General features: G+C 35.3%; 47 protein-coding genes and 3 tRNA genes (2 of these 50 cut by a window edge). 15 read left to right on the top strand and 35 right to left on the bottom strand.

From position 1 onward, the window contains the following. Positions 1-836, top strand: partial view of a multidrug ABC transporter permease/ATP-binding protein gene (locus BN1226_RS09165; RefSeq protein WP_044470942.1) — the 3' portion only. It extends 826 nt beyond the left edge of the window; 836 of the gene's 1,662 nt are visible here — the last part of the coding sequence; its start codon lies off the left edge, out of view; the stop codon is at positions 834-836. Between the two features lie 15 nt (positions 837-851). Further along, positions 852-2,948, top strand: coding sequence for a TonB-dependent siderophore receptor (locus BN1226_RS09160; protein WP_044470941.1), 2,097 nt, complete (start codon positions 852-854; stop codon positions 2,946-2,948). Between the two features lie 181 nt (positions 2,949-3,129). Here the strand turns inward: BN1226_RS09160 and grxD are convergent, their stop codons facing one another. The 7 genes from grxD to ompA (BN1226_RS09125) all read right to left on the bottom strand — a co-directional run bounded on the left by grxD (position 3,130) and on the right by ompA (BN1226_RS09125) (position 9,701). After that, a complete protein-coding gene (grxD, locus tag BN1226_RS09155) occupies positions 3,130-3,462 on the bottom strand; it encodes a Grx4 family monothiol glutaredoxin (RefSeq protein ID WP_044470940.1) in 333 nt (110 codons plus the stop codon). Between the two features lie 96 nt (positions 3,463-3,558). Next, positions 3,559-4,380, bottom strand: coding sequence for a TPM domain-containing protein (locus BN1226_RS09150; RefSeq protein WP_082041932.1), 822 nt, complete (start codon positions 4,378-4,380; stop codon positions 3,559-3,561). A 4-nt stretch (positions 4,381-4,384) separates the two neighbouring features. Further along, on the bottom strand, positions 4,385-4,834 hold the full coding sequence (locus tag BN1226_RS09145; protein WP_044470938.1) for a TPM domain-containing protein: 450 nt from the start codon (positions 4,832-4,834) through the stop codon (positions 4,385-4,387). Between the two features lie 93 nt (positions 4,835-4,927). Further along, complete coding sequence (locus tag BN1226_RS09140) at positions 4,928-5,512, bottom strand: LemA family protein (RefSeq protein WP_044470937.1); 585 nt, start codon at positions 5,510-5,512, stop codon at positions 4,928-4,930. A 136-nt stretch (positions 5,513-5,648) separates the two neighbouring features. Beyond that, on the bottom strand, positions 5,649-6,683 hold the full coding sequence (gene ompA / locus BN1226_RS09135) for a porin OmpA (RefSeq protein ID WP_044470936.1): 1,035 nt from the start codon (positions 6,681-6,683) through the stop codon (positions 5,649-5,651). Between the two features lie 444 nt (positions 6,684-7,127). Then, positions 7,128-8,174: a porin OmpA gene (ompA, locus tag BN1226_RS09130; protein ID WP_044470935.1), complete on the bottom strand. Its 1,047-nt coding sequence runs from the start codon at positions 8,172-8,174 to the stop codon at positions 7,128-7,130. Between the two features lie 450 nt (positions 8,175-8,624). Then, positions 8,625-9,701, bottom strand: a complete 1,077-nt coding sequence (gene ompA / locus BN1226_RS09125) for a porin OmpA (protein ID WP_044470934.1) — start codon at positions 9,699-9,701, stop codon at positions 8,625-8,627. A 402-nt stretch (positions 9,702-10,103) separates the two neighbouring features. On the opposite strand from ompA (BN1226_RS09125), the gene ydiJ reads away from it, so the two are divergent. Next, the gene (gene ydiJ / locus BN1226_RS09120; RefSeq protein WP_044470933.1) at positions 10,104-13,196 is read left to right on the top strand and encodes a D-2-hydroxyglutarate dehydrogenase YdiJ; all 3,093 of its coding nucleotides are present in this window, start codon (positions 10,104-10,106) and stop codon (positions 13,194-13,196) included. A gap of 35 nt (positions 13,197-13,231) precedes the next feature. Here ydiJ and BN1226_RS09115 read toward each other — a convergent pair whose 3' ends face one another. The 7 genes from BN1226_RS09115 to pntA all read right to left on the bottom strand — a co-directional run bounded on the left by BN1226_RS09115 (position 13,232) and on the right by pntA (position 23,293). Next, positions 13,232-13,840, bottom strand: a complete 609-nt coding sequence (locus tag BN1226_RS09115; protein WP_044470932.1) for a DNA glycosylase — start codon at positions 13,838-13,840, stop codon at positions 13,232-13,234. A 75-nt stretch (positions 13,841-13,915) separates the two neighbouring features. After that, positions 13,916-14,416: a hypothetical protein gene (locus tag BN1226_RS09110; protein WP_044470931.1), complete on the bottom strand. Its 501-nt coding sequence runs from the start codon at positions 14,414-14,416 to the stop codon at positions 13,916-13,918. Between the two features lie 145 nt (positions 14,417-14,561). Next, the gene (locus BN1226_RS09105; protein WP_044470930.1) at positions 14,562-16,001 is read right to left on the bottom strand and encodes a surface lipoprotein assembly modifier; all 1,440 of its coding nucleotides are present in this window, start codon (positions 15,999-16,001) and stop codon (positions 14,562-14,564) included. Positions 16,002-16,064: 63 nt separating this feature from the next. Then, positions 16,065-16,874: a Slam-dependent surface lipoprotein gene (locus tag BN1226_RS09100; RefSeq protein WP_044470929.1), complete on the bottom strand. Its 810-nt coding sequence runs from the start codon at positions 16,872-16,874 to the stop codon at positions 16,065-16,067. A gap of 126 nt (positions 16,875-17,000) precedes the next feature. Beyond that, the gene (locus BN1226_RS09095) at positions 17,001-20,144 is read right to left on the bottom strand and encodes a TonB-dependent receptor domain-containing protein (protein ID WP_156149917.1); all 3,144 of its coding nucleotides are present in this window, start codon (positions 20,142-20,144) and stop codon (positions 17,001-17,003) included. Positions 20,145-20,321: 177 nt separating this feature from the next. Then, positions 20,322-21,749: a Re/Si-specific NAD(P)(+) transhydrogenase subunit beta gene (gene pntB, locus BN1226_RS09090; RefSeq protein ID WP_044470928.1), complete on the bottom strand. Its 1,428-nt coding sequence runs from the start codon at positions 21,747-21,749 to the stop codon at positions 20,322-20,324. Positions 21,750-21,760: 11 nt separating this feature from the next. Further along, positions 21,761-23,293 (bottom strand): Re/Si-specific NAD(P)(+) transhydrogenase subunit alpha, encoded by a 1,533-nt coding sequence (gene pntA, locus BN1226_RS09085; RefSeq protein ID WP_044470927.1) that lies wholly within the window; start codon positions 23,291-23,293, stop codon positions 21,761-21,763. A gap of 295 nt (positions 23,294-23,588) precedes the next feature. Between pntA and sfsA the strand changes: the two genes are divergently transcribed. After that, a complete protein-coding gene (gene sfsA, locus BN1226_RS09080) occupies positions 23,589-24,305 on the top strand; it encodes a DNA/RNA nuclease SfsA (RefSeq protein ID WP_044470926.1) in 717 nt (238 codons plus the stop codon). A gap of 442 nt (positions 24,306-24,747) precedes the next feature. Then, positions 24,748-25,935 (top strand): tyrosine--tRNA ligase, encoded by a 1,188-nt coding sequence (tyrS, locus tag BN1226_RS09075; RefSeq protein ID WP_044470925.1) that lies wholly within the window; start codon positions 24,748-24,750, stop codon positions 25,933-25,935. A 64-nt stretch (positions 25,936-25,999) separates the two neighbouring features. Here tyrS and truB read toward each other — a convergent pair whose 3' ends face one another. The 8 genes from truB to BN1226_RS09040 all read right to left on the bottom strand — a co-directional run bounded on the left by truB (position 26,000) and on the right by BN1226_RS09040 (position 33,152). Then, positions 26,000-26,917: a tRNA pseudouridine(55) synthase TruB gene (truB, locus tag BN1226_RS09070; RefSeq protein ID WP_044470924.1), complete on the bottom strand. Its 918-nt coding sequence runs from the start codon at positions 26,915-26,917 to the stop codon at positions 26,000-26,002. Next, positions 26,917-27,312, bottom strand: coding sequence for a 30S ribosome-binding factor RbfA (gene rbfA, locus BN1226_RS09065; protein ID WP_044470923.1), 396 nt, complete (start codon positions 27,310-27,312; stop codon positions 26,917-26,919). The genes truB and rbfA overlap by 1 nt, the downstream gene beginning before the upstream one ends. Before the next feature lie 136 nt (positions 27,313-27,448). Further along, a complete protein-coding gene (gene infB / locus BN1226_RS09060) occupies positions 27,449-29,923 on the bottom strand; it encodes a translation initiation factor IF-2 (protein ID WP_044470922.1) in 2,475 nt (824 codons plus the stop codon). A gap of 11 nt (positions 29,924-29,934) precedes the next feature. Next, on the bottom strand, positions 29,935-31,440 hold the full coding sequence (gene nusA / locus BN1226_RS09055) for a transcription termination factor NusA (protein WP_044470921.1): 1,506 nt from the start codon (positions 31,438-31,440) through the stop codon (positions 29,935-29,937). A 16-nt stretch (positions 31,441-31,456) separates the two neighbouring features. Then, positions 31,457-31,912 carry a ribosome maturation factor RimP gene (rimP, locus tag BN1226_RS09050; protein WP_044470920.1) on the bottom strand — a complete coding sequence of 152 codons (456 nt, stop codon included), beginning with the start codon at positions 31,910-31,912 and terminating at the stop codon, positions 31,457-31,459. A 194-nt stretch (positions 31,913-32,106) separates the two neighbouring features. Beyond that, a tRNA-Met gene (locus BN1226_RS09045) sits at positions 32,107-32,183 on the bottom strand. Between the two features lie 90 nt (positions 32,184-32,273). Continuing rightward, positions 32,274-32,396 (bottom strand): hypothetical protein, encoded by a 123-nt coding sequence (locus BN1226_RS10915; protein ID WP_005759744.1) that lies wholly within the window; start codon positions 32,394-32,396, stop codon positions 32,274-32,276. Between the two features lie 9 nt (positions 32,397-32,405). Continuing rightward, complete coding sequence (locus BN1226_RS09040) at positions 32,406-33,152, bottom strand: BUD32 family EKC/KEOPS complex subunit (RefSeq protein ID WP_044470919.1); 747 nt, start codon at positions 33,150-33,152, stop codon at positions 32,406-32,408. A 237-nt stretch (positions 33,153-33,389) separates the two neighbouring features. Between BN1226_RS09040 and BN1226_RS09035 the strand changes: the two genes are divergently transcribed. After that, a complete protein-coding gene (locus BN1226_RS09035; RefSeq protein WP_005759691.1) occupies positions 33,390-33,914 on the top strand; it encodes a YceB family lipoprotein in 525 nt (174 codons plus the stop codon). Between the two features lie 49 nt (positions 33,915-33,963). Here BN1226_RS09035 and BN1226_RS09030 read toward each other — a convergent pair whose 3' ends face one another. From BN1226_RS09030 to BN1226_RS09020, 3 genes are all read right to left on the bottom strand, one after another. Further along, positions 33,964-35,421: an alanine/glycine:cation symporter family protein gene (locus BN1226_RS09030; protein ID WP_044470918.1), complete on the bottom strand. Its 1,458-nt coding sequence runs from the start codon at positions 35,419-35,421 to the stop codon at positions 33,964-33,966. Positions 35,422-35,611: 190 nt separating this feature from the next. Then, positions 35,612-36,526: an N-acetylglucosamine kinase gene (nagK, locus tag BN1226_RS09025; RefSeq protein ID WP_044470917.1), complete on the bottom strand. Its 915-nt coding sequence runs from the start codon at positions 36,524-36,526 to the stop codon at positions 35,612-35,614. A 13-nt stretch (positions 36,527-36,539) separates the two neighbouring features. Continuing rightward, positions 36,540-37,289 carry a phosphatase PAP2 family protein gene (locus BN1226_RS09020; RefSeq protein ID WP_044470916.1) on the bottom strand — a complete coding sequence of 250 codons (750 nt, stop codon included), beginning with the start codon at positions 37,287-37,289 and terminating at the stop codon, positions 36,540-36,542. Between the two features lie 81 nt (positions 37,290-37,370). Here BN1226_RS09020 and ribA point away from each other — a divergent pair, with 81 nt between their 5' ends. Then, a complete protein-coding gene (gene ribA / locus BN1226_RS09015; protein WP_005759689.1) occupies positions 37,371-38,033 on the top strand; it encodes a GTP cyclohydrolase II in 663 nt (220 codons plus the stop codon). A 105-nt stretch (positions 38,034-38,138) separates the two neighbouring features. Here the strand turns inward: ribA and uvrB are convergent, their stop codons facing one another. After that, positions 38,139-40,175 carry an excinuclease ABC subunit UvrB gene (uvrB, locus tag BN1226_RS09010; RefSeq protein ID WP_044470915.1) on the bottom strand — a complete coding sequence of 679 codons (2,037 nt, stop codon included), beginning with the start codon at positions 40,173-40,175 and terminating at the stop codon, positions 38,139-38,141. A 513-nt stretch (positions 40,176-40,688) separates the two neighbouring features. On the opposite strand from uvrB, the gene BN1226_RS09005 reads away from it, so the two are divergent. Beyond that, positions 40,689-40,764, top strand: a tRNA-Asn gene (locus BN1226_RS09005). Positions 40,765-40,942: 178 nt separating this feature from the next. Then, positions 40,943-41,920 carry a calcium/sodium antiporter gene (locus BN1226_RS09000; RefSeq protein ID WP_044470914.1) on the top strand — a complete coding sequence of 326 codons (978 nt, stop codon included), beginning with the start codon at positions 40,943-40,945 and terminating at the stop codon, positions 41,918-41,920. A 127-nt stretch (positions 41,921-42,047) separates the two neighbouring features. Here the strand turns inward: BN1226_RS09000 and BN1226_RS08995 are convergent, their stop codons facing one another. Both BN1226_RS08995 and zevA read right to left on the bottom strand, forming a co-directional pair. Further along, a complete protein-coding gene (locus BN1226_RS08995) occupies positions 42,048-43,103 on the bottom strand; it encodes a nickel/cobalt transporter (RefSeq protein ID WP_044470913.1) in 1,056 nt (351 codons plus the stop codon). Next, positions 43,094-43,729 (bottom strand): zinc transporter binding subunit ZevA, encoded by a 636-nt coding sequence (gene zevA, locus BN1226_RS08990; protein WP_044470912.1) that lies wholly within the window; start codon positions 43,727-43,729, stop codon positions 43,094-43,096. Before zevA ends, BN1226_RS08995 begins: the two co-directional genes overlap by 10 nt. Positions 43,730-44,194: 465 nt before the next feature. On the opposite strand from zevA, the gene ettA reads away from it, so the two are divergent. Further along, the gene (gene ettA / locus BN1226_RS08985; RefSeq protein ID WP_044470911.1) at positions 44,195-45,865 is read left to right on the top strand and encodes an energy-dependent translational throttle protein EttA; all 1,671 of its coding nucleotides are present in this window, start codon (positions 44,195-44,197) and stop codon (positions 45,863-45,865) included. 28 nt (positions 45,866-45,893) lie between these two features. On the opposite strand, the gene BN1226_RS08980 is transcribed toward ettA, so the two are convergent. Together BN1226_RS08980 and hldE are read right to left on the bottom strand one after the other, a co-directional pair. Then, positions 45,894-46,208, bottom strand: a complete 315-nt coding sequence (locus tag BN1226_RS08980; protein WP_204204332.1) for a CBU_0592 family membrane protein — start codon at positions 46,206-46,208, stop codon at positions 45,894-45,896. A 309-nt stretch (positions 46,209-46,517) separates the two neighbouring features. Next, a complete protein-coding gene (gene hldE / locus BN1226_RS08975; protein WP_044470910.1) occupies positions 46,518-47,963 on the bottom strand; it encodes a bifunctional D-glycero-beta-D-manno-heptose-7-phosphate kinase/D-glycero-beta-D-manno-heptose 1-phosphate adenylyltransferase HldE in 1,446 nt (481 codons plus the stop codon). Positions 47,964-48,109: 146 nt separating this feature from the next. Between hldE and BN1226_RS08970 the strand changes: the two genes are divergently transcribed. Next, on the top strand, positions 48,110-49,048 hold the full coding sequence (locus BN1226_RS08970; RefSeq protein ID WP_044470909.1) for a Kdo(2)-lipid IV(A) acyltransferase: 939 nt from the start codon (positions 48,110-48,112) through the stop codon (positions 49,046-49,048). A 139-nt stretch (positions 49,049-49,187) separates the two neighbouring features. On the opposite strand, the gene BN1226_RS08965 is transcribed toward BN1226_RS08970, so the two are convergent. Then, positions 49,188-49,263, bottom strand: a tRNA-Thr gene (locus tag BN1226_RS08965). 90 nt (positions 49,264-49,353) lie between these two features. Between BN1226_RS08965 and pdxY the strand changes: the two genes are divergently transcribed. Together pdxY and tilS are read left to right on the top strand one after the other, a co-directional pair. After that, positions 49,354-50,214 carry a pyridoxal kinase PdxY gene (gene pdxY, locus BN1226_RS08960; protein ID WP_005759731.1) on the top strand — a complete coding sequence of 287 codons (861 nt, stop codon included), beginning with the start codon at positions 49,354-49,356 and terminating at the stop codon, positions 50,212-50,214. A gap of 98 nt (positions 50,215-50,312) precedes the next feature. Next, a complete protein-coding gene (gene tilS, locus BN1226_RS08955; protein WP_044470908.1) occupies positions 50,313-51,599 on the top strand; it encodes a tRNA lysidine(34) synthetase TilS in 1,287 nt (428 codons plus the stop codon). Between the two features lie 76 nt (positions 51,600-51,675). Here the strand turns inward: tilS and BN1226_RS08950 are convergent, their stop codons facing one another. The 3 genes from BN1226_RS08950 to BN1226_RS08940 all read right to left on the bottom strand — a co-directional run bounded on the left by BN1226_RS08950 (position 51,676) and on the right by BN1226_RS08940 (position 53,954). After that, positions 51,676-52,236, bottom strand: coding sequence for a hypothetical protein (locus tag BN1226_RS08950; protein ID WP_044470907.1), 561 nt, complete (start codon positions 52,234-52,236; stop codon positions 51,676-51,678). Between the two features lie 25 nt (positions 52,237-52,261). Then, the gene (locus BN1226_RS08945) at positions 52,262-53,575 is read right to left on the bottom strand and encodes an NCS2 family permease (RefSeq protein WP_044470906.1); all 1,314 of its coding nucleotides are present in this window, start codon (positions 53,573-53,575) and stop codon (positions 52,262-52,264) included. 181 nt (positions 53,576-53,756) lie between these two features. Continuing rightward, on the bottom strand, positions 53,757-53,954 hold the full coding sequence (locus tag BN1226_RS08940) for a glycine zipper 2TM domain-containing protein (RefSeq protein WP_005759678.1): 198 nt from the start codon (positions 53,952-53,954) through the stop codon (positions 53,757-53,759). A gap of 219 nt (positions 53,955-54,173) precedes the next feature. Between BN1226_RS08940 and galE the strand changes: the two genes are divergently transcribed. Both galE and BN1226_RS08930 read left to right on the top strand, forming a co-directional pair. Continuing rightward, positions 54,174-55,190 (top strand): UDP-glucose 4-epimerase GalE, encoded by a 1,017-nt coding sequence (gene galE / locus BN1226_RS08935; RefSeq protein WP_044470905.1) that lies wholly within the window; start codon positions 54,174-54,176, stop codon positions 55,188-55,190. A gap of 51 nt (positions 55,191-55,241) precedes the next feature. Next, entirely contained in the window at positions 55,242-56,522 is a 1,281-nt protein-coding gene (locus BN1226_RS08930; protein ID WP_044470904.1) for an AmpG family muropeptide MFS transporter, read from the top strand. A gap of 65 nt (positions 56,523-56,587) precedes the next feature. On the opposite strand, the gene BN1226_RS08925 is transcribed toward BN1226_RS08930, so the two are convergent. Continuing rightward, positions 56,588-57,671: the end of a TonB-dependent receptor gene (locus BN1226_RS08925; RefSeq protein WP_082041923.1), read on the bottom strand. 1,478 nt of this gene lie beyond the right edge of the window; only the last 1,084 of its 2,562 coding nucleotides appear in the window; its start codon lies beyond the right edge, outside the window; it ends in the stop codon at positions 56,588-56,590.

Here is a 57,671-nt window from a genome sequence, read left to right as displayed (position 1 = left end):
GTACTCCTCTCATTTCTGCGGTAGGTGCATTACCCACATTATTATCTGCAAAGGTTGCATTAAATAAGCTATCCAATCTTGAATTAGTGGAATATCAAGAGGGCTTTAAAATTAAAAATATGCTCCCTAACAATTGGAAAGAAATTCGTTTTGAAAACGTCACTTATACTTATCCTAATATGAAAAGTGCGGTAAGTTTTCAATTAAAACCGATAAATATCACGATTAAACGAGGTGAAATTATTTTCCTAATTGGCAAGAATGGCAGCGGTAAATCTACTCTTTCAATGCTACTTGCGGGTTTATATCAACCTTCTAGCGGTAAAATTTTTATAGATGATATAGAAATTACAACAGAAAACCAAAGAGCATTCCAATCACAAATTAGTGCTATTTTTAGTGACTTCCATTTATTTACTCAACTGTTAGGTAAATCAGGATTTGCTGATACAACAGAAGTGAGTAAATGGCTTGAAACCCTACAGTTAGATAATAAGCTAAGCGTTGAAAATCATCGCTTGTCGACCACCAACTTATCTCAAGGACAACGTAAACGTTTAGGTTTGTTAGTATCCTTGTTAGAAGAACGCCCTTTATTAATTCTTGATGAATGGGCTGCGGATCAAGATCCAACTTTCCGTAGAACATTCTATCAAGTATTGCTCCCATTACTGAGAGCAAAAGGGCACACAATTTTTGCTATTAGTCATGATGATAGTTATTTCAATTTAGCAGATCGTCTACTATTAATTAGTAATGGCGAACTCCGAGAATTAGTTGGAGAAGAACTTGAAATTGCTAGTCATGATGCAGTAGAAAAATTAAAAAATATATAACCTTAGAGGATTATTATGAAAACATCTTTTCTTTATACTAGCGTAGCAAGTGCCGTACTTTTAGCTTTAAGTTCTGCTTATGCTACAGAAAATCAACCTGAACAATTAGAAACTATTAATGTCGTTACTGAAGGCTCTATGTTCCGTATGGGAGAGGTTCCCTTCCATCAAGCAAAATCCGCAGTAGCAATTACTCGTGACCAACTTGATGCTCAAAATGTAGATAAACTTGATGAAATAGCTAAATATCAGGCAGGTTTTGCAAATCAAGTTTTCGGCAACGATACAAATACTAACTGGTTCCGTGTTCGTGGTGCAGAAGTTTCACAAGCCGTAAACGGCTTACCGACATTCAGTTATGGCTTCTTTACACCTTACGTAGACAGCTTTGGTCTAGAAGCAATTGAAGTAACTAAAGGTGCTGATGCAATGACATTCGGTGCAGCACAATCAGGCGGTTTAGTTAACTATGTAACTAAACGTGCACACAAAGATCAAATTGGTCATGGTGAATTTAAAACAACTTTTGGTAACCATAATCAATATGGTTTTGCAGCAGATTACACTGGGGCAATGACTAATGACGAAAGTATTCGCTACCGAGTTGTAGCAAGCTACCTAGGTCGTGATGGTGACTGGGAGGGTACAGATAATCAAACGCTTTATATCGCACCAACATTAACTTGGGATATTAGTGACAAAACTCATTTCACTTTATTAACCAGCTATCAACGTGATCACGGCATCCCAAGCTCCAATTTCTTACCTCAAGAAGGTACATTAGTCGCGTCTCCAAATGGCTATATTAATCGTAATGCTAACTTAGGTGATAAAGTTAATGATACTGAAACTAACCGCCAATATAGTATTGGCTATGAGTTCAATCATGATTTCGGAAATGGTTTAAGTTTCGATTCTAGCTACACATATCGTCATATTCAAAATTACCATCGTGGTTCTTATGCCTATCCATCAGCTTATGCACCCGTTACTTGGGCTCCATTACCACCTAGCACTGTTGGTTATTCATTATCCCGTGGCGTAGTATTCAATGACGGTAAAGCCTTCTCTCATGCGGCTAATAACTATCTTACATGGAACTACAATAATGATTGGTTAAAAAATACTTTAGTTGTAGGAACTGATTACCGTCATAACAAAGTAGATGCACTTTATACATTATTTGGAAGTACATCAAATACAAATATTATGAATCCTTCTTTAGGTTGGAATCAGGCTCAAAATGTAAGTGCAGCTCCTCATACACAAATAACATCTCGCCAATTAGGTTTTTATTTACAGAATAGTGCTCGAATTGCGGAACATTATATTTTAGGTTTAGGTATTCGCCATGATAAAGCTGAACAAACTGAATATACAAGTACTCAAACGGTAAAAGATAATCATACTTCATATAGTGCCTCATTTATGTATGAAGCACCATTTGGTTTAAATCCATATTTCAGTTATAGCGAATCATTCAATTTACCCACAGGCTTAAGTGGCAACCAAAGCCTTTATGATCCCAATATCACTCGTCAATATGAATTAGGTTTAAAATACTTACCGACTTGGTTAGATGGAACGATCTCTGTTGCAGGCTTCCGTGCAAAAGATACTGGTGCATTAGTTGGTAATGGCTTGGGAGCAACAGTAAGTAGTTCCAATCCTATTTATCGTAAAGGTTTAGAACTACAAGCTGATGTAAACTTTACTTCAAATTGGAATGGTATCTTAGCTTATACTTATACTAAAGCTGAGGAAAAAAATACTGCGGGTGAAAAGACTCGTCGCCCATTAATTCCAACAAATATTCTTGCGACTAAAACTACTTATAATTTCACTGAAGGATTTTTAAAAGATTTAACTCTAGGTGCAGGCTTACGTTATATTGGTCATAGTGTCACTTCTAAAGGTTCATTATATTCACATGCTCGAGTACCATCAGCAACAGTCGTCGATTTAATGGCTCGTTATGCAATTACACCAAACTGGATTGCTCAAGTGAATATAGATAATATAGGTAATCGTCGTTATATCGCAGGCTGTGACTATTACTGCTATTATGGAGCTGAACGTCATGCTACAGTAAACTTTAGCTATAAATTCTAAAAAAGCTCACCGCACTTTTATTTACAAAATAACTCAATGGGTAGATTTATCTGCCCATTTTTAGTGGGTGGTTAATTCTAAGGTACTTAAAAAGTGCGGTAAAAAAATTAAAAATTTTGATAACAAAAAAGCCGTCAAATAAAAAATGACGGCTTATGTTTTAGAATGTGTAAAAAAGAAATTAAGCTTCTTGTTTATGACGTTCTGCAACTTCTTTTAATAGAGTTTGTAACTCACCAGCTTGATACATTTCTAAAATAATATCACAACCACCAATTAACTCGCCTTCCACCCATATTTGAGGAAAAGTTGGCCAATTAGCAAATTTAGGTAATTCAGCTCGCACATCAGCATGTTGTAGAATATCTACATAGCCAAATGGCACTTGACAATTTATTAACGCCTCAACTGCACGAGCAGAAAAGCCACAGGCAGGTAATTTTGGTGAGCCTTTCATATAAATTAAAATTGGATTTTCAGCAATTTGCTTTTTGATTTTCTCTAAGGTTTCCATGATGTTCCTTTACAGTAATAGAGTTTTAAAAGTGTGGCTATTTTAGCATAAGCTTTATATTCCACCAATAGTCCGACTAAAATTATCAACTTTAGTTTACCAACTACCGCCAGCTCCACCACCGTCAAAACCGCCTCCACCAAAGCCGCCGCCTGATGAACCTCCACCACCAAAACCGCCTCGAAAGCCACCACCTAATCCACCATCAATAGTAGTACCAAAACCTGCGGCATTACCACGGCGACGTTGTCTTAGTGCTTCTTGTAAGATAGCTTGTTCAAGCTGATGATTATTAGTTGGACTCACATAAGGACGTCTCCATCTAAGTTCACCAAAGAATACCACTAAAATAAACACCAAAATCATGAGGAAAGGAATAAATTTCTCAAATTCACTCTCTTCAATTTTATGAGGATCAAACTCGCCCTTACTCGCAGCAATAATATAATCTAAAGCGCCGTTAATGCCCTGAGCATATTGTTCCTGTTTAAAATTAGGTGTCATAACTTGACGAATTACCTGAGATATAAATGCATCAGGTAACGCACCTTCTAATCCTTGTCCTGTTGCGATAAAAATTTTATGATCATTTTTGGCAATCAACATTAATACACCATTATTAAGATGTTTACGTCCAATTCCCCATTTATCACCTAGAGCAAATGCATAATCAGAAACCTCATATTCTCCAGTCGTGGGAACAATCACAACAGAAATTTGTGAACTGGTTTCCTTACTATATTGAATGAGTTTATTTTCTAAATAATTTTTATCATTTTCTGATAAAGTTTTAGTGTAATCATTCACATAATGAAAAGGTGTTGGAGAGGCAGGAAAATCAGCCGCCCATACACTTATGCTCACAAAAATCAAACTAAAAATGACCGCACTTTTTCGTAAAACTTTTAGCATATCCATTATCTTAATCATTAATAATCACCTCATTTGGTAATTCATTCTGATCATCTGGCTTGATTGGGAAATGCTTTGCCAGTTCACTACCAATTCTTTCGATGATTGAAACAACACCTAAGGTATACTCACGTTGCTTAAAATGATCAATCATCAATTGGCATTGTTGTTGCCAAAATTCATTTCCAACATATTGATGAATACCTTCATCTCCAATAACTGAACATTGATGATCTTTATGAGCAATATAAATTAAGACTGCATTTTTTGCTTCTGTTTTTTCCATATCAAGTTGACTAAAAATGGCTAATGCTCTTTCTACACTTGATAAAGGCGTATCAGATTTAGGCATTGTTCGCTCAATATAAACTCTCAACTCAGCGGAGGTTTGCTGCTCTAATTTAATGATCGAGGCTTCAATTTGCTTTTTATCAAAAGGCATTCTTGAAAATAATGACATAGTAATACCACTTAATAACATTGCTGACAGATTAATACCAGCAAATGAAACAAAGGCACGAACATCTGCCGTGCCTATTTATTCATGAATAAACTATTTACCAAAATTTACTACTGGTGCATTTTCAGAACCAGCTGCTGATTTAAAGTAAGGTTTCTCTTTAAAACCAAAAATCATTGCCGCAATTTTTGTTGGCAATTGACGAACTTTTTGATTATAGATACGTGCAGCTTCATTAAATTTATTACGCGCAATATTAATACGATTTTCCGTACCTTCAAGCTGGGCTTGTAAATTCATAAATCCTTCATGAGCTTTTAAATCTGGATATTTTTCAACAGAAACTAATAAACGAGATAATGCAGAACCTACTGAATCTTGATTTTGTTGGAATTGGGCTAATTGTTCTTCTGTCATATTCGCTGGATCAATCTTAGTTTGAGTTGCTTTTGCTCTAGCTTCAATTACATTAGTTAAGGTTTCTTTTTCAAAATTCGCTTGACCTTGAACTGTATTAACCAAGTTTGGAATTAAATCTGTACGGCGTTGGTACTGAGATTCAACGTTTGCCCATATGGAATCAATCTCCTCTTCAGCCTTAACTAAACCGTTATAGCTAGACATTAAAGTAAAACCAGCAATTACCGCAATGATAATAATAAGGAGCCACTTTTTCATTTTATTCCTTCCCCAAATTTTGGATTTAAAATAAAAGACCTAAACAGTTGTTTAGGTCTTCATCAATTTAACTGCCGAGTAACCTATCAACTTTCGTTGATTTATTACCAACTCACGTTGATGTTAAACTCAACGATTATTTATTACCTTGTACAGATACTTCTACACGACGGTCTGGTGCTAAGCAAGCGATTAAGGCTTTTTTACCTTTCACTGCATCACATGTGTTACCTGTCACTGGGTTTGCTTCACCGTAACCTGTTGCTGAAATTGCATTTTGTGCAACACCTTTTGAAACTAAGTAGTTCGCTACTGTTTCTGCACGACGTTGTGAAAGTTTTAAGTTCGCTGCATCTTTACCAATACGGTCTGCATAACCTGCTACTGCTACTGATGGATTATTTACTTTTGAAATTTCACCATAAACGTTATCTAATGAAGTTGAAGCTTCAGGTTTTAATGTTGCTTTACCAAATGCGAAAGTCACATCACTGTTTAAAGTAAATGTTTTGTTAACTACTTCTGGAGCAACTACTGGGGCTGCACCTTGACCAAAACGGTAAGATAAACCTGCTGTTACTGCACCAATTGATGGTTGATAATCAATACGATCACCTGCTGCATCTTCAAATTTACCTACACGGTTAACCCATTGGTACTCAATACGTGCTGCTAATTCTGGTAAAATTGCATATTCAAGACCTGCTGCAAATACTGGAGATACTTTTAAGTCATGTGCTCTTTCTGAATTAAGATTGTAAGTTTTTACATCTGTACGAACTAATGCTGCACCAACACGAGCATAAGCATCTAAACCTGGAAGAACTTCATAGCTACCTTTTAAGCTTAAGTGTGCACCGTGTGCTGTTTGTTTAGCAACTGTATTGCCTTCTTCTTTATATTTAACACGACCAAAATCATCGTAACCTAATTCAACCGCTAAACCTAAATTATCACGATTTAGAATTTGGTAACCACCAAATACACCATAAGTTACAGAGTTACGGTTAAAACCTAAACCCGCTTCATCTGCTGTATATTTGATACCGTCATGATATGATGCCCAACCTGCTTTAGCACCTGCATAGAATGTATTTTCTTGTGGTGCTGCTTGTGCAACTGTTGTTGCTGCTAAACTAGCGATAGCTAATGCGATTGCAGTTTTTTTCATTTTGATGATCCTCTTAAATATTTTAGTCATCTTATTTAAAATTATTTATCAGCTATAATGCTGAATAAACACACCTGTGTTCTTATTTCTTAAGAACTAAACTTTGAAATAGATTTTCAAATAACTTAGTTTTAAGTGCTATAGTTAGGTTTCGAATTTGCCCAACATATCCTTTTGACAAATTCACATCTTCAAGCATAAAAGTTCAAAGTGTCTTTCAAAAGTATGCGTATTATCTATCATAAAAGTACAAAATCAAATAATTTTTTTAATTTATATAAATTTTTTATCAAAAAAATCTTATATATTCTAAATATTAACGTGAATAATTAGCCTCTTCAAGACATTGATAGTCTTATTTTTCTTAAAAATATACCGCACTTAATAAAAAAGACCTAAATAATTATTTAGGCCTTTTTAAAATGGTTAAGCAAGCTTACTTAATTACATTGTAGCTTGTTTGTTACCTTGTACAGATACTTCTACACGACGGTCTGGTGCTAAGCAAGCGATTAAGGCTTTTTTACCTTTCACTGCATCACATGTGTTACCTGTCACTGGGTTTGCTTCACCGTAACCTGTTGCTGAAATTGCATTTTGTGCAACACCTTTTGAAACTAAGTAGTTCGCTACTGTTTCTGCACGACGTTGTGAAAGTTTTAAGTTCGCTGCATCTTTACCAATACGGTCTGCATAACCTGCTACTGCTACTGATGGATTATTTACTTTTGAAATTTCACCATAAACGTTATCTAATGAAGTTGAAGCTTCAGGTTTTAATGTTGCTTTACCAAATGCGAAAGTCACATCACTGTTTAAAGTAAATGTTTTGTTAACTACTTCTGGAGCAACTACTGGGGCTGCACCTTGACCAAAACGGTAAGATAAACCTAATGCAACAGAACCAATATCTGGGTGATAATCTAATTTTTCACCATTTTCATCTTTTAGACGACCAACTTTAGTGATCCATTGATATTCTAAACGTAATGCTAATTCAGGAAGAATTGCATACTCTAAACCGCCCGCGAATACAGGAGATGTTTTTAGACTATGAGAATGTTCAGTACCATCCGCTGACATATCTTTTTTATAATCAGAACGAATTAATGCTGCACCTACACGACCATAAATATCTAAGTTATCTAATACAGGATAGCTTGCTTTTAAGCTTAAATGTGCACCGTGAGTAGTATGTTTACCAGTAGTATTATCTAAAGAGCTTTTAGTTTTTAAACGACCAAAATCATCATAACCTAACTCAACAGCTAAGTTATCAGTTATTTGATAACCACCAAATACACCGTAAGTAACATGGTTACGATTGACTGTATCTCCATTCTCTTCATCTTTTAATTGATTTACACCGTGATGGAAAGACGCCCAACCAGCTTTAGCACCAGCATAGAAAGTATTTGCCTGTGGTGCTGCTTGTGCTATTGATGCTGCGGCTAAGCCCGCGATAGCTAATGCGATTGCAGTTTTTTTCATTTTGATGATCCTCTTAAATATTTTAGTCATCTTATTTTAGAAATTTATCAGCTAATAAAGCTGAATGAACACACCCGTGCTCATACCTTAATAACCAAATCTTGAACTACTTTCTCAAATTATTTAGTTTTAAGATTCACTTTTTAGGCTATTAAGTTTGTCGAAGATATACTTTTTAACAAACTCATTTCCTCAATAATCAAAGTCTAAAGAAGCTTTAAAGTTATTTGTATTATCGATCATAACAACATAAAATCAATCATTTTTTTAAATAATGCTATTTTTTAAGCAATAAAAATGAAATAAGCTCTCTTTTAATGCATTGTTATAATTAATTTTTATGAAAAGAAAGAATGAATGAAATTAGAGGCTTTATAGAAAATAATAAAAGATAGAAAAGGCCTAAATAAAATTTAGACCTTTTATAAAAAGTTAAGCAAGCTTACTCAATTACATTGTAGCTTGTTTGTTACCTTGTACAGATACTTCTACACGACGGTCTGGTGCTAAGCAAGCAATTAAGGCTTTTTTACCTTTCACTGCGTCACATGTGTTACCTGTCACTGGGTTGGCTTCACCGTAACCTGTTGCTGAGATTGCGTTTTGTGCAACACCTTTTGAAACTAAGTAGTTCGCTACTGTTTCTGCACGACGTTGTGAAAGTTTTAAGTTCGCTGCATCTTTACCAATACGGTCTGCATAACCTGCTACTGCTACTGATGCATTGTTTACTTGAGCAATTTCACCATAGATGCCATCTAAAGTTGATGCTGCCTCAGGTTTTAATGTTGATTTAGCAAATGCAAAAGTCACATCACTATTTAAAGTGAAAGTTTTATTTACTACTTCAGGTGCAACTGGTGCGGTACCTTGACCGAAACGGTAAGATAAACCTGCAGTTACAGAAGAAATACTTGGTGAATAGCTATAAGCTACGCCGTCATTATGGTTGTTAAAGCGACCTACTTTATTTAACCATTGATATTCAACACGTAATGCTAATTCAGGTAATGAAGGTAAGCTATATTCTAAACCAGCTGCATATAATGGAGATACATGTAAGCTGTGCTCACGAACGCCTGTATCATGGTAGCCTTTATAGTCTGAACGAACTAACGCTGCACCAACACGAGCATATGCGTCTAAACCATCTACATAGCCAAAACCAATTGGATAGCTTGCTTTTAAGCTTACGCTTGCACCATGTGCAGTATGTTTGAAGTTAGTTGTACCTGCATTGCGATATTTAGCACGACCAAAATCATCGTAACCTAATTCTGCTGCTAAGTAATCAGTAATTTGGTAACCACCATATACACCGTAAGTTACAAATTTACGTTTAAAAGCATCAGTACCAAAATCTTTTGAAGCTGGAGAGTTGGTATCAGCAAATTGTCTTACATCTTCGTGAAAAGATGCAGAACCTACACGTGCACCAGCATAGTATGTATTAGCTTGTGGTGCTGCTTGTGCTACTGAAGCAACTGCTAAACCAGCGATAGCTAAAGCGATTGCAGTTTTTTTCATTGCATTATCCTCTTAATTTGTCATTAAATTAATTATAATGAAGTTTTCAGTATCTACTATTATAAAATAGTGGAACTAACCACATTATGCACAATCTTAACTGAAAGGTTCAAGATAAAATTGTTAGGGTTGAATTTATCATTACACAAATTCAAATACTTTTAACCCATTGGGCTGATAAGTGTCTCAATTATCCTAGCTAAAAAGTATAAAATCAAACTTTTATACCCTAATTGACTAAAAAACAATCTATTTGATTAAATAATATACACTCATTAATATTTATTGTAAACGTTTCAGTAAAATCTGAATCATGTTTATCATTCCAATTATTAACTAATATGCTAGAATCTTACTATACTCTTTCAAGCTTTCTACCTGATTATAAAAACGGCTACTTTTATGCTACCTTGTTTAGAAAATGTCCCAGCAATTACCCCTTTGATCTCTGACTTTTTACAAGATTTAAAAAAGCAATATTTTGAAGGTGATATTTGTTCAAATTACGCTGACCGCTTAAGCCTTGCTACTGATAATAGTGTCTATCAACAACTTCCGCAGGCTATTCTTTTTCCTAAATCTATTTCAGATATAGTAAAACTCACAAAACTCGCTCAACAACATAAATATCTTTCCCTAACATTTACTCCTAGAGGCGGAGGTACGGGAACAAATGGCCAATCCATTAATAATAATATTATTGTTGATCTTTCTCGTCATATGACTGGAATTTTAGAACTCAATATTGAACAACGTTGGGTAAGAGTGCAAGCAGGTGTCATTAAAGATCAGTTAAATCAATTTTTGAAACCCTATGGATTATTTTTTGCTCCAGAACTTTCAACTAGTAATAGAGCAACCTTAGGTGGCATGATTAATACTGATGCCTCTGGTCAGGGTTCTCTCCAATATGGAAAAACTTCAGACCATGTTTTAGGATTACGAGCAGTGTTGATTAATGGTGAGATTCTTGACACAAGTGCGGTCAAAACTGAAAAATTTTTAAATAATTTAGCACAAAAGAAAGTTAGCTTAACCAATAAAATTCTTCATGAAGAGATATTTAATCGCTGTAAAGAAAAACGTGAAGTGATTATCCGCGATTTACCTCAATTAAACCGCTTCTTAACAGGTTATGATCTAAAAAATGTATTTAATCAAGATGAAAGTGAATTTAACTTAACTAGAATTCTTACTGGTTCAGAAGGAACATTAGCTTTTATTTGTGAAGCAACTTTAGATCTTACACCGATTCCTAAAATACGTACGCTTATCAATGTAAAATATAGTTCATTTGATGCAGCATTACGTAGTGCACCTTTTATGGTACAAGCAAACGCACTTTCAGTAGAAACCATTGACTCTAAAGTCTTGAATCTAGCTAAAGAAGATATTGTTTGGCATTCGGTAAAAGATTTATTAAAAGAAGATGAGTTTAGCCCAATTCTTGGTTTAAATATTGTTGAATTTGCAGGTAATAATAAAAGTCTAATTGAACGACAAGTTCATACACTTTGTGCTCAACTTGATAGCAAGATCGCCAATCTAGAAGATAATATTATTGGTTATCAAATATGTTCTGATTTGCCTTCTATTGAACGTATTTATGCCATGCGTAAAAAAGCCGTAGGCTTATTAGGTAACACTAAAGGAGCAGCAAAACCGATTCCTTTTGTTGAAGACACTTGTGTTCCTCCAGAAAATTTAGCAGATTATATTACAGAATTTCGTGCTTTATTAGATAGCTACAATCTACAATATGGCATGTTTGGTCACGTAGATGCTGGTGTATTACATGTTCGTCCTGCATTAGATCTATGTGATAAGCAACATGTATTATTATTCAAGCATATTTCTGATACCGTAGCAGAATTAACTCGCAAATATGGTGGGTTAATTTGGGGAGAGCATGGTAAAGGCATCCGCTCTTATTATGGTGAAAAATTTTTTACCCCTGAATTATGGCAAGAATTACGTTATATCAAATTTTTATTCGACCCGAATAATCGTTTAAATCCTGGGAAAATTTGTACACCTTTAAATAATAATCACCCCCTCTATTCGATTTTATCACCTATGCGTGCCGATAATGATCGTCAAATCCCAGTGAAAATGCGTGAAGAATTTTCAGGTGCAATGAATTGTAATGGTAACGGACTATGTTTTAATTTTGATGTTCATAGTGCGATGTGCCCCTCCATGAAAGTTAGCCATAATCGTGTTTTTTCACCGAAAGGTCGTGCAAGTATGATTCGTGAATGGCTACGCTTAATGGCAAATGAAAATATTTCTCCTGAACAATTAGATTTTAGACAAACACACATCAAACATTCAGAACTTATTGAAAAATTTAGAAATACTATCAATAAATGGCGTGGTAAATATGATTTTTCTAATGAAGTAAAAACCGCAATGGATACTTGCTTAGCTTGTAAAGCCTGTGCAAGCCAATGTCCAATCAAAATTGATGTACCTAGTTTCCGTGCAAAATTTTTCTATTTTTATCATCAACGTTATGTGCGTCCGCCAAAAGACTACATTGTGGCAAACTTAGAGCTTGTAGCACCTTATATGGCTAAACAAACAAAATTCTTTAACTTCTTTATGAATTCACGATTTGTGAAAGTAGTTACCGAAAAAACCATGGGAATGATCGACATCCCACTACTCTCTGAGCCAAATCTACAACAACAATTAGTTGAAATTGGTTATCAAGGTAAAACTTTAGAGCAATTAGAAAATTTATCTTCTACTGAAAAATCAAATATGTTGCTAATTGTTCAAGATCCTTATACTTCTTACTATGATGCAACTGTGGTCGCTGATTTTGTCGAACTCTGCCAACGGCTTGGTTTCAAACCTATACTTTTACCTTTTAAACCTAATGGTAAAGCTCAACATATTAAGGGATTTTTAGGGCAATTTGCTCGCACAGCCAAAAATCAAGCTGAATTCTTAAATCGTATGGCATTATTAGGCTTACCGTTAGTGGGAATTGACCCAGCTATTGTGCTTTCTTACCGAGATGAATATAAAGAAATACTACAAGCACAACGTGGTAATTTTCACGTACTCACCGCTCATGAATGGTTAACCAGTCAACTTGATTCAGTGTTAATCAAAACTGCGGTAGAAAATTTACAAAAATCCAACCGCACTTTGAATACGCATGAATGGCATTTCTTTCCACATTGTACAGAACAAACCTTTATGCCCAATAGCCCAAAAGAGTGGCAACAAATTTTCATTGCATTTGGTCAGCAGCTTAAACTAGAAAAAGTAGGCTGTTGTGGTATGGCGGGAGTATTTGGCCACGAAATCAAGAACCAAGAAATGTCTTGTGATATTTATAATAGCTCTTGGGGAGCAAAATTGACTGGTAAAAATACCGAGTACTGTTTAGCAACAGGATATTCCTGTCGTAGCCAAGTAGCCCGCTTAGAAGGTCAAGAATTAAAACACCCTGTTCAAGCTTTACTTACTCTTTTTCATTAAACATAAAAAAGGTGATTCAAATGAATCACCTTATTCTATTTTAAAATACCTGATAATTTAAAAAATCGTCGATAAGCCTCTGCTTTTTTATCTAAACTCAATGGATAAGCTCGTGATGTGGAAGGGACTCGATAAAGTTTTAAGTCTCTACCTTCAAATGGAAAATCAATATATTCATTGGTTTTCGGCTCTTTTAATTTAACATCAGGAAGCAACGAAAATAGTGCCTCCGTAGCTTTTCCTCCCGTGGTAAATAACCAACGCACATGAGGAACTTGCTTGAGTACTTCAGATAAATTTACTGATTCTACAATTTTTAGAAATTTATCTGATGCATTATTTTGTTCCCGAATTGCTTTTATTACGGTCGGGCAAGAAGCAATTCCCTGTGCATTTAGAAACGCCTTTATACGCTCGGCATCAAAACGTTTCTCTCCTTTAACTTGAAAATATTGCTTATCGTTAAAAAACACTAAACCATAAATTCTCCACATATCATTTTGAAAATTAGGATAATGAAATTCCATGCAACGTTTTTCTGATTTTGGAGGAAAGGTTCCCATCATCATTACGGTCGCATGAGCAGGCAACACAGGTGGGAAAGGATGTGTTTCAATTGTTGGTGTGGATATTATGTTATTCATCTTAAGAAATTACTGTTTGAGGTGAGCTGACTGGCTCACCCAATAAACAAAAGTGCGGTCTGTTTTAAGAAAATTTTATTTTGGTTCTTGAATATTTGCTAAATCAGGATAAGCGTTTTTCATTGCATCTTTAAATTGATTGTCCCAATGAATAAAATACCATTGTTTGTTATCTTCAATACCTAATAAATAAGCCTTACCCTGTTTTTGTTTACCATTAATATTGACATCATAATAAGCAGGAATAAACGCATAATCACGCACTGAAGTCTTGCCTGAAATCGCTTTAGTTAAATCATACCCATAAGAATTAGTCCGTAGGCTTTTCACAGAACTTGTTGCTAAATTCATCAATGACAATTTAAATGTATTTACATCCATCCCCGCTTGACTAGCCATTCTTTCTAATAATCTCGGTGGTGCTATGTTTAATACGCTATTCCATTGCTTTTGTTGGAATGATTGTTCTAAATAGCCTAATTGTTTTTCAATTAAATGTTTATCATTTGAAGATAAATTTGCCATAGTAGGAAATGTGGTAATACTCAATAATAGACTTAATAATAACTTTTTCATTACACTCCCTTCCTTAAAAATAAGTGAATTAACTTGTCTGCAGCTCAATAAGACTCTCTATAATGACCATATTTTATGATCGACGCCTAAACGAAGCATTAGACGTTTAGCCCACATTTTAGTTCAGCAAAAATAGGATGGCAGATTAAAAACGTTTTTCAAACCATAACCCAATTTCATGGTTATTGTAACTATACAACCAATCTACATTAGATTTTACTTGAGTTCGACTTAGACTAAGCTGAGGAGTAATACCATAAAAACTCAATTTAGGGAATTTTAAATTTGCAGAATAAAGATATTCTTTATCATGACGTTTTTCTGATAATAATTCACTATATTGACGATAATCAGTTTTTCGATAATTTACACTTAAAGTTAGATCCAATCCGATATCAAAAGCTTTATTAATCCCTAACCGTATTCCTTTACGTTCATATTGATCAGATTTATCTTCCGTCCCATTTTTTTGTAAATAATCTAGCCCACCAAAGACAACCCAATCATGAGGCAATGCATAAGCACTAAATAAAAAAACAGAAGCAATATTACCATTATATATTTTTAAATTATGTTCTCGATAACGTTCATTTTTATAAGATAAAGTAAAAGAAAAATAGGCATCATCTCCAATATCTTGTGAATATTCTGCTTGAATCCCTTGGCGAGTAGAATACCATTGATTATTACTATAACTAGCTTCTGATAAAGGATAAATATCAACTTGATGATGTTGATTTTTATAGCGATAACCTAACCCTAGTGAGAAATAATGTTCATTATAAAAACTATGATTTTGAAAAAACTCTCCATTTGCAGAGCCTTTAAACATTATGCCATGATGATTTTTTATAGCCGTATATTTATTCAATGCACCTTCAAAACCTAAACCATGAGATTTGATTACTTGAGGTAAATGTCTGATGGTGGTTATCTCTCCCCAAAATGGCGTATTCACAATCCATTCAGTTGTCTTATTCGCAGACTGATTCAAATTAGAGTGATAAATAGCTCCTAAAGAAAAACTTCCATGCCAATCTTCTCGTTTATCAAGAGATAACTGAAATTCATTAACTTTTTCCATAAGACTTTGGGACTCAGATAAATTAATTTCAGAAAATAATTGGTAGGATTCTTTATTTTGATAATCAAAAAAATATAAACGGGCAAGATCAAGTTTCCCACGTAAAAAATCATTATCTGTTTTTAGCAGTTTTTCATAAAGCTGAATCGCTTTTTTAGTATCTCCACGATTAAAAGCAATATTGGCTAAACTGAAAGTAATCATTCCTTCCTCTGCCTCAGGCATGGTTTGATAAATAGCTAATAAACGCTCAATATCATCTGTTTGTTTATGATTAATAGCTAAAAAAAGTGCGGTGAGGACTTCTTCAATATTATTGCCAATCCCAATTTCTTGATGATTAATCATCATCGTCGTTAAAAACTGATCTTTTTCAATAAGTTGCTCTTCTTGTGCTTTTTGTTGTTGCTCTACTTCTTGTTGCAAACGAAATTCAGTATCTTGATTATCAGCTAATGCACCACTACAAAAAAATAATAAAAATAAAAATCTATAGTCCATATCTATCCTAATAAAAAAGGCTTGTGATACCTCCCGCAAGCCTTTATTGTTAATCATGTTAGGCTATTTCTTTGTACCACCAAAAGCAGTATTTAAGCTTGGTTTTTTGCTAAATTCAGCAATACCCGCTAATCCAGCCGCATTATTGCCATAGAAGTGGCCTGATAATTTACCCTCGTCCTTACCATTTGCCACTGCGTTACCATCGATCGCTGAATTCTTAATCTTAGCATCCATATTAATTGCTAATTTAGAGCTTGCGATTGAACCTTTCAATGTTTTTTCCGTAAAGTCAGCAGTTAAGTTTCCTTTTAATATTTCTGTATTGGCATTGACATAGTTATTAATTCCTTTTACATCATAATTTGCCTTGCCAGATTGAGGCATAGTCACAGTTTCAGAACCCGCATAATATACACTATAATTTTTACCTTCTTTAGCAGGATCTTTACTATAATGTGGCACATCCGCCCAATCTCCATACCACACATCCATATTGCCGACTTGTTTAAATGACATTCGACCTAGGTCTTTATGTTCTGGCATTTTCGAGGTTATCGTTGGAATCTTATAAAGTTTTGCGACTACTACACCATTTCCATCACGTACAGCTGTGCCACTTAACTTAGAAATCCATTTATCCGCTTTTTGTGCCATTGTTGAAAAGGCTTGCTCTTTATTTACTGCATTATTTTTATCCTTACTAATCGCACTATAATTAACTTTTAATGCTGCTTTGCCTTCATCAGTGGCAATATTAATAGTTTTATTATGGCTTTTATCTGTAGAAGCCACCATGCCTGTTACCGTAGCTTGAGCAAAAGCAGCTGTGGATAAGAATAATACTGCAATTAAGGTATGTTGAAATTTCATTATATTTCTCCTTATCAATTGAGATTAGGTGTAAATCACTGAATGCTATCCCTTCTAATTATCAAGAAGGTTTGCTTATCCTAGCACGAACCCATACAAATACAAATGATTTTCATTATTATTTAATTAAAAGCTTGCTGTCAGTCCTAACTTGATCGTTCTACCTGGAGCCGGCATAGATGAACGTGCAATTGGGTCTAAATAGTAACGATCTGTTAAATTAGTTGCGATAAGATCTAAAGATAAATTTTCATTCACTTTATAATTTGCAAAAGCATCTACCACAAATACTGGTTGCCAGCGTACCGTACTAAGGCTATAAGAACCTAATCCTGCATCACGCATAGATTTTTCATAAGTATCTTTTACATTAGAATGATATTGCAATCTTGTACCTAAGGTCAGTTTTTCATCAAAAAAACGTAATCCTAAATTAGAGGTAATTGAATATTGAGGTAGAATCATATTTTTTAAGAAACCAGTACGTCGTCCCCCATTCACACATTCAGGGGTAGATTCAAACTTCCAAGTTTTCTGATTAAATGCAAATCCACCTTCTTCAAGGGCACTATCTTTATCACATAGTTTATTTTTCAAGTTATAAGTCATACCAAAGTCAGCAAAAAAACGACCTTGATCGTATCTAGCTTGTAACTCTAACCCAGCTAATGTACGCTTATCATACTGTTGCGTTTCATAAAACTCATTGCGATCAAAAATATTTTTTGTCACATTATGAAAATAATTAAGACGAAAATCGGCTCGTCTTGCCCCACTAAAAATTCCTCTCAAATCTTGTACATAACCCAATTCAAAATTTTTACTATGCTCAGGTTTGCGTTTAATTAGCGGCATAATATTATTGGTGGAATAACCTATTGTATCTTCAAAAATACTTGGCATACGTTTACTTTCGATATAGCGAGCATAAATACGCATATTATCAGTAAGTAAAATCGTGACACCTAAAGCAGGGGACCAAGCATGATCTCGGCGTTCTGCTTTTTTCATAGCTTGCCATTGTGCTTCTGTTGGTATTTCTTTTATTTCACTCCAATCCCTTACATCAACAACTTTTCTGTAATCAGCAGGCCCCTCGTGAAGGAATCTATCTACAACATTGCCTCCAATATCCACACCTTTTTCATTCCACATTTCTTTGTTAAGGCGACCATCCATCACAGGAGAATGCTCTGCTTTAAAGTGTCCATCAGCATCTCGATACCAAAGTTCACTTTTCTCTACATATTGGTCTTCAATAGAATAATTCTCATAATATATAAATTTTTCTTCTGTAGTCATGCGGTTCCATTCGCCTCCCTTTGCTACTGCAGATGCATACAATGCTCGCTCCTCTGGAGTAAAGCTTTTTAACTCTTTATAAGTCACTGGCATTGCCACAATATATTTCACATCTTCACGTTTTTTATCTTGTAGACGTTTGCGTAAACCATCATCACGGGATTTATAATGGGTATATCTTGCCCCAGCATTTAAAATTAACCAATCAGTTGGTGCATATTCAAAATTGAATCCTGCATTAAATTCATTACGTTTTCCATAACGTGGAGTAGAAGTAACTTCATCACTAGGCTTACAAATTCTTGGATCAACCTCAGCACAACGATCCATCCAACCTTCAAGCAAATGATATTTTTCTCTCATTTCATAAACATTAGAACTTTGTAAGGTTTCATGGCGATAATTTGCCATTACTGATAAGCTTAGATTATCTGCAATTTGGAATTTATTACTTCCACTCAGCCCCCAGTAATTATCTTTCGAATATTGTGCTTGTGCCTCTTGAGTATTAAACATACCATCTATGTTTTTAGTTTTATTCGGCGATTCATTATATTTTTTCCATGCAGCTTTAATTTTATTCATAAAATTAGGATCGCCACGCGGATCATCCTCCCTTCCTGAACGATAATACTCATAGAATATCTCATTCACCGAATCGCTAAAGTCTTTATCATAAAACATAATATCGCCAGGTGAACCACCTGCGGTATTAGTTTTTGATTTATTCCATAACGCCCATACTCCAAAATTTAAATCCAGCCATTTGTTATTTTCAGGGTTATAATTAAATTCTGTACTTAATGCCGTTTGTTTAACATGAGCTAATGGCCATTCCAAGACGCTCCCCTGTTGCCATGAAGTTAGATATAAACGAGAAGGCATAATGTCACCAAATTCAATATTGGAATGACGTAAACTAAAATTGACATTCATATCTTTAGTCAAATTATATTTTCCTTTACCTAACCAAGATTTCGATAAGTAAGAAGTATTTGGCACTTCATAGTTAGGATAAAAAACCACAGCCATCCAAGGAATATAAAAATCATCAGTGGCACTCATAATTTTTTTGGCATCAATGGTATCACCACCTAATTCCAGAATATCTTCTAATTTTTGTCCTTCTGCATATTTTTTACCGCCTTTTTTACCAGAATAATAATTGCCTTTTTCGCGATAAGCATAAGCCATTAAACCTTCAAATTTATCTTCTTTATAGGCAGCCGCAAGGCGATAAGCATTATCATGGAAGAATTTATTACGGCCTCCAGAACGAGGGGGATGACGATCAGAAACACGAAATAGCACGGCATCATAACCCATTTCACTTTCTTCAGGATGGGCTGATTCACGATAATCAACGCCAATACGGAATGGGTGAGGACGATTTTTAATCGAATTATTTGAGGTCTCAGCTTTTAATTCAACGCCAAATTTATTACCAGGCTTAACAATATCATCAACTTCTAAAGTCGTGAGCTTCACCGTTCCTGCCGCACCATTACGTAAGTTACGATCAAGGCTTGGACCTTTCTCAACATTAACGGAGCTAATCAGAAATGGATCCACATAATTACGACTACCAACACCCGCAATCCCACGCCAAACGGTTATAGCTTGTTCAGTACCATCTACCAACACAGGTATTCGTCCTTGCCCTGAAACACCTCGAATATTAGGATCTAAAGCGCCACTATTTCTCGAGTCCGCACTATACACACCAGTCACCCCAGATAATAAATCTGATACACTATGTGCTTGATAAGTTTCAATTTCCTTTTTACTTTTATATTCAACGACCTGATCTTTTAAAAATACTTGGTCTTTACCTTCTTGAGCTTTATTTTCTGCTTTATCTTGTACACGAATGGTTTCTAATGACTCCATAGATGCTGTTTCAGCAAATGCTGTATTACTAAGCAATGCCCAAAGTATAGCTAATGCTGCTGAAGTTTTACTTTTCACTTTGATTTCCTTACCTTAATATATATACTAATAATAATGATTATCTTTTAGATTAGGTATTTTATATTAAGAAATAAAGTTTTCAATTCTTATCCTAGCTATTACGTTTAAATGTGATCCTTATCACAAAATAAAAAACCGCACTAAAAAGTGCGGTCTTGATTTAAGAAAAATATTTTAGTTCAATGCGGTCAAAATATCGTTTACACGTTCTTTAGCATCCCCAAACAACATTTGAGTATTTTCTTTAAAGAACAATGGATTTTGCACACCCGCATAGCCCACTGCCATTGAACGTTTGAACACAATTACGTTTTGAGCTTTCCATACTTCTAACACAGGCATGCCTGCAATAGGGCTATTTGGATCTTCCATGGCGGCTGGATTAACTGTGTCATTCGCACCAATAACTAAAACCACATCAGTATCTTCAAAATCATCATTGATCTCATCCATTTCTAATACGACATCGTAAGGCACTTTTGCTTCAGCTAATAACACATTCATATGACCAGGCAAACGACCAGCTACAGGATGAATACCAAAACGTACATTAACTCCTCGTTCGCGTAATTTTTGTGTTAATTCAGCCACAGGATACTGCGCTTGCGCTACTGCCATGCCATATCCAGGAGTAATGATAACGGAACTAGCATTTTTCAATAATTCAGCGGCTTCTTCTGCGGTGGTTTCACGGTGTTCGCCCTGTTCTTCATCAGATGTCACGACAGGATCATTACCAAATCCACCTGCAATAACGCTAATAAATGAACGATTCATCGCTTTACACATAATATAAGAAAGAATTGCCCCAGAAGAACCCACTAATGCACCAGTAACAATCAATAAATCATTATTTAACATGAAGCCTGCTGCTGCGGCTGCCCACCCTGAATATGAGTTAAGCATTGAAACAACCACTGGCATATCTGCACCACCGATTGATGCCACTAAATGCCAGCCAAATGCTAGAGCAATTGCTGTCATTAAGAGGATTGGGAAGATATTTTCTGGATTATTTAAAAATGCAATCATTAATAATGCAGAAACCACTAATGCAGCCAAATTAAGTTTATGGCGATGAGGTAACATTAATGCTTTAGAATTAATCTTGCCACTTAATTTACCAAATGCCACAACAGAACCCGTAAAGGTTACTGCACCGATGAAGATTCCTAAAAATACTTCAACATTGTGAATATTAGCTAATACCGCTTGTTCCGATAAAAATACTGCTCGTGCAGCATCATCTAAATTAGCGGGAATATCTGCCACCTCATGCAAACCAAAGCTATTGAAACCCACTAATACAGCGGCTAAACCTACAAAGCTATGAAGAATTGCCACTAATTCTGGCATTTCTGTCATTTCCACTTTAAGTGCTTTACGGATACCTATTACCGCACCAATTGCCATAGCAATAAGAATCCATAACTGACCTTCTGTTGATGGTCCAAAGATCGTGGCAATTAATGCAATCGTCATACCAACGATGCCATACCAACAACCTGCTTTTGCTGTTTCATGTTTAGAAAGACCAGCTAAGCTCATAATAAAGAGTATTGCCGCGACAATATATGCAGCTTGTACAAATCCGACTGACATTACTTCTCTCCTTAACCTTTTCTAAACATTGCAAGCATACGTTGGGTAACTTTAAAGCCACCAAAAATATTGATACTTGCTACTAAAATTGCAATAAATGCAAGAATACTCACAAAGAAACCACCTTGGGCAATTTGTAGTACTGCACCGACAATAATGATCCCTGAAATCGCATTCGTCACCGCCATTAAAGGCGTATGCAATGCATGACTAACATTCCATACCACGTAATAACCAACAAAACAAGCTAATACAAAGACAGTGAAATGAGACAAAAATGCAGTTGGCGTCACTGAGGCTAGCCATAAGAATAAAATACCAACTAATGCCATCACGCCATATTTGATACGAGGATCTACCGTTTTTTGTTCTTTCTTCTCAACTTGTGCAGTAGCTACTTTTTGTTGTGGCTGAGCTGATACTTTAATTGGTGGTGCTGGCCATGTTACTTCACCATCACGGATTACTGTGACACCTCGTAATACCACATCTTCAAAATTAATATCAATTTGACCATCTTTGTTTGGTGTTAATAGTTTCAATAAGTTAACTAAATTAGTACCATAAAGTTGTGAAGATTGTGTTGGTAAACGACTTGGAAAATCAGTATAACCAATGATTTTAACCTGGTTATCCGTAATGAAAATCTCACCAGCTTTAGTATATTCACAGTTACCGCCAGTCAATGCTGCCAAATCAACAATCACAGAACCGGGTTTCATTGAATCAACCATTTCTTTAGTAATTAAGCGAGGTGCAGGTTTGCCTGGAATTGCTGCCGTAGTAATAATAATATCCACTTCTTTTGCTTGTTCTGCATAAAGTTCCATTGCACGACGGTTAAATTCTTCAGACATGACTTTAGCATAACCATCGCCAGAACCACCTTCTTCCTTGAAATCAATTTCAAGAAAACTTGCTCCCATACTTTGCACTTGCTCTTTTACTTCAGGGCGAGAATCAAAAGCACGAACAATAGCACCCAAACTATTTGCCGCCCCAATCGCTGCTAACCCAGCGACACCGGCACCAATAACTAATACTTTAGCCGGTGGTACTTTGCCTGCGGCAGTAATTTGTCCAGTAAAGAAGCTACCAAAAGCATTTGCAGCTTCAATCACAGCCCGATAACCTGAAATATTTGCCATAGAAGATAAGGCATCAAGGGCTTGTGCACGAGAAATTCGAGGAACAGCATCCATTGCTAATACATTAATTTTCTTAGTCGCAAGTTTCTCCATTAACTCTGGATGTTGTGCAGGCCAAATAAAGCTAATTAAGGTTGCTCCAGATTTAATTTGTGCAATCTCGTCATCCGTAGGAGGATTCACTTTAAAAATAACATCTGCATTCCAAACATCCTGTGCCGAACCAACGCCCGCACCTGCTTCCTTAAAAGCTTGATCTTCAAAACTTGCTTTAAACCCTGCATCGTGCTCAACGATTACATCAAAGCCTAGTTTTAGAATTTGTTGAACAGTCTTAGGCGTTGCCGCCACACGACTTTCATTATCAAGCAGTTCTCTAGGTACACCAATTAACATAATGCTTCCTTCTAGTTGATGATAATTTTAAACGAGGAATTCTCGCCTAACTGATAATGACTATAAGCCAATAAGACTAATCTACCATTTATTTGATAAAAATAAACCAAATTTTTAATAGCTTATATAAGATCATTGTATAACTCCCTAGTATTAAGAAAAAGCTAGATTTTTATGTACATCTGACAACACAAAGTGCGGTTCAATTTTGTAAAATTTTAAATCCTCTACAAACTAGCTTTATGATAGACTAGATTTCAGTTTTTATTAGCTTATATATATAGGATATTTTTATATGCAATTCCCTTTTCTTCAATCAGCAACCTTAATTCGTCGCTATAAACGCTTTATGGCAGATGTTGAACAAGCGAATGGTGAGAAACTTACTTTACATTGTGCAAATACGGGAGCAATGACTGACTGTGGAGAGAAAGGCGATATTGTTTGGTACTCAGATTCTAAAAGCACTACGAGGAAATATCCTTGCTCTTGGGAACTAACTCAACTAGCAAACGGTAATTTAGTGTGCATTAATACTCATCGCTCCAATCAATTAGCTCATGAAGCACTTACAAATAAAGTCATTAAAGAACTTGATAAATACAGCGAAATTTATCCTGAAGTAAAGTATGGCGAAGAAAATAGTCGAATTGATTTTTTATTGAAAGGTGAGGGACTGCCAGATTGCTATATGGAAGTGAAATCAATTACCTTCGTGAAAGGAACATTAGGTTTATTTCCCGATGCAGTAACCACTCGAGGACAAAAACATATACGTGAATTAATGGCGATGAAAGCTCAAGGACATCGAGCCGTATTACTCTTCACAGGCTTACATGATGGATTTGATCATTTTAAAATTGCTGAATTTGTGGATCCCGAATATAACAAACTTTTTAAAGAAGCACTTGCTGTTGGCGTTGAAGCTTATGCATATGCTGGTAAATTTAATATTGTTAATGGTATTCCAGATAGCCTTTCTCTCACTCAAGCTGTACCTTTAATTTTATAATGAAATTTTTAGGAATTATTCTCATTTAATTGTTGACAATATATTTGATAATAATTATCATAAGCATCATTCAAACAATAATAGATAATCACTCCAACATTCAGGCGTTTCCACCCCCACAACGGAAACGCCTTTTATTTTTCCGTTTTTCTTTATATTATAAATAATTGATAATTATTTGCATTTAATTGTTGACAAGTTAAATGATAATGATTATCATAAAGACACTCAAACAATAATAGATAATCACTCCAACATTTAAGTGTTTCCTCCCCCACAACGGAAACACTTTTTTTTTATTCTCAATTTGAGAACCTCAGAATTTATCTACAAATTTCAAATAATCTGTTAAAAACGAGTGTCTAGTCTTTTCATTTCCTCAATAATCACTATAATGCTATGTTCTATTTACAAATATTATGAACCTACACAGGAATTGACAATGACTGATATCAATGTTGTTCTCGCGGAACTAAAGCGCGGTGTTGATGAAGTGCTTTCTGAAGCAGACTTAATTGAAAAATTAAAAGAAAACCGTCCATTGAAAGTAAAATTAGGCGCAGATCCAACTGCACCTGATATTCACTTAGGTCATACTGTTGTATTAAATAAATTACGCCAATTCCAAAACTTCGGTCATGAAGTGATTTTCTTAATTGGTGACTTCACTGGTATGGTTGGCGATCCATCTGGTAAGAATAAAACTCGTCCGCCATTAAGTCGTGAAGATGTATTACGCAATGCAGAAACATATAAACAACAAATTTTCAAAATTTTAGACCCGCAAAAAACGCGTATAGTATTTAATTCTGAATGGCTAGCTCAGTTAGGCACTGAAGGCATGATTCGTTTAGCTTCCAATTATACGGTTGCACGTATGTTAGAACGTGACGATTTTAAAAACCGTTTTAATTCACAACAACCCATTGCGATTCATGAATTTATCTATCCTCTATTGCAAGGTCATGACTCTGTTGCTTTAGAAGCAGATATTGAATTAGGTGGTACAGACCAAAAATTCAACCTATTAGTAGGTCGTGAATTACAAAAATCGGCAGGAATGAAACCACAAGTTGCCATGACACTTCCATTATTAGTAGGTTTAGATGGTGAGAAAAAAATGTCTAAATCATTAGGCAACTACATTGGTGTCACTGAAGCACCAAGTGAAATGTTTGGTAAAATTATGTCTATTTCAGATGATTTAATGTGGGATTGGTATAATCTACTTTCATTCCGTCCATTAGCTGAAATTGCACAATTGAAACAAGAAGTTCAAGATGGACGTAATCCACGTGATGTAAAAATTTTATTAGCTAAAGAAATTATTGCACGTTTCCACAGTGAAACAGATGCAAATGTTGCTGAACAAGAATTTATTAACCGCTTCCAAAAAGGTGCAATCCCTGATGACATGCCAGAATTTACATTTAATGCGCCTATTGGTATCGCTACATTATTAAAAGAAGCAGGATTAGTATCCTCAACTTCTGAAGCAATTCGCTCTTGCCAACAAGGTGGCGTAAAAATCAATGGTGAAAAAATTGATGATGTAAAACCTGATGCTGAGAAAGGCACTAATGTATACCAAGTAGGTAAACGTAAATTTGCTAGAATCACGGTTAAATAATTAACGCTATAAAAAGAAAAGGTATTTATGCTGTCGTAAATACCTTTTTTATTTATTAAATAACTTATAAATTCACCATTCGACTTGGGCGAATTACATTATCTAATCCAATTTCAGCTACACCTAAAAATTGCTTTTGAGGTGAAAAAAGTCTTACCTGACCATTCAATTTTTGCTCATTAATAAATTTTACTCGTTGACCAAAACTCACCGATTTTGTTTGTTCTTCTGTAAGCATAAGCTCTGGTAATTTAGAAACGGCACTATCAACTGGAAGTAAATAACTATCTAAAATTGATAAGTCATTTTGTTCAGCTAATTTTTGCAATTGTTCCCAAGTAATCATTGAATGAATGGGATAATCTGACACAGCCGTACGCCTTAACATTGTCACATGGGCACCACATCCAAGATATTCTCCTAAATCATCCACTAAGGTTCTAATATAGGTACCCTTAGAGCAATGCACGTCTAAAACTAAATTAGGCGCATCATAACGAATAAAATTTAATTCAAAAATAGTTATGGGGCGTGCTTCACGTTCTACAGTAATTCCAGCTCGTGCATATTCATATAGAGGTTTACCATTATGCTTTAATGCAGAAAACATTGTAGGAACCTGCATAATCTCACCACGAAAGTGCAGTAATGCATGAATAATATCTTGTTCTGTGACATTTACAGAGCAAGTTTTAACGATTTGACCTTCTGCATCTGACGTATCAGTTCGCTCACCTAACTTTGCAATCACTTGATAACGTTTATCTGCATCCAATAAAAATTGAGAGAATTTTGTCGCCTCGCCTAAACAAATTGGCAACATTCCTGTTGCCAATGGATCTAAAGCACCCGTATGACCTGCTTTATTTGCCTGATAAATGCGTTTTACTTTTTGTAAAATATCATTAGATGACATACCTTGCGGTTTATCAAGTAAAAAAACACCATTAATATCACGTCCACGTTTACGGGGTCTCGACATTATTCTTCTCCGCTTTCATCATCGATATGACGTTCTTTATCGTGACGTACCACATTAGTCACTAAATTAGACATACGCATGCCTTCTACTAAAGATTGATCATATTCGAAACGTAGTTCTGGCACAATACGTAAACGCATTGCTTTGCCCACTAATGAACGAATATAAGGCGCTGCTTTTTCAAGCGCTTTCATACCTTGAGTAATAGCCTCTTCATCATTATTGAACAAGAATGTCACGAAAACTTTTGCATAGGCTAAATCTCGTGAAACTTCAACATCAGATACTGTCACCATACCTACACGAGGATCTTTTACTTCACGTTGAAGAATGACAGCAACTTCTTTTTGAAGTTCTTGAGCGACACGGTCGCTACGTTTAAATTCTCTTGCCATTGTATTTTCTCTGTTAAATTTGGCATTTTACTGCCTATTATATTAATTTAAATGGCACAGATTTAAGATCTGCGCCATTGATTAATTTGCTAAAGTGCGGATAAATTTTTAGAAATTTTGACCGCACTTTTAAAGATTAGATTGAACGTTTAACTTCAACCACTTCGAAGACCTCAATTTGGTCGCCTACTTTAACATCATTATAGTTTTTAACGCCAATACCACATTCCATACCACTACGGACTTCATTAACATCATCTTTAAAGCGACGTAGAGATTCTAATTCACCTTCAAAGATAACTACATTATCACGTAATACACGGATTGGATTATTACGTTTAATCACACCTTCAGTGACCATACAACCTGCGATTGCACCAAATTTAGGAGAACGGAAGACATCACGAACTTCTGCAAGGCCAATAATTTCTTGTTTAAACTCAGGTTGTAACATCCCGCTCATTGCCGCTTTAATTTCATTTAATAATTCATAAATGATTGAATAGTAACGTAAGTCAATATTTTCAGCTTCAATAATACGACGAGCCGATGCATCGGCACGAACATTAAAGCCCACCATAATAGCATTTGAAGCCGCTGCTAATGTAGCATCAGTTTCAGTGATACCACCTACACCTGAACCAACAATTTTTACTTTTACTTCATCTGTTGATAGCTCAGTTAATGATTGGCAAATTGCTTCCACAGAACCCTGTACGTCTGCCTTAACAATGATATTAAGTTCAGCGACATCACCTTCAGACATGTTACTAAACATATTTTCAAGTTTTGCTTTTTGTTGACGAGCAAGTTTCACTTCACGGAACTTACCTTGACGATATAAAGCCACTTCACGAGCTTTTTTCTCATCACGCACAACCGTTGCTTCATCACCAGCAGAAGGCACGCCTGAAAGACCTAACACCTCAACTGGAATTGAAGGGCCTGCGAGTGCAACATCTTTACCATTTTCATCTCGCATTGCACGTACACGACCGTATTCAAAACCACAAAGAACAATATCACCACGATGTAATGTACCAGATTGAACAAGGATAGTTGCTACTGGACCACGGCCTTTATCTAGGTAGGATTCAATTACGACACCAGTCGCCATACCATCTTTAACCGCTGTTAATTCAAGCACTTCTGATTGTAATAAGATAGCATCTAATAATTCATCAATACCTGTCCCTTTTTTCGCAGATACGGGTACAAATTGTACTTCACCACCGAATTTCTCAGAAATCACTTCATATTGAAGTAATTCTTGTTCTACACGTTCTGGATTTGCCTCAGGTTTATCGATCTTATTGACGGCAACCACTAATGGAGCACCAGCTGCTTTAGCATGTTGGATCGCCTCAATAGTTTGTGGCATTACGCCATCATCTGCTGCTACAACAAGAACAACAATATCCGTTGCCTTCGCACCTCGAGCACGCATTGAAGTAAAGGCAGCATGTCCCGGAGTATCTAAGAAGGTAATCATTTTACCATCAGCAGTTTCTACGTGATAAGCACCGATATGCTGAGTAATACCGCCAGCCTCGCCAGCGGCAACTTTCGCTTTACGAATATAGTCAAGTAATGATGTTTTACCATGGTCAACGTGTCCCATGATAGTGACTACTGGCGCACGTTGTACTTTTTCGGCATTTACATCACGATCTTCTAATACAGATTCTTCTAATTCATTTTCTTTACGAAGAATCACTTTATGTCCCATTTCCTCAGCCACTAATTGAGCTGTTTCTTGGTCAATCACTTGGTTAATGGTTACCATTTCACCCATTTTCATCATAAATTTAATGATTTCAGTTGCTTTAACTGCCATTTTATTGGCTAATTCTGCAACTGTAATGGTTTCACCAATGATAACATCTGATTTTGCTACTTGAGCAGGTTTGGTAAAGGCTTGTTGAATAGCACTACCGCCTTTTTTACCTTGTTTACCCTTACCACCTTTTGGTTGATTACGACGATTTGACTCACGCTCATTTTTAGTGCTTTCTTCTTCACGTCCGCCTTTTTTCGCTTTTACCACTTTATTTTTGCCACGTCCACGATTCTCGTTACGACGTTCCTCTTCATCTTCGGCTTCACGAGCATAGCTTGATGTCAAGTTGTAATCTGCAAAATCATCTGATAATTCAGCACTAACATCATTATCTTCGGCAATTGCAGCTAAACGTTTTGCTTCTTCAGCAGCTTTACGAGCCTGTTCTTCTGCCTTTTGACGAGCTAATTCATCTGCTTTACGGCGTAATTCAGCCTCTTCAGCTTTAATGCGTTCTTTTTCCAAGTCAACTGCTTTTACAGGCTCAGCTTTTGCTACTTCAACTTTAGCTGCCTCAGTTGCTTTTTTTTCAGCTTCAGCAAGTTTCTTCGCCTTTTCTGCTGCTTCTTTTGCGGCTTTATCCAATGCGGCCTGTTGTTGAGCTTTTAATTGTGCTTCCTCAGCTGCTTTTTTAGCCGCCATTTCAGTATCAATTTTACGAGATTTGCGTACTTCAACTTGTACCTTACCACCAGCTACGGTAGTTTTTGTTCTACGCTGTAAGCTCAGTTTCTTTGGTGCATTTTCGCTTTGTGTTTCTTTATCACTCATAACTTTTATCCTTATTCATCACCAAACCAACAGATATTACGCGCAGCCATAATCAACTCCGCTGCTTTTTCTGCACTTAGCTCTTCAATATCCGCTAAATCATCAACACCTTGTTCCGCTAATTCTTCAAGGGTTTTTATTTCTTTCTCTGCTAATTTGAATGCAATGTGACGTTCCATACCATTAAGATTTAATAATCTGTCTTCAATATGTGCTTGTTTTAATGCTTCTTCTTCAGCTAACGCTTTTGCTGTTAATGTATTTTTTGCTCGAGTTTGTAATTCTTCAACCAAATCTTCATCTTCTAGCCCATCAATTGCGGTTAATTCATTTACCGGAACATAAGCTAATTCTTCAAGACTTGAAAAACCTTCATCAATTAACAATTGAGCAAAATCTTCATCAATTTCAAGTGATGTCATAAATAAGTTTAAAATCTTATTGTCTTCTGCTTGATGTTTTTCTGTTAATTCATCAGAAGTCATCACATTTAATGTCCATCCCGTTAATTGGGTTGCTAAACGTACATTTTGACCATTGCGACCAATTGCTTGAGCAAGGTTTTCTGAATCAACAGCAATATCCATTGAATGATTATCTTCGTCTACTACAATTGAACTCACATCAGCAGGAGCCATTGCATTAATCACGAATTGTGCAGGGTTATCATCCCATAGAACGATATCTACACGCTCACCACCTAACTCATTAGTGATAGCTTGAACTCGAGCACCACGCATGCCAACACAAGCACCTACAGGATCAATACGTTTATCATTGCTTTTTACTGCAATTTTAGCACGTGAACCAGGGTCACGAGATGCTCCTTTTATTTCAATTAGCTCTTCACCAATTTCAGGAACTTCTAAGCGAAATAATTCTTCAATCATTACAGGTTTAGCACGAGTTACGAACAATTGTGCACCTTTACTTTCTGGATTAACTTTGTAAAGTACTCCGCGAACACGGTCACCAGGTCGGAAGTTTTCACGTGGTAACATATCTTCTCGTGTAATAACTGCTTCTGCTTTTGCAGGATCTTCTTTATTGCCTGTCAATTCTAAAATAATAGAATCACGAGTCACTTTTTTTACTGTTCCTGTGACAATTTTACCTTCTTCAGAACGAAATTGTTCAACCACTTTATTACGTTCTGCTTCACGAATTTTTGTACTAATTACTTGGCGAGCAGTTTGCATAGTAATACGGTCAAATGCCACTGACTCAATTTGATCTTCGACAAAATCTCCTAACTGAATCGTCGGATCTTCAAATTGTGCTGCTTCTAGAGTAATTTCTTTAGTTGGATTAGTGACATTTTCAACAACCAACCAACGACGATAAGTCTCAAACTCGCCGGTTTTTTGATTAATCACAACACGAACATCGATTTCTTGTTCATATTTTTTCTTAGTTGACAGTGCAATTGCACTTTCTAATGCTTCAAAAATCTTTTCGCGTGGTAATAACTTTTCATTTGATACTGCTTCTGCAGCTAATAAAATTTCTTTGCTCACTTTCGATTGCCTCTAATTAAAATTTTGGAATTACGTTTGCTTTTTGAATATTACCAAACACTAAAACTTGTTCTTGACCATCAACTATTAACGTTAACATATTATTATCAATTTTCTCTAACTTACCCTGCCATTTACGACGATCTAATACTGGAATACGTAAATGCAGTGACACATCTTGTCCAACATAACGTTGAAATTGATCTAATGTAAATAATGGTCGATCTAAACCAGGTGAAGAAACTTCAAGGTTATATTTATCAGCGATAGGATCTTCAACATCTAAGATTGCACTCACTTGACGACTGACATCCGCACAATCATCAACCGTGACACCGCCTTCTTTATCTATATATAAACGGACTGTCATAAAACGACCTGCACGTTGACATTCAATCCCCCAAAGTTCACAGCCTAAATCCTCTACTGACCCCTGAAGCATTTCTTGTAAATTTTGTTCTAATGTTGCCAAATTATTCTCCTGTAGAATTCATATTTACAATAAATTCCTATAAATTTAGATAGTTAAGCATTCCACACTCAAATTTTAGGTATAAAAAAAGGGCGTAATGCCCAGCTTTTACATTAAATTTTATACATAAAAAAACCCCTAATCATGATTGGGGTTCCTCACTGAGCCTATTATGCTTTACTACAATAAGCAAGTGGTTGCGGGGGCTGGATTTGAACCAACGACCTTCGGGTTATGAGCCCGACGAGCTACCAAGCTGCTCCACCCCGCGTCCGAAATATGTGGCGTATTATAGACATAAATTTGACAAATATCAAGTTATTGAAAAAATAAATTAAAATGCTACCGCGCTTTCATCAAATCACCAGCGAATGCCAGAATTAATTCCAATACCTGCTCCACCATTATTGACGCCAAACCCACCACCAACAGAACAACTACTCATACAAGTCGCAATAATGATAAAAATAAATAATTTTTTCATATTATTTTCCTAATGTTTTTTAATTAAAGGAAACATATTTTCAAATAACCGATAAATCGCAATTAAATCCATTCTTGCAATAGGTTTGAAAGGCAACAATACATAATAAAGACAACGACTTTTTTCCACAAAATTTAAAACTTGTTGCCATAGTTGTGGCTCACAACATACACTACAGGTGTTAATCACATACTGAATTTGTTCATTGGAAATAGATTTTGTACGACAAACGCCATGTATAAAAATAAGTATATCACGTATTTTTTTCCATTCTAAATTTTGGCTATGTGATTGAGCTTCAAAATCCATAAATATAATTTGACCTTTTTCCCAAGCAATATCTCGTAGTGCGGGGCGACCATGAATTAAATTTCTTCGATGCAACTCTGTCAAACCATGTACTGCATCAGATAAAATTTGATTTTGCTCTTCAATATCTAATCCTAAATCTGCATTTTCAACCCATTGATTAATCGTTAATCCAACATCTTTTAGAACAAAAAAATTGTCACCTGAAAGCATTAACGTTGGCACTGGTGCGTGTTTTGCATTTAATTCTTTCAATAGGTTTAATTCATTTTGAAAAGCTTGTTTTGGATGTGGCTTTAATATTTTCCAAATGCCATGTAAAACTTCAGGTTGCTTAATCCAATAAAGTTGGTGATTAAACTCAAAGCGAAATATTCGTTCATTTCGATGCTCTTGCAATAATTTTTCAACATGCTGGGCAAACATAGCTTGCTCATCCGCTGTCATTTCTAACTCCTTCAGATTAAAATTTCTAAAATGCTACCGCACTTTGCTAAACCAACCTTAGACATTTACCCTACAATGAAAGGCTAAAGCAATGAACTTATACTGCTCTACACTGACTAATAGTAAAGTTTCTTGATCGGTTTATTTTAGCTTTTTTTAGGATATTTTTAAATTAAAGATTTTTATGAGGTTATCTTAATGTTGAGATCTAAATTAATATTTTACGCTACCTTTCTAATGACATTATTTTTTTCAATCACACAAGCTTATGCATTTTCAGTGAGTGAAGAAGAGATCAATGATTATTTAGCGAAAAAGGGTGAAATATCAGATCAAATTGGTTTACCTAATTTATTTGGTATGAATTATAAAATTCAAAACCTTACGACTAAAATTGGTCAGTCTGATTCTAAACGAGTGGAAGTAAGTGGCACACTTGATGGATTAATTAACCTACAAAGAAAAGCCTATGCAGGAAAAATTAATCTTACTATTGATACCATTCCTTATTATGATCCTAAAACGGGTTCAATCTATTTACGTGATTTACGGATTATTAATTGGTCAGGCTCTCCACAAACCTATATGGAAAAAATTGAACCTATTATGCCTTATCTTAATCAGAGTATTGCTATGTTAATGACAAACATGCCTATTTATACTTTAGATGAAACTAAACCTCGTGAAATGTTAATCAAAAAATTTGCAAAAGGCATTTCTGTTGAAAAAGGAAGAATCAGCTTAGAAACAGATATACTGTAATATCCCGATAATAAATTTAAGGCATATAAAATATGCCTTAACTTTGAACTTATTTATGCTCTCTAATCCGATTCCATAATCTTGGATCTAAACGTAATTTTAACAGTTTAGGATGTTCCATAATATTAAATACAGGTTCAACACCTTGTTTTGTTTGGCGATAATAATCTCGTAATAAAATCCATACGATAGGCGATAAAATAAGTAAAGCAATTAAATTGAGCATAGCCATTATCGCCATTACGGTATCCGCAAATGCCCAAACAATTCCTCCTGAATTTACCGCACCAAAATATACAAAGAACAATACCAATAATCTAAATAAATTGACAACAATAGGGTTATTTTTAATAAAACGCATATTGCTTTCAGCATAGGCGTAATTCCCAATAATGGATGAAAACGCAAATAACAATAAAATAAAGGCTAAGAAATGTACCCCAAACTCACCTATATGATATTGCAACGCTTTTTGTGTTAATGAAATACTTTTTAGGGATTCACTACCATAGTTGTCCGACAATAAAATAATAATGGCAGTACAACTACAAACTAAGATAGTATCAACAAAAACCCCTAGCATCTGTATAAGACCTTGACTCACAGGGTGTTTTACATCTGAAGTAGCTGCAATATTCGGTGCAGAGCCCATACCCGCCTCATTCGAAAATAAACCACGTTTAATCCCTAATAGCATGGCTTTAGACAGTACGGCACCAAAAATCCCTCCTGCCATAGCAGAAAAATCAAATGCGCTGCTAATAATTAAGTAAATGATAGAAGGCACTTTGTCATAGTGCATACCTAAAATAATCAAAGCGAGAATTAAATAACACAATGCCATCATTGGTACAATACGAGCCGAAAAACGACCAATTCGTTTTATACCACCAAAAATAATAAAAGAGGTTAGTAATACTAACAACAGCCCTACATAATGAGCATCCCAATCCCATGCATTACGAGTTGCCTCCACAATAGAATTGGATTGAACCGCATTAAAGGCAAAACCAAAGGTAAAAATAAGTGCTAATGCAAAAGCAATCGCCAATAATTTAGAGCCTACACCTTGTGAAATATAATAAGCAGGCCCGCCTCTAAATGAACCTTTAGCATCTTTAATCTTAAATAACTGTGCTAAAGAAGATTCAGCAAAGGCACTAGACATACCAATCAATGCAGTAACCCACATCCAAAATACAGCACCAGGTCCACCTAATGCAATCGCTGTTGCTACTCCACTAATATTACCCACGCCAACCCTACTTGCCAATCCCGTTGCAAAGGCTTGAAATGGTGAAAGTGAATCTCCTTGCGATGCACGCCCGAACCACATTTCACGAATACTATGTGGAAATAAACGTAACTGTACAAACCCTGTAGTAATTGTAAAAAAAAGCCCTACACCTAACAAGGTAACTATAGTCGCATTCCATAATGGCCCATCAAAATGTTCTACGAACCAACGAATTCCCTGTTCTATATAACTAATAAAATTCGAAAACATTTTAAATTCCTTAAAAGTCCTAATAAAAATAAGTAGTGAATTTTAATGATCAAGATTGAAATTACCAGTAAAAAATGATAAAAAAATAAAAACAACTTCATTTAGATGAATATTTTTCAATTAAAGAAGAATAAATAATCGATTTTTTAGAAAAAATAAAAAAGCAAGATAATAATCTCGCTTTTTATTATTAGTCGGTAAGAAACAATGCGGCGGCACCTCGTACACCACCAGAATCACCATATTTAGCTTTTTTAATCACGGGCACTTTTGCACTACGCATTAAATGTTTCGGTAAAACTCTCGGTAAGGCTTCATATAAATAATCAAAATTAGACAATCCACCGCCTAATACAATCAGGTGTGGATCTAAAGCTGTAATAATATTACCTAGAGAAATTGAAGCTAATTCTATAAAAATTTCCACAAACTCTACCGCACTTTGCTCTCCCGCATAGAAGAGTTCAATAATGGCTTTTGCGGATAATGTGTCTCCTTTAAGATCTCGATAAAGCCATTCAAATCCACGGCCTGATAAATAATTATCCAAGCAAGCTTGGTTGCCACAACCACATTCATAAATAGGTGCTTTATCCCACCCTAATAATTTTAAAGCATGATAATTTAATTGTAGATGCCCTAATTCACCTGCCATGCCTGTTTCGCCTGAATGCACTTTGCCATTAAAAACTAATCCACCGCCAAAACCTGTTCCTAAAATCAACCCTAAGACAAAAGGATATTTTTGATTTTCTGTTGCCCAAGCTTCCGATAAGGCAAAACAATTTGCATCATTTTCTGCACGAACTTCTCTACCTAAATATTGAGTGAGATCCTTTAAGATTGGTTTATTATCCGCTGCACGAATATTAGTAATTTCAGCAATTCCTGTATCTGGATTAACGAAACCTGGAATTCCTAGCCCGACAGAACCTTTCTCATTAAATTTTTCATCGGCTGCACGCACAAGTGATGCGATAGTTTCTAACCATTGTTCATAGCTATCTTTCGGTGTATCCACACGTTGAGAATATTGCTTTTCTAACTGCTCATTAAAAACAGCTAATTCAATTTTTGTACCGCCAATATCTAAACCATACAGCATTTTTTATCCTTAATTACTTAAGTAAACATCTAGGTGCGAAATCTTTTGCAAAAAATTGTTTCTTTTCCAAAAAGATAAATAATGCACAATGCAATCCCCAAGAAATTAACGCACTTACCAATAAATCAATTGGATAATGCATACCTAAACGTAATCGACTAATCAGCATTAATACTGCCCAAAGTGCGGTCAAAAATACAAAAATTTTTGCTTTTATGGAAGTATCATTTAATAAACGCATAAATCCAGCCACTAACAATAACCAGCTAACCGCAAAGATAGTATGACCTGATGGAAAAGAATAACTAACTTCTTCCATTCTATGTTTAACTAACCAAGTTGGTGTCTCAGCTTTACTTGTATAATAATTATTTACAATAATTTTGCGTTGTGCTTTAGTTTGATCATAAAAATACTCAGCACTAGCTCCCGAATCTTGTGCTAATTGTTCAACGTAAGGGCGAGGCTCGGCAAACACATGTTTTAAACCCGTTTTAACGCCTTGGGTTATTACTGTAGAAAAAGCTAAAACTAAGACAATAAAAATCCATTGATTTTTCGTTTTAGCAAATGGAAAGAAAAGTAAGGCGAACACACCACAAGTCATTAAAGCGTAAGGCGCCGTACTGGTTTCAGTTAACCAATATAAAAAATGATCAAAATTGGTTATCTCCTCGTCACCTTGCCAATGCCAACCAGAAATCCATGCAAAAATAGGCACAAGACAAAGTAAAAGAGTATATAATGACAATCGTTTTAACATTTTTATAATTTCCCATAGTTGAAAAGATGCATTTTAACATTACATAGTGGAAAAGTAGATAGTAGAGGTAAGGATTTATTTATGTCAAAAATTCAATTGGTTGCAGAAGCAAATCTTCCAACAGAATTTGGACTCTTTAAAATTGTGGGTTTTGAATTTCCAGACACAAAAAAAGAACATGTTGCCTTAGTCATGGGTGATATTAGTCATAGTGAAGAAAAACCTGTTTTAGCACGTATCCATTCTGAATGTTTAACTGGCGATGCTTTACATAGTCTAAAATGTGATTGTGGTTTCCAACTTACTACCGCATTACGTCAAATCAGTGAGGAGGGCCGTGGCGTTCTGATTTATCATCGTGAAGAAGGGCGAGGCATTGGGTTGATTAATAAAATTCGTGCTTATTCATTACAAGATCAGGGAATGGATACGATAGAAGCTAATCTTGCTTTAGGTTTTGCCGCTGATGAACGTAACTTCTGTGTTTGTGCTGATATTTTTGAATTATTAGGAATATCCAAAGTACGTTTGTTAACCAACAACCCAAATAAAATTGATACAATGAAAAAAGCGGGTATTAATATTGTAGAGCGTGTGCCACTAAACGTAGGCGAAAATCGTTATAATCGTGGTTATTTAGATACTAAAGCAAAAAAAATGGGACATTTTATTGTCCATAATAATGAAAAACATTTCTTAGAATGTCCACATTGTCAGTCTGAAATTCCTAATTCAAATAAATAGAAAACATCGCCCTCCTAGGAGGGCTTTTTAGATCTAATTAAACAATATTAATTGCTCTTCATCATCTCTAAACTTAGAAAGGTTAGTCTGTAAAGGCAGAAAGAGTTAACCATTTTCTACAAACTTTTCACGCAATTTATGTAATTGATCACGAATCGCCGCAGCTTTTTCAAATTCAAGATCTTGTGCAAACTTATACATTTGTTGCTCAAGCTTTTTAACTTGTTGTTGATATTCTTTAGGATTGTTCGGTATATCATAAACTGCGGTTGATTCAGCAACTTTTTGTGTGCGTTGTTTACTGCGAGATTTGTTTGAACCACCTTGCCCAATATCTAATAATTCTCCTACTTTCTTATTTAAAGCCTGAGGAATAATACCTCGCTCCTCATTATATTTTATTTGTTTTTCACGGCGACGATTAGTTTCCGTAATTGCTTTTTCCATTGAATTAGTCATCCGATCCGCATAAAGAATTGCTTTACCTTTTAAGTTACGAGCTGCACGACCAATAGTTTGAATCAATGAGCGTTCTGAACGCAAAAAGCCTTCTTTATCCGCATCCAAAATAGCAACTAATGAAACTTCTGGTATATCTAAACCCTCACGTAATAAGTTAATTCCGACTAAAACATCAAACTCCCCCAAACGCAAATCACGAATAATTTCCACACGCTCAACAGTATCAATATCAGAATGCAAATAACGAACTCGAACACCATGCTCTTCAAGATAATCAGTTAAATCTTCTGCCATACGCTTAGTTAAGGTTGTTACAAGTACACGCTCATTGCGTTCTGCCCGCTGACGAGCTTCTGATAATAAATCATCAACTTGAATAGCTACTGGGCGAATTTCAATTTCAGGATCCAATAATCCCGTCGGACGTACAACTTGATCAATAATTTCTGTACCCGATTTTTCTAACTCGTAAGGGCCTGGTGTTGCTGATACATAAATGGTTTGCGGCGCTAGACGTTCAAATTCTTCAAAACGCAATGGACGATTATCCAGTGCAGAGGGTAAGCGAAAACCATATTCCACTAAGGTTTCTTTACGAGAACGGTCACCTCGATACATTCCTCCAATCTGAGGCACTGTAACGTGCGATTCATCGATTACTAACAAAGCATCAGAAGGCATATAATCAAATAAAGTCGGTGGTGGTTGACCTTCATCACGACCTGATAAATAGCGTGAATAATTTTCGATACCAGAGCAATAACCTAGCTCATTCATCATTTCAATATCAAACTGAGTTCGTTGAGTAATACGTTGTTCTTCTAATAATTTATGCTGTTTAATAAACTCCTCTCGGCGAAGCACTAATTCGGCTTTGATCTTTTCAATTGCATCGAGAATTTGCTCTCTTGGCGTCACATAATGGGTTTTAGGATATACCGTAAAACGAGGGACCGTACCAAAACTTGTTCCAGTGAGAGGATCAAATAAACTCAAACGTTCAATCTCATTATCAAATAACTCAATTCGCACAGCTTTATCATCGGATTCGGCAGGGAAAATATCAATAATTTCACCACGTACACGAAAAGTACCACGTTGGAACGCTTGGTCATTACGTGTATATTGCAATTCGGCTAAACGAGCTAAAATCTGACGTTGATCGATAATTGCTCCTGTCTGCAAGTGCAACATCATTTTTAAATATGAATCAGGATCACCCAAACCATAAATAGCAGAAACCGAAGCAACTACAATAGTATCTCTGCGTTCTAAGAAAGATTTTGTTGCAGACAAACGCATTTGTTCTATTTGATCATTAATAGAAGCATCTTTCTCAATAAAGGTATCACTCGCAGGCACATAGGCTTCAGGCTGATAATAATCATAGTAAGAAACAAAATATTCCACCGCATTTTCAGGAAAAAAGGTTTTCATTTCAGCATAGAGCTGTGCCGCCAGGGTTTTATTTGGCGCAAGTAACATGGCTGGACGATTCAATTTTGCAATTACATTAGCAATAGTGAAGGTTTTCCCTGAACCTGTTACCCCAAGTAACGTTTGGTGAGCTAAGCCATCATTGAGGTTTTCGCTCAATCGTTCTATCGCCTGAGGCTGATCACCTGAAGGCTGAAACGTTGAATGCAAAATAAACGGTTTAGAATTTATTTTATGTGACATAGATTTTTTGACTCAAACTCTTATGTTAAATAAACCAAAAGTGCGGTTCTATTTTCATAAATTTTTATATGATGAAAAAGAAAATTTTCGATTTAATGCCTAGTTATCTCGATAAAATTAGATTTTAAGATTTTTTGCATTTTATCACAAAATCGTAACAAATTCAGAAGATAAAAATCTAAGTTTTACACAGACTTATATTTGTCAATATAAAATCCTCACAAAATTAAAAAATTTTTTAAAATATTTTACTGGAATTTTGTTAACTTATTGATAAATATATAAATGTTATTTTACAACCAATTATTTAACAAAATTCATCAAAGCCTTATATAATCAAGCCTTAGATAATCTTTAAGGTAATAATACACAGAGTTATCCACAGCTTTTGTGGATAGAAATTTAGGTAAGAAAAATAAAAACTTTTTACCGTTTGAGTGTTGACAAGATTACGACTAACATTTATCATTCGCAACCTATTCAGTAAGATACACTGAGGTAATACCGAATAATTCCTCCTTAGTTCAGTCGGTAGAACGGCGGACTGTTAATCCGTATGTCGCTGGTTCAAGTCCAGCAGGAGGAGCCAAATTCTCTTTTGGTTATCTTTTATTTGTCTCCTTTTATAAAAGTATAGTGTATCGCCAAAAGATTTTTGCCCGTATTTACGGGCTTTTATTTTTCTGATGTTTTGTTTTTATCCTATTTTCTAATGAATCCTTTCACTATATAATCCAAACTTTACATTCATTTAGGGACTCATCATCATGTTATTCCCCTCTTTCGCTATTATTGGTGGATTAATACTGTTAATTTGGGCCGCAGATCGCTTTGTGGATAGTGCGGTAGCAACCGCCCGCTATTTTGGTATGCCTCAATTACTTATCGGTATGATCATTATTGGTTTCGGTACCTCCGCACCAGAAATGATCGTATCAGCAACCTCAGCATTGAATGGTAATTCTGGCATTGCGCTTGGGAATGCCTATGGCTCAAACATTACCAATATTGCCTTAATTCTAGGTTTGACCGCTTTAATTTCACCTTTAGCCGTAAATTCTCAAGTGCTCAAGCAAGAATTACCTATTCTAATATTGATTACTGGAATTTCGGCATTGCTAATTTATGACGCAGAAGTATCTAGACAAGATGCCATCATTCTATTAGTGATATTTGCAATTTATATGATATGGACAATTTGGCATGGTTTAAAAAATAAACCAGATAGCCTTGCTTATGATGTTAATGAAGAATTAACTGAAAAAGATCCAATAAATATTAAACTGTCATTATTTTGGCTGATAGTTGGGCTATTGCTTTTGATGATAAGCTCTCAGCTATTAGTATGGGGCGCCGTTGAGCTTGCCCATTATTTTGGCGTAAGCGATTTAGTAATTGGCTTAACCATTGTTGCTGTGGGAACATCATTACCAGAATTAGCCTCATCATTAGTTGCTGCCAAAAAAGATCAAGTCGATCTAGCTGTCGGTAATATCATCGGTTCTAATCTATTCAATACACTTGCTGTAGTGGGCATTGCTGGTACAATTTCGCCAATGCAAGTAGGTTCAGAAGTGTTTAACCGAGATATATTAGTAATGTCAATTTTAACCTTGCTCTTACTGGTATTTGGATTAAACTTTGGTAAGCATAAAGGCAAGGGTAAAATTAATCGTTTTGAAGGGTTCATATTCTTCTTAATTTATCTAGGCTATAACTTCTATTTACTTCAAACTGCGGTATAAAATAAAAGGGAGATTGTAACAAGCCTTAATAGAAATAATTAAGGCGGTTTGTCATAAATATTTTCCTAAACAAAAATAATATCTAAATTAAAGCGACCTATATCACTTGTAGTATGGAAGAAAATTATTACCGTCCAAATAATGTTGCCCCACCTGATGAAGGCAAGGTTGTTCCATATAACAGACTAATAGCAAAGAAAATTAATAATAATCCAGCAATCAATTTAATTAATACATCAAAATCTAAATTTAATGTGGGAGATAAATACCACTTTCCTACTTTAATCGCTGTACTTCTGGCATATTGAACCATAGCTGCGAAACTGGATAACGTTAGCCCAGTTCCAATTGACATAGCTAAAGTAGCAACAATTCCCCAAGCATATAAATTCAGCATATAAGAAAGAAATAAGACAAAAATTGCTCCAGTGCAAGGACGCATACCAATACTCATAATCACTAAAAATTGTGATTTCCAGCTAGTAGCTTGCTCTAATTCGGTCTGCTCTGGCATATGTTTATGTCCACAACCGCAATCCGCTCCATGTTCATGAGGAATAAATTCTTGAGACTGAATTTGAGTTATATTCTGACCAATGCGTAAATTGTCTGTTAATACATTAATTTGACGAATATGAGGAACTTTATTCACTTGTGATAAAGTGCGGTGTTTTTTTATAAATTTTTGAAAACTTTGATAACACCAACGTAAACCTAACAAAATAATAAGAAGATAAGCGACTCGTTCTAACCATAATTGGCTTAATTTAAAATAAGCAGAAGATAAATTCAGTATCACTACCACAATAGAAGTTGCCAAGATCGCCACAACGCCTTGCATTAATGAAGATAAAAAACTTAACTTCATGCTCTTTTTAAGCTTCGACTGATGAGTAGATAAATAACTAGCAATAATAAATTTACCGTGTCCAGGGCCTACCGCATGAAATATTCCATACAGAAAACTAATCAAAATCAGCATACTTCCAGCAACCCTAGGATTATGCTTAATTTCCTGTAAATTATCAGAAATTAATTGATTAAATTCCCTTTGCCAAACCACAATATGGGTAAATAACCAAGGGAATAAATTAGTAATAGCAATAATTAATGAAATTAAGAGAACAATCCAAATCCATTTATTATGTTTTAGATTTTCCTTTTGTACCGCTTTTATTTGCATAATATAATCACTTTCTGTGCAAATTGTTTACCTAAGGTGAAATCTTCATCTCGTTGGGTTTTATCTAGTGATGAAGCATATTGTCGGGTTTTGTCATCTACATTAGGCGCTAAAATTTTGCCTTGACAATTTGAGGGGAGTGGTGAAAAATCCACTGCATTTTTCTGTTCATCATAATACATAGATACATAATATGTAGAATCATAAGTTGAAAAGGTTAATTCCGTATTTTTTAACTCAATAGGATCAGTTAATAAAAGATCAAAATAATAAAGAATTTGTGAATTGGAATTTTGTAAACCATAATTTTGTGGTTTTGAGGTATATTTAATTTTGCGACCTTTTTGATCATAAAAATAACTAAAATAATGTTCATTAACAATATTATTCATCATTTCATCAGCTAATTTTTGTTGTTCTTTAGGATCATTTTTAGCTTGCTGCAAATCATATAACATTTCTGATGAACTTGCTCGATCTAATAACCATTTCATAGAAAAGCCTATTAATTTTTGCTCCTTAACAATCGGTGTTGTTTTCATTTCTATGAATGCATGTGGGTGAGCAAACGTATTTTGTGAAAGAAAAATAATGGAACAAGACAATAAAAAAATCAGTTTTTTCATGATCAAAACAACCTTACTCATTAATATTAAATAGTATGAACTTCATTCTTTAAAATAAAAATCAAACTTAAAACCTATAATTTCTTGTCAATATTTGCTAAAAAATAAGCGACTAAATCTAAAACCCTACAAATAATATGATTTATATCAATAAATCATCATATCAAGCTTTGTTCTGGGAACTTTTTTATGTACTATACATGACGTCAAGTAATTGCTTGATATTCATAAAGTTCCTAAATAAAATAATCATAAATAAATAGCTAAACTACTTTCCTACCACCCTTTTAGGGTGGTTTTTTTTATAGATTAAAATCCTAGAAAAAAGTTCATTCAAGTTTATTACTTTACTAAAAACTAGAATAATTTTTATATTATATCCTGTTACTCAAGATAAATCTTACATATCCCTATAATTTCAAGTAAAATAAGCAATTTAGTTAAATAACACTTATGGGATCCAATATGTCATCACAATTTGTTTATACAATGCACCGTGTTGGTAAAGTTGTGCCACCTAAACGCCATATTCTTAAAGATATTTCTTTAAGCTTTTTTCCTGGTGCGAAAATTGGTGTGCTCGGTTTAAATGGTGCAGGGAAATCTACGCTATTACGTATTATGGCTGGTATAGATAAAGAGTTTGAAGGTGAAGCTCGTCCACAGCCAGGTATAAAAATTGGCTATCTTCCACAAGAACCAAAATTAGAGCCTCAACAAACTGTTCGAGAAGCGATTGAAGAAGCTGTTTTTGAAGTTAAAAATGCGTTAACTCGCTTAGATGAAGTTTATGCTTTATATGCAGATCCTGACGCAGACTTTGATAAATTAGCGGCAGAGCAAGCAAATCTTGAAGCGATAATTCAAGCACATGATGGTCATAATCTTGATAATCAATTAGAACGTGCAGCGGATGCATTACGTTTACCTGAATGGGATGCAAAAATTGAACACTTATCAGGTGGTGAACGTCGCCGTGTAGCACTTTGCCGTTTATTACTTGAAAAACCAGATATGTTATTATTAGATGAACCAACTAACCACTTAGACGCTGAATCTGTCGCTTGGTTAGAACGTTTCTTACATGACTATGAAGGTACTGTCGTAGCAATCACCCATGACCGTTATTTCTTAGATAATGTGGCAGGCTGGATCTTAGAACTTGACCGTGGCGAAGGTATTCCTTGGGAAGGTAACTACTCTTCTTGGTTAGAACAAAAAGAAAATCGCTTAGCACAAGAGCAAGCTCAAGAATCTGCTCGTCAAAAATCGATTGAAAAAGAATTAGAATGGGTTCGCCAAAATCCCAAAGGTCGTCAGGCTAAAAGTAAAGCTCGTATGGCTCGCTTTGAAGAACTAAATAATGGCGAATATCAAAAACGTAATGAAACTAACGAACTCTTTATTCCACCTGGTCCACGTTTAGGTGATAAAGTCATTGAAGTTGAACACTTAACTAAATCTTATGGTGATCGTACATTAATTGATGATTTATCGTTCTCAATTCCGAAAGGTGCGATTGTAGGTATTATTGGTGCTAATGGTGCTGGTAAATCGACCTTATTCCGTATGCTTTCAGGTCAAGAACAAGCTGATTCAGGATCGATCATCTTAGGCGAAACTGTAGTACTTTCTTCTGTGGAGCAATTCCGCGATTCCATGGATGATAAGAAAACAGTTTGGGAAGAAGTATCAAATGGTCAAGATATCTTAACTATCGGTAATTTTGAAATTCCTAGCCGCGCTTATGTTGGTCGTTTTAACTTCAAAGGCGTTGATCAACAAAAGCGTGTAGGTGAATTATCTGGTGGTGAAAGAGGTCGTTTACACTTAGCAAAATTATTACAACGTGGTGGTAATGTCCTTTTATTAGATGAACCAACTAATGACTTGGACGTAGAAACCTTACGAGCATTAGAAAATGCAATCTTAGAGTTTCCAGGATGTGCGATGGTAATTTCACATGACCGCTGGTTCTTAGACCGTATTGCTACTCATATTTTAGACTATGGTGATGAGGGTAAAGTAACCTTCTACGAAGGTAATTTCTCTGATTACGAAGAGTGGAAAAAGAAAACTTTAGGTGAAGCTGCTATTCAACCTCATCGAGTCAAATATAAACGAATTTCTAAATAATAAAAAATCCCCTTTTGGGGATTTTTTATTAGATCAATGTCTTATCTTGACGAAAGTATTTATAAATACCTATACAAGAAATTGAAATCCAAAAGATTTCAATTACAAATGAACCTAAATTAAAATGTACACATAAGCTAAGTATGAGTAATACTGCACCAATACCATTAACAATATTGTATTGCAAGGAAATTGGTTTCCAGTGCTCACTTACAACACACCAAAATGCAATTACCACGCAAGCCATTCCTAAAAATCCTACAATATGTGCAGTTGTATCTAGTACTGCCAGTTGCTCTATTGTTAATGAGTTAAAACCTAAAAACTCCATTATAATATTCATGATTTTTCCTTGTTATTTTAGTCCGTTAACATAACAGATGATTGATTCTACAAAATAAAAATTCAATTGAAAATAGGCTATTTCAACGCAAACGTTAACCTTTAAAAAGCAAACGATATCTATATAAAAATAAAATCTGCACATAAAAAATCCCATCAAAAATGACGGGATAATTTATAAAATCTAACAAGCTACTGGATATAAAGAAAATACTTGATTAATACATTTTATATTCACTAAATAGTGATATTTTTGCATCATTCTACTACTGATGTGTACTCCTATTTAATCGCTAATTACTAACATAGATTAATCTACTGATGAAGAGGTTTTGAGTTCTTGGATTTTCTTAATCACATTACTTGTCGAACAACCATCCTCGAAATTTAATACTCTCACTTCTCCACCATTGTTTAAAACTTCTTTTGAACCAGCAATTTCATGAGGTTGATAATCTCCTCCTTTTACAAGCAGATCAGGCAAAATCTCACTAATAAGATGCTGAGGAGTATCTTCTTCAAATTCCACCAACCAATCCACTGATGCTAATCCAGCTAATACCGCCATACGAGCTTCAATACCATTAATTGGTCTTGTTTCGCCTTTTAAGCGTTTTACTGAAGCATCAGAATTTACAGCAACAATAAGGCGGTCCCCTAATTTACGTGCATTTTCTAAATAAGCAACATGACCTGGATGTAAAATATCAAAACAACCATTAGTCATTACAATTTTCTCACCACGACGTTTTGCTGAATTCACGGCAATTTTAAGTTCATCTTTTGTCATAATTCCAAAACCACTGGTTGAACGACCGTGAATTGCATTTTCTAATTCAACCGTAGAAACCGTTGATGTACCTAATTTACCGACAACAATGCCCGCAGCCACATTCGCCAAATAACATGCTTCTTCCAATGTACGACCATCTGCAATTGCCGTCGCTAATACACTAATTACCGTATCACCAGCACCAGTCACATCAAATACTTCTTTAGCTTCTGTTGGCAAATGATAAGCTTCTTGACCAGAACGTAATAATGTCATTCCTTTCTCTGAACGTGTCACTAATAAAGCACTTAATTCAATATCAGAAATAAGTTTAAGCCCTTTTTCAATAATATCCTGTTCGGTTTCACATTTACCCACAACAGCTTCAAATTCAGACATATTAGGAGTGAGTAAGGTCGCACCATGATAACGTTCAAAGTCAGTGCCTTTAGGATCAATTAACACAGGAACTTGTGCTTTGCGTGCAATTTGAATCATATTTTGCACATCATTTAATGTTCCTTTACCATAATCAGACAAAACTAATGCACCAAAAGCTTCAATTTGATCATTCAATTTATGCAACAAATCATTGCTTCTGACGTGTTGAAAATCTTCTTCAAAGTCAAGGCGTAATAGCTGTTGATTACGAGAAAGAATTCGTAATTTAGTAATAGTTGGATGGGTATCCAATTTCACAAAATTACAATCAATTCGTTGTTTTTCTAGTAAATCTACGAGAGCTGAACCAGCTTCATCATCACCTGTTAAGCCTACTAATTGTACTGGCACATTTAATGAAGCGATATTCATTGCTACATTGGCAGCCCCTCCAGCACGTTCTTCATTTTGTTGAACCTTAACCACTGGCACTGGTGCTTCAGGAGAAATTCTATTTGTCGAGCCAAACCAATAACGGTCTAACATTACATCCCCTAATACTAAAACTTTCGCATGATTAAATTGAGCTGAATACTGAGCCATATTGAAATCCTATTCGCATTTATTGAGTATAAATTGGAAAATTTGCCAAATTTTACCACAGTCATAAGCTGATTGGCTTAAAATTTCTATAAATTTCCGTTAAACTAACACAATACTTATTATCACAAGGTTATTTATTTCTGATTATGCCCCAAAATTCTCCTCCCAAATTTGATAAAGCTTTTCTGATGCCTAAATACTGGCCATTTTGGATTGGTTTATTTTTTTTCAGATTAGTACTTTTATTACCCTATCCTATCTTAAAAAACATTGGTCATGGTTTAGGGTATTTGTTTTCTAAACTGAGTGTAGGTAAACGTCGTGCTAAAATTGCCCGTCGTAATCTTGAACTCTGCTTTCCTGATTGGTCAAAAGAAAAAGTTGACTTCGTTTTACAATCACACTTGGACTCTGTCGGTATGGCAATTATTGAGACAGGGATGGCTTGGTTTTGGTCGGACAAACGTATTAATAAATGGTGTAAATTAGTCGGCATTGAACACTTAAAGCAACATCAGCAAGAAGGTATTATTTTAGTTGGCGTACATTTTCTCACTTTAGAATTAGGTGCAAGAGTGGTGGGCTTACAACATCCAGGAATAGGTATTTATCGACCTAATGATAATCCACTCATGGATTGGATTCAATTTAAAGGGCGTATTCGTTCTAATAAAGATCTGCTTGATAGAAAAGATCTACGTGGCATGATTAAAGCACTTCGTACAGGTAACACGATTTGGTATGCTCCAGATCATGATTATGGAAGAAAGAACGCAGTATTTGTTCCTTTATTTGCCGTACCTGAAGTTGCAACTACCACTGGAAGTTACTATCTATTAAAATCTTCTCCGACCAGTAAAGTCATACCTTTTGCACCTATTCGCAATAAAGATGGTTCAGGCTACACCGTAACAATAGAACCTGCGGTAGATTTTAGTGACATTATTGACGATGAAGTAGAAATCGCTAAGCGAATGAACAAACTAGTGGAAAAAGAAATTATGATGGCAGTTGAGCAATATATGTGGCTACATCGTCGTTTCAAAACTCGTCCACATGAATCTGATAAAAGTTTGTATGATTAAATTCAATGCCACTATTCGAAATAGTGGCTTTTTAATCTCAACCCATTTATTCAATATAATAATTAGAATTTTTTAAAGTAGAGATTTATACTTGATAGTTGAAATGCACTGGAATATGTTGAATAATTGTTAATAGAAGTGGTGCCGACTATCGGAATCGAACTGATGACCTACTGATTACAAGTCAGTTGCTCTACCTACTGAGCTAAGTCGGCACGGATTGGATGAGCAGCTAATTATATGGATATTTTAAAAGGTTGCAAGTCTATTTTTTAAATTTTTTAGCATAAATGAGGTGGAAATCAGTGAAAAACGTTCTTTCAATTCAATCACACGTAGTTTTTGGATATGCAGGTAATAAATCCGCAACTTTTCCAATGCAATTAATGGGCATGGATGTTTGGGCGTTAAATACTGTTCAATTTTCAAATCATACACAATATGGAAAATGGACAGGAATGGTGATGCCTAAAGAGCAAATTGGAGAAATTGTTCGTGGTATTGACGAAATTGGTGAATTAATTAATTGTGATGCAGTTATCTCTGGTTATATTGGTTCGGCGGACCAAGTTGAAGAGATCATCAAAGCCAAAAACCTCATAAAAGAACGAAACCCTAAGGCTATTTATCTCTGCGATCCTGTTATGGGGCACCCTGATAAGGGATGTATTGTTGCTGATGGTGTAAAAGAGGCACTTGTCAAACTTGCTATCGCACAGGCAGATATTATCACTCCTAACCTTGTTGAATTACGAGAACTCAGTGGTATTTCAGTAGAAAATTTTGAACAAGCTATTGAGGCAGTCAAAATAATTCTTAGCAAAGGACCAAAGAAAGTATTAGTCAAACATCTCAGTCGAGTGGGTAAACATACAGAAAGTTTTGAAATGCTACTCGCCACACCAGAAGGTATTTGGCATATAACCCGCCCGCTTTATGAATTTGCTAAAGAACCTGTCGGTGTCGGTGATTTAACCTCGGGTTTATTTTTAGCAAATTTACTTAATGGCAAATCCGATGTAGAAGCTTTTGAACACACGGCTAATGCAGTAAATGATATTATGCGAATTACTTATGAGCGACATGGTTATGAGCTACAAATTATTGAAGCTCGTGATTTAATCATTACTCCACAAAGTGGCGTACAAGCAACAAAAATAGCCTAACTTTTCCTTTCTCTAAAAGCGTTACAGTACTGTAACGCTTTTCTTATTACCTTGATTTACTTTATACTTATAACCCATTACATCTATGGGAAATGCGTATGTCAGATCTTTTTGAACACTTTCAACAGACAATTCATCACAAAAATATTCTTATTGCTTTCAGTGGAGGTTTAGACTCTACCGCATTATTATCCTTATTTGCAAAATTACATAAAAATCAACCGCACTTAACCCTGCGTGCTATTCATATTCATCATGGACTTAGCCCAAATGCTAATGGCTGGGTTGCTCATTGTGAAGAGATTTGTCATCAATTTAACATTCCTCTTATTGTGGAAAAAGTGAGAGTCAATACACAAAATGGCATTGAAGCTGGTGCCCGTGAAGCCCGTTATCAAGCAATTGCTAAACACATTCAAATTAATGAAATTCTTGCTACTGCACATCATCTAAATGATCAAACAGAAACCTTTTTACTCGCATTAAAACGAGGTAGTGGATTACAAGGTCTCAGTGCAATGCAAAAGGAAAATACAACCTTTGGCATCCCCATTTTACGACCCTTATTATCTTTTAGTCGTAAACAATTAGAACAATATGTACAAGCACAAAATTTGTCTTGGATCGAAGATGAAAGTAATTTAGATAATCAATATGATCGCAATTTTTTACGAAATGAAATTCTTCCCTCTATTCGTAAACGTTGGCAACATTTTGACCAAGCTGTTCAACGTTCAGCACAACATTGTGGTGAACAACAACAATTAATCAATGAATTGTTAGAGGAGGATTTTCAAAAAAATTTTTCGGAATCTGACCGCACTTTCAATATTGCTTGCTTTACACAATATTCTCAATTGAAACAAAAAGCCTTGTTACGTTTATGGTTGAATTCCTTAGAAATTCCCATGCCAAGCACCGTACAATTAACTCAATTAATACAAGATGTCATCTTTGCTAAGCAAGATGCAAATCCACAATTTGTGATTGCTGGCAAAATTATTCGTCGTTATCAAAATAAGCTTTTTATCACAGATAAATTTGCAGATTTAAGCCATATCATTTTGCAATTGACATTAGATCAAAAACTGGCTTTACCTGATGGATTAGGAGAAATTCTCGCTCAACAAAGAAATAACAAAATATATATTAAGTGGCAACAATATGAAATAGACTTGCCCTTCACCGAACAGCCTATAGAAATTCGTTTTAGTTATTCAGGTAAAGTAAAACTACATTCAAAAGCAATGAATCAAGAGATAAAAAAAATATGGCAACAATTGAATGTTCCACCATGGCAACGCAAGCGTATTCCATTAATTTTCTATGGGAATCAGCTCAAAAGTGCGGTGGGTTTCTTTAAAATTTTATCTGATGATGCATAGCATCAAAAAGAGCAAAATCAAATAAATAAACAAAAAGCCTCCTAAATAGGAGGCTTTTGTTTAACAAGGAAATAAATTATTTCGCAGGTTGTGCTGGCTCAGTTGCTGGAGCAGGTTGTGCTGGCTCAGTTTTTTCTACTGGAGCAGCTTTTTCTGCTGGTGCCGGTGTTGCAGTTTTATCACCGAACTTAGCTTGTAAATCAGCCTGTAGTTTCATTAACTCTTGAACATCCTTATTTAAGGATTCAGTTTTAGTTTGTAGAGCTTTAACTGTTTCATCTGTACGAGAAACCACTAAAACATTTAAACTATCTACTGTCACATCTTGAGATTTTAAGAACACTGCTTTAGTTTTCTCTTTTAATGTTTTTATTTCAGCGCTTTTAATATCTAATTGATCTAAACTTTTAATTAAGTCTTGAACTTTAGCTTTATATGCATCTACAACAGGTTGTAAATCTTTAGGTTCTTTAACAGTTTGTAATGCTTGTTGAAGTTCCACTTGAATTTGTTGTTGTGCAGCATGATCTTTATCCCATGTTTGAAGCTTTTTAAGCTCCGCAGCAGGATCGCCACCACAAGCGGCTAAGGTTAATGCTAATACAGCTACCGCACCTAATTTTGATAAAAGTTTCATTTTTTTTCCCTTTAATAGACTAACTTTAAATTGCCCAACCAAATGCATAGAAAGCAACTAATGCAATGGCAATGAGTACAGTTCCTACATTTAATTGCTTCACATCACCAGAAATAATACGTCCAATTACTAATGATGCGAACCCTAGCATTATACCAGTAACAATGTTCGCTGTTAAGACAATAAATACCGCACAAACTAACCCCGACATTGCACCAACAAAATCAGCAAAATCTAATTTGCTTACATTGCTTAACATTAATAATCCTACATACATTAAAGCGGGTGCTGTTGCATACGCAGGAACTAAAGTGGCAAGTGGTTGGAAAAATAACATGAGTAAAAATAATACTCCAACGACAATTGCGGTAATTCCTGTTTTTCCTCCTGCTGCGGTTCCTGCTGCTGATTCAATATAAACTGCTGCGGGTGCAGTACCAAATAAGCCAGAAAATAAGCTACTCACAGAATCAGAGGTTAACGCTTTACCACCATTAATGATTTGTCCATCTTTATCTAATAAATTAGCTTGACCAGCGACAGCTCGAATAGTTCCCGTAGCATCAAATACAGCGGTCATCACTAAAGCAAATACCACAGGCAAAATTGCAGGTTGTAATGCCCCTTGAATATCTAATGCTGCAAATAATGATTGTTCGCCAAAAGTTGGCATTTTAAATACTTCACCGTTAAAGGTTACCGCAGGATCAAAAATTAAACCAACAATAGTAATGGCAATAATTACCCAAAGAATTGCACCTTTGACTTGTAATTTTTCTAAACCAATAATACAAGCTAAACCAATTAATGACATCATCACTGGGAATGACATGAAATCACCTAGTTTCACTAAGGTACCATTAGGATTACTAACCACTAAATTTACGCCACTTGCAGCAATCAAAAGTAGAAATAAACCAATCCCAATCCCCGCACCATGAGCAATGCTTATTGGAAGATTACGTAAAATCCATGAACGAATACCCGTTGCAGAAATTAGTGTGAAAACAATCCCCATTAGAAATACCGCACCAAGTGCAACTGGAATACTAACATGTTGTCCAAGCACCAAACTAAACGCAGTAAAGGCTGTTAATGAAATAGCACAACCAATCGCCATTGGTGCATTCGCCCAAAAGCCAATTAAAATTGAACCTAACCCAGAAACTAAACAAGTGGCAATAAAGACACTTTCTGCTGGAAAACCCGCTTTATTTAGCATACCAGGTACAACAATGATTGAATAAACCATTGCTAAAAAAGTCGTTAATCCTGCAATGATTTCTTGACGAAAAGTTGAGCCTCGAGCGGTAATTTCAAAATGGTTTTCTAAAGACATAAGATCCCCTAAAAAAGATAAATATTGAGAGGGGGTATTTTACGCTAAAAAACAAAACAGTAAACGTTTGCGTGATAATTTTAAAAGACGAAAAGAACTCTATAATTTCATTGAAGTTTTTAATCCTTTTACTCATAAAAAAACTCCATGAACATGGAGTTTTTATCAGTAAATAATTGAATTACATTTGGCTACCAATAACACCACCTAATGCAGCACCACCTAAAGTTGCACCTGTAGAATGACCAATAACATTACCTGCAACCCCACCAATTGCGGCACCCACAGCAGTGTTTTTTTGACCTCTCGTCATGTTCGCACATGCAGCAACTGAACTTGCAATGAATAGTACAGCGAAAATTTTAGCGATTGATTTCATATGGTAAACTCCGATAATTTAAGACAAATAGCATCATCAACATATTTATTGCTTCAGATTAGCTATAAATTAAGACTGCTCAATTTTACAAAAGTTCAATATGACAAACATTTTATCATACTGAACAAACTTATCTTAATCGCTGATGAATTCTTCACTTTCACTCAGAGTTTAAAAGACTTATACTAAATACGAATTTTACTTATACAAGGATAAAATATGGCTATTTTAGTAACAGGCGGTGCTGGATATATTGGTACCCATACTGTGGTGGAATTATTAAATTCAGGTCGTGACATTGTGGTATTAGATAACTTACACAATGCTTCCGAAGAATCTTTAGCACGTGTAAAAAAAATCACAGGTAAAGCGGTTAGCTTTTATAAAGGTGATGTTTTAGATCGTCAAATATTACGCAAAATATTTACTGAGCATAAAATCGAATCCGTTATTCATTTCGCTGGTTTAAAAGCGGTAGGTGAAAGTGTACAAAAACCACTTTTCTATTATGAAAATAACGTCGGTGGTTCTATTACTTTAGTGGATGAAATGTTAAAAGCAGGCGTCAATACCATTGTGTTTAGTTCAACTGCAACAGTTTACGGCGTACCTGATGTGGTTCCAGTCACTGAAAACAGTCCTGTAGGGGCAACAACAAGCCCTTATGCGACATCTAAATATATGGTTGAAAGAATACTTGCGGATACAGTAAAAGTGAATCCACAATTTACGGCTATTGTATTACGTTATTTTAATCCTGTGGGTGCGCATGAAAGTGGTTTAATTGGAGAAGATCCAAATGGTATTCCAAATAACTTAATGCCATTTATCAGCCAAGTAGCCATTGGAAAATTACCAGAACTTTCTGTATTTGGTAATGATTATGACACACCAGATGGTACAGGAGTAAGAGATTATATCCATGTAGTGGATTTAGCCGTAGGTCACTTAAAAGCGCTAGATAAACATCACGGTGAACCTGGTTTACATACCTATAATTTAGGCACTGGTATTGGCTATTCTGTATTAGATATGGTTAAAGCCTTTGAAAAAGTCAACCAAATTAAAGTCCCTTATAAAATTGCTCCTCGCCGAGCAGGTGATATTGACTCCTACTATTCTAGCCCGAAAAAAGCGGCTGAAGTATTAGGCTGGACAGCACAGCATTCATTAGAAGATATGATGCGTGACACATGGAACTGGCAAAAAAATAATCCGAAAGGTTATAAACGTTAATTAATCAATCAACGGGCGAGTATCATCCTCGCCCATATTTCTCTTAATAAAATGTCGACAAAATCCACGCTACTTTCACAAATTTTTAGCCGTAATATGTTGATCTGTATTTTTACAGGTTTTAGTTCTGGATTGCCTCTTTATATTATCACTGGGCTATTGCCGATTTGGCTTCGTTCCGAAAAAGTAGATTTAGAAACACTGGGCTATTTCACAGCAGTCACCTTACCTTTTACCTGGAAATTTATCTGGGCACCCTTGCTTGACCGATACATTCCTCCCTTTTTAGGTCGTCGTCGGGGTTGGATACTGATATCACAACTGTTACTGATTGTTTCTCTAGCATTATTTGGATTTATCAATCCTCAAACTCATTTTGGTTTAACTTTAATCGCTGGGCTGGCTACCCTAACGTCCTTTTTCTCTGCAAATCAAGATGTTGCACTTGACGCTTATCGGCGAGAAATCCTACCCGATAACGAATTAGGTTTAGGGAATTCAATTCACGTTAATGCTTATCGTGTATCAGGATTAGTACCAGGTGCTTTATCATTAATTTTGGCGGATCATTTTAACTGGCAAACGGTTTTTATTATTACCGCAATGTTTATGCTACCAGGAATTTTCATGACCTTATTCCTAAGTAAAGAGCCAGAAATTTTGCTAAAAAAAGACCGCACTTTAAAAGAAAATGTGGTTGAGCCATTTAAGGAATTTTTTGATCGCAAAGGTATCGGTTCTGCATTGGCTATTTTAAGCTTTATTTTCCTCTACAAATTGGGTGATAGCATGGCAACGGCACTTATTTCACCTTTCTATTTAGATATGGGATATAGCAAAACGCAAATTGGTTTAGTCGCTAAAAACGCTTCTTTATGGCCAATGATTGCGGCGGGAATTGTTGGTGGAATTATAATGATCCGTATTGGTATTAACCGTGCATTATGGTTATTCGGAATAGTACAAATCGTCACAATTCTTGGATTTGCTTGGCTGGCTAAGCAAGGACCATTTGATCAAGTGGGTAACTATGAAATCTTTGCATTGAGTTTAGTGATTGCTGCGGAATATATTGGTGTAGGATTAGGCACTTCCGCCTTTGTCGCATTTATGGCAAGGGAAACCAATCCCCTCTATACTGCTACTCAATTAGCCTTATTTACCAGCTTATCTGCTTTACCTCGTGCTACATTAAATACTCAAGCTGGCACATGGATTAATGCCTTAGGCTATTATGACTATTTCTGGCTTTGCTTTTTTCTCGCCATCCCTGGAATGATTTGTTTATATTGGGTAGCACCTTGGAATGAAAAAACAATAACTCATCAATGAGATAAAAAAAGTGCGGTGAAATTTTATGAAAATTCCACCGCACTTTGCACTCTAAACCAACAAAATTAGAAAGACATACCTAAATTCAACACAACATTACGCCCCATTTGAGGTACATAAGGCAAATAAGAAGTATGAATATAAATCTTTTCATTTAAGGCATTATTCAAACTTAATGAAGCCGTATAATTAATACCGTCAATTTTCCGTTGATAGTTTAAAGCTAAATTGAGTAAATTATAACCTTGGGTTTGATCTTCAGGAATTTTTTCCGTGTAATAACCATCATAACCTAAGCCATTTGATTCATCTCTACGTTTCTCTTCTTCATCACGGCTAATAGCTCTGATTACTGTATTCACTGATGTTTTACGTTGAGTAAATACATGAGTATATTCTAAATCTCCAGACCAATTTTCTGAAAATTCACTATGAATGCGGAAGCCTAAACGAATTGGCGGAACTCGTGCAGCATTACGATCTGGACGTTTAATCGTTTCTCGACCGATTTCTACATAATCGCATTCTTCTTCATCCCATTCATTAATGAAACATTTAGATTGATATTTTTTATTACCATAAAAATTAGGGAATCCATATAATTTACCTCGAATAGCATCACCAAATAAGGTAATTTTATGCTCAGGCGTTATTTGATAACCAATTTCTCCTTCAATACCATAGAATTTCGCTTTTGATTGATTATAACGTCGCATATAAAGATTTGCGTTACGATAAATGTTTTCATTATGGATATAATTTTTGAAGCCTTGATAATAAACGCTAAATTTAAAATCCCATTTTTCAGAAGCATGCATAAGCCCTAATTCTAGATTATTAGAACGTTCTTTTTTCAAGTCTTTATTACCATAATCAAAGGAATTGGTGGCTAAATGTTTACCATGATAATAAAGTTCCATTGGCGATGGCATACGTTCATTATGTGAAGCACTTAAAGATAAGCGATAATCTGGATGGAAATCCCACATTAATGTGCCTGAATAAGAAACGGCGTTATCACGATAAGGAGAAAGATCTGGACCATCTTTCTCATCACTTAAATTATATTTACTTTTATCGTATTTAATTGGTATTTCTTGTCTTTCCCAACGCATACCCGTTTCTAAAATAAAATTACGCCAGTTGATT

This window comes from Mannheimia massilioguelmaensis (genome assembly GCF_000940515.1).
Lineage (GTDB): Bacteria > Pseudomonadota > Gammaproteobacteria > Enterobacterales > Pasteurellaceae > Basfia > Basfia bettyae.
This window is presented reverse-complemented; position numbering and strand designations above follow the sequence as displayed.

What these genes read in the sequence shown, in the direction of transcription:
- BN1226_RS08940 (WP_005759678.1), bottom strand. Translation starts at nt 53,954, where the DNA reads ATGAAATCAATCGCTAAAATTTTCGCTGTACTATTCATTGCAAGTTCA.
- ompA (WP_044470934.1), bottom strand. Translation starts at nt 9,701, where the DNA reads ATGAAAAAAACTGCAATCGCTTTAGCTATCGCTGGTTTAGCAGTTGCT.
- BN1226_RS09115 (WP_044470932.1), bottom strand. Translation starts at nt 13,840, where the DNA reads ATGAATAACATAATATCCACACCAACAATTGAAACACATCCTTTCCCA.
- ompA (WP_044470936.1), bottom strand. Translation starts at nt 6,683, where the DNA reads ATGAAAAAAACTGCAATCGCATTAGCTATCGCTAGTTTAGCAGCAACA.
- BN1226_RS09000 (WP_044470914.1), top strand. Translation starts at nt 40,943, where the DNA reads ATGTTATTCCCCTCTTTCGCTATTATTGGTGGATTAATACTGTTAATT.
- BN1226_RS09035 (WP_005759691.1), top strand. Translation starts at nt 33,390, where the DNA reads ATGACATTATTTTTTTCAATCACACAAGCTTATGCATTTTCAGTGAGT.
- BN1226_RS09030 (WP_044470918.1), bottom strand. Translation starts at nt 35,421, where the DNA reads ATGTTTTCGAATTTTATTAGTTATATAGAACAGGGAATTCGTTGGTTC.
- BN1226_RS09020 (WP_044470916.1), bottom strand. Translation starts at nt 37,289, where the DNA reads ATGTTAAAACGATTGTCATTATATACTCTTTTACTTTGTCTTGTGCCT.
- BN1226_RS09105 (WP_044470930.1), bottom strand. Translation starts at nt 16,001, where the DNA reads ATGGACTATAGATTTTTATTTTTATTATTTTTTTGTAGTGGTGCATTA.
- BN1226_RS09145 (WP_044470938.1), bottom strand. Translation starts at nt 4,834, where the DNA reads ATGTCATTATTTTCAAGAATGCCTTTTGATAAAAAGCAAATTGAAGCC.
- ydiJ (WP_044470933.1), top strand. Translation starts at nt 10,104, where the DNA reads ATGCTACCTTGTTTAGAAAATGTCCCAGCAATTACCCCTTTGATCTCT.
- sfsA (WP_044470926.1), top strand. Translation starts at nt 23,589, where the DNA reads ATGCAATTCCCTTTTCTTCAATCAGCAACCTTAATTCGTCGCTATAAA.
- zevA (WP_044470912.1), bottom strand. Translation starts at nt 43,729, where the DNA reads ATGAAAAAACTGATTTTTTTATTGTCTTGTTCCATTATTTTTCTTTCA.
- BN1226_RS08930 (WP_044470904.1), top strand. Translation starts at nt 55,242, where the DNA reads ATGTCGACAAAATCCACGCTACTTTCACAAATTTTTAGCCGTAATATG.
- pntA (WP_044470927.1), bottom strand. Translation starts at nt 23,293, where the DNA reads ATGTTAATTGGTGTACCTAGAGAACTGCTTGATAATGAAAGTCGTGTG.
- tyrS (WP_044470925.1), top strand. Translation starts at nt 24,748, where the DNA reads ATGACTGATATCAATGTTGTTCTCGCGGAACTAAAGCGCGGTGTTGAT.
- uvrB (WP_044470915.1), bottom strand. Translation starts at nt 40,175, where the DNA reads ATGTCACATAAAATAAATTCTAAACCGTTTATTTTGCATTCAACGTTT.
- BN1226_RS09140 (WP_044470937.1), bottom strand. Translation starts at nt 5,512, where the DNA reads ATGAAAAAGTGGCTCCTTATTATTATCATTGCGGTAATTGCTGGTTTT.
- BN1226_RS08970 (WP_044470909.1), top strand. Translation starts at nt 48,110, where the DNA reads ATGCCCCAAAATTCTCCTCCCAAATTTGATAAAGCTTTTCTGATGCCT.
- nagK (WP_044470917.1), bottom strand. Translation starts at nt 36,526, where the DNA reads ATGCTGTATGGTTTAGATATTGGCGGTACAAAAATTGAATTAGCTGTT.
- BN1226_RS10915 (WP_005759744.1), bottom strand. Translation starts at nt 32,396, where the DNA reads ATGAAAAAATTATTTATTTTTATCATTATTGCGACTTGTATGAGTAGT.
- grxD (WP_044470940.1), bottom strand. Translation starts at nt 3,462, where the DNA reads ATGGAAACCTTAGAGAAAATCAAAAAGCAAATTGCTGAAAATCCAATT.
- hldE (WP_044470910.1), bottom strand. Translation starts at nt 47,963, where the DNA reads ATGGCTCAGTATTCAGCTCAATTTAATCATGCGAAAGTTTTAGTATTA.
- ettA (WP_044470911.1), top strand. Translation starts at nt 44,195, where the DNA reads ATGTCATCACAATTTGTTTATACAATGCACCGTGTTGGTAAAGTTGTG.
- BN1226_RS09110 (WP_044470931.1), bottom strand. Translation starts at nt 14,416, where the DNA reads ATGAAAAAGTTATTATTAAGTCTATTATTGAGTATTACCACATTTCCT.
- BN1226_RS08945 (WP_044470906.1), bottom strand. Translation starts at nt 53,575, where the DNA reads ATGTCTTTAGAAAACCATTTTGAAATTACCGCTCGAGGCTCAACTTTT.
- BN1226_RS09150 (WP_082041932.1), bottom strand. Translation starts at nt 4,380, where the DNA reads ATGGATATGCTAAAAGTTTTACGAAAAAGTGCGGTCATTTTTAGTTTG.
- ompA (WP_044470935.1), bottom strand. Translation starts at nt 8,174, where the DNA reads ATGAAAAAAACTGCAATCGCATTAGCTATCGCGGGCTTAGCCGCAGCA.
- BN1226_RS08980 (WP_204204332.1), bottom strand. Translation starts at nt 46,208, where the DNA reads ATGAATATTATAATGGAGTTTTTAGGTTTTAACTCATTAACAATAGAG.
- BN1226_RS08995 (WP_044470913.1), bottom strand. Translation starts at nt 43,103, where the DNA reads ATGCAAATAAAAGCGGTACAAAAGGAAAATCTAAAACATAATAAATGG.
- rbfA (WP_044470923.1), bottom strand. Translation starts at nt 27,312, where the DNA reads ATGGCAAGAGAATTTAAACGTAGCGACCGTGTCGCTCAAGAACTTCAA.
- BN1226_RS09100 (WP_044470929.1), bottom strand. Translation starts at nt 16,874, where the DNA reads ATGAAATTTCAACATACCTTAATTGCAGTATTATTCTTATCCACAGCT.
- truB (WP_044470924.1), bottom strand. Translation starts at nt 26,917, where the DNA reads ATGTCGAGACCCCGTAAACGTGGACGTGATATTAATGGTGTTTTTTTA.
- BN1226_RS09040 (WP_044470919.1), bottom strand. Translation starts at nt 33,152, where the DNA reads ATGACAGCGGATGAGCAAGCTATGTTTGCCCAGCATGTTGAAAAATTA.
- BN1226_RS09160 (WP_044470941.1), top strand. Translation starts at nt 852, where the DNA reads ATGAAAACATCTTTTCTTTATACTAGCGTAGCAAGTGCCGTACTTTTA.
- BN1226_RS08950 (WP_044470907.1), bottom strand. Translation starts at nt 52,236, where the DNA reads ATGAAACTTTTATCAAAATTAGGTGCGGTAGCTGTATTAGCATTAACC.
- infB (WP_044470922.1), bottom strand. Translation starts at nt 29,923, where the DNA reads ATGAGTGATAAAGAAACACAAAGCGAAAATGCACCAAAGAAACTGAGC.
- ribA (WP_005759689.1), top strand. Translation starts at nt 37,371, where the DNA reads ATGTCAAAAATTCAATTGGTTGCAGAAGCAAATCTTCCAACAGAATTT.
- galE (WP_044470905.1), top strand. Translation starts at nt 54,174, where the DNA reads ATGGCTATTTTAGTAACAGGCGGTGCTGGATATATTGGTACCCATACT.
- tilS (WP_044470908.1), top strand. Translation starts at nt 50,313, where the DNA reads ATGTCAGATCTTTTTGAACACTTTCAACAGACAATTCATCACAAAAAT.
- pntB (WP_044470928.1), bottom strand. Translation starts at nt 21,749, where the DNA reads ATGTCAGTCGGATTTGTACAAGCTGCATATATTGTCGCGGCAATACTC.